Annotated in this window: 57 protein-coding genes and 1 pseudogene (1 of these 58 running past the window's edge); 38 read left to right on the forward strand and 20 right to left on the reverse strand. The window is 64.6% G+C overall.

Features of this window, described 5'->3' with window-relative positions:
• Positions 1-242: 242 nt before the first annotated feature.
• The 13 genes from ACFFWD_RS14255 to ACFFWD_RS14315 all read left to right on the forward strand — a co-directional run bounded on the left by ACFFWD_RS14255 (position 243) and on the right by ACFFWD_RS14315 (position 11452).
• Positions 243-647, forward strand: coding sequence for a DUF4189 domain-containing protein (locus tag ACFFWD_RS14255; RefSeq protein ID WP_376966251.1), 405 nt, complete (start codon positions 243-245; stop codon positions 645-647).
• A 33-nt stretch (positions 648-680) separates the two neighbouring features.
• Positions 681-1091, forward strand: coding sequence for a DUF2000 family protein (locus ACFFWD_RS14260; protein WP_376966058.1), 411 nt, complete (start codon positions 681-683; stop codon positions 1089-1091).
• Positions 1092-1154: 63 nt separating this feature from the next.
• Complete coding sequence (locus ACFFWD_RS14265) at positions 1155-1322, forward strand: VOC family protein (protein WP_376966060.1); 168 nt, start codon at positions 1155-1157, stop codon at positions 1320-1322.
• Between the two features lie 53 nt (positions 1323-1375).
• Positions 1376-1540, forward strand: a complete 165-nt coding sequence (locus ACFFWD_RS14270; RefSeq protein ID WP_376966062.1) for a VOC family protein — start codon at positions 1376-1378, stop codon at positions 1538-1540.
• 812 nt (positions 1541-2352) lie between these two features.
• Positions 2353-3078 carry a TetR/AcrR family transcriptional regulator gene (locus tag ACFFWD_RS14275; protein WP_376966064.1) on the forward strand — a complete coding sequence of 242 codons (726 nt, stop codon included), beginning with the start codon at positions 2353-2355 and terminating at the stop codon, positions 3076-3078.
• Positions 3075-3863, forward strand: coding sequence for an HlyD family secretion protein (locus tag ACFFWD_RS14280; RefSeq protein WP_376966066.1), 789 nt, complete (start codon positions 3075-3077; stop codon positions 3861-3863). The genes ACFFWD_RS14275 and ACFFWD_RS14280 overlap by 4 nt, the downstream gene beginning before the upstream one ends.
• Complete coding sequence (locus ACFFWD_RS14285) at positions 3860-4804, forward strand: ABC transporter ATP-binding protein (RefSeq protein WP_376966068.1); 945 nt, start codon at positions 3860-3862, stop codon at positions 4802-4804. The genes ACFFWD_RS14280 and ACFFWD_RS14285 overlap by 4 nt, the downstream gene beginning before the upstream one ends.
• Complete coding sequence (locus ACFFWD_RS14290) at positions 4801-5964, forward strand: ABC transporter permease (protein ID WP_376966070.1); 1164 nt, start codon at positions 4801-4803, stop codon at positions 5962-5964. The genes ACFFWD_RS14285 and ACFFWD_RS14290 overlap by 4 nt, the downstream gene beginning before the upstream one ends.
• Before the next feature lie 133 nt (positions 5965-6097).
• The gene (locus tag ACFFWD_RS14295) at positions 6098-7411 is read left to right on the forward strand and encodes an adenylate/guanylate cyclase domain-containing protein (RefSeq protein WP_376966072.1); all 1314 of its coding nucleotides are present in this window, start codon (positions 6098-6100) and stop codon (positions 7409-7411) included.
• A 75-nt stretch (positions 7412-7486) separates the two neighbouring features.
• Complete coding sequence (locus ACFFWD_RS14300; protein WP_376966074.1) at positions 7487-8215, forward strand: GntR family transcriptional regulator; 729 nt, start codon at positions 7487-7489, stop codon at positions 8213-8215.
• A gap of 47 nt (positions 8216-8262) precedes the next feature.
• Entirely contained in the window at positions 8263-9510 is a 1248-nt protein-coding gene (locus ACFFWD_RS14305) for an MFS transporter (protein ID WP_376966076.1), read from the forward strand.
• Positions 9511-9546: 36 nt separating this feature from the next.
• Entirely contained in the window at positions 9547-10431 is an 885-nt protein-coding gene (locus ACFFWD_RS14310; protein WP_376966253.1) for an amidohydrolase family protein, read from the forward strand.
• Between the two features lie 106 nt (positions 10432-10537).
• Entirely contained in the window at positions 10538-11452 is a 915-nt protein-coding gene (locus tag ACFFWD_RS14315; RefSeq protein ID WP_376966078.1) for a PhzF family protein, read from the forward strand.
• Here the strand turns inward: ACFFWD_RS14315 and ACFFWD_RS14320 are convergent.
• On the reverse strand, positions 11449-11910 hold the full coding sequence (locus tag ACFFWD_RS14320) for a DUF488 domain-containing protein (RefSeq protein WP_376966080.1): 462 nt from the start codon (positions 11908-11910) through the stop codon (positions 11449-11451). The two genes, ACFFWD_RS14315 and ACFFWD_RS14320, sit on opposite strands and share 4 nt — an antisense overlap.
• A gap of 16 nt (positions 11911-11926) precedes the next feature.
• The gene (locus ACFFWD_RS14325; RefSeq protein ID WP_376966082.1) at positions 11927-12766 is read right to left on the reverse strand and encodes a DUF72 domain-containing protein; all 840 of its coding nucleotides are present in this window, start codon (positions 12764-12766) and stop codon (positions 11927-11929) included.
• A gap of 126 nt (positions 12767-12892) precedes the next feature.
• Here ACFFWD_RS14325 and ACFFWD_RS14330 point away from each other — a divergent pair, with 126 nt between their 5' ends.
• The 8 genes and pseudogenes from ACFFWD_RS14330 (at position 12893) to ACFFWD_RS14365 (ending at position 22366) form a co-directional block, all read left to right on the forward strand.
• Complete coding sequence (locus tag ACFFWD_RS14330) at positions 12893-13249, forward strand: hypothetical protein (protein ID WP_376966084.1); 357 nt, start codon at positions 12893-12895, stop codon at positions 13247-13249.
• A 72-nt stretch (positions 13250-13321) separates the two neighbouring features.
• Positions 13322-13528: a hypothetical protein gene (locus ACFFWD_RS14335; protein WP_376966086.1), complete on the forward strand. Its 207-nt coding sequence runs from the start codon at positions 13322-13324 to the stop codon at positions 13526-13528.
• Positions 13529-13776: 248 nt separating this feature from the next.
• A complete protein-coding gene (locus tag ACFFWD_RS14340) occupies positions 13777-14910 on the forward strand; it encodes a glycosyltransferase (protein ID WP_376966088.1) in 1134 nt (377 codons plus the stop codon).
• A 7-nt stretch (positions 14911-14917) separates the two neighbouring features.
• A complete protein-coding gene (locus tag ACFFWD_RS14345; RefSeq protein ID WP_376966090.1) occupies positions 14918-16429 on the forward strand; it encodes a glycosyltransferase family 39 protein in 1512 nt (503 codons plus the stop codon).
• A gap of 71 nt (positions 16430-16500) precedes the next feature.
• A pseudogene (locus ACFFWD_RS14350) lies at positions 16501-17195 on the forward strand (DUF899 family protein).
• A 480-nt stretch (positions 17196-17675) separates the two neighbouring features.
• A complete protein-coding gene (locus ACFFWD_RS14355) occupies positions 17676-19016 on the forward strand; it encodes an RtcB family protein (protein ID WP_376966092.1) in 1341 nt (446 codons plus the stop codon).
• A gap of 396 nt (positions 19017-19412) precedes the next feature.
• Positions 19413-20618 carry a DUF2778 domain-containing protein gene (locus ACFFWD_RS14360; protein WP_376966094.1) on the forward strand — a complete coding sequence of 402 codons (1206 nt, stop codon included), beginning with the start codon at positions 19413-19415 and terminating at the stop codon, positions 20616-20618.
• 263 nt (positions 20619-20881) lie between these two features.
• Positions 20882-22366 carry an AMP nucleosidase gene (locus ACFFWD_RS14365; protein ID WP_376966096.1) on the forward strand — a complete coding sequence of 495 codons (1485 nt, stop codon included), beginning with the start codon at positions 20882-20884 and terminating at the stop codon, positions 22364-22366.
• 194 nt (positions 22367-22560) lie between these two features.
• Here ACFFWD_RS14365 and ACFFWD_RS14370 read toward each other — a convergent pair whose 3' ends face one another.
• Positions 22561-23154: a cysteine hydrolase family protein gene (locus ACFFWD_RS14370; protein ID WP_376966098.1), complete on the reverse strand. Its 594-nt coding sequence runs from the start codon at positions 23152-23154 to the stop codon at positions 22561-22563.
• Between the two features lie 122 nt (positions 23155-23276).
• Here ACFFWD_RS14370 and ACFFWD_RS14375 point away from each other — a divergent pair, with 122 nt between their 5' ends.
• The 3 genes from ACFFWD_RS14375 to ACFFWD_RS14385 all read left to right on the forward strand — a co-directional run bounded on the left by ACFFWD_RS14375 (position 23277) and on the right by ACFFWD_RS14385 (position 28772).
• Positions 23277-24113, forward strand: coding sequence for a LysR family transcriptional regulator (locus tag ACFFWD_RS14375; protein ID WP_376966100.1), 837 nt, complete (start codon positions 23277-23279; stop codon positions 24111-24113).
• Positions 24114-24400: 287 nt separating this feature from the next.
• Positions 24401-27760, forward strand: a complete 3360-nt coding sequence (locus ACFFWD_RS14380; RefSeq protein ID WP_376966102.1) for an adenylate/guanylate cyclase domain-containing protein — start codon at positions 24401-24403, stop codon at positions 27758-27760.
• A gap of 232 nt (positions 27761-27992) precedes the next feature.
• Positions 27993-28772 (forward strand): Crp/Fnr family transcriptional regulator, encoded by a 780-nt coding sequence (locus ACFFWD_RS14385; protein ID WP_376966104.1) that lies wholly within the window; start codon positions 27993-27995, stop codon positions 28770-28772.
• A 7-nt stretch (positions 28773-28779) separates the two neighbouring features.
• Here ACFFWD_RS14385 and ACFFWD_RS14390 read toward each other — a convergent pair whose 3' ends face one another.
• The 5 genes from ACFFWD_RS14390 to groES all read right to left on the reverse strand — a co-directional run bounded on the left by ACFFWD_RS14390 (position 28780) and on the right by groES (position 32281).
• Entirely contained in the window at positions 28780-28986 is a 207-nt protein-coding gene (locus ACFFWD_RS14390; RefSeq protein WP_376966106.1) for a hypothetical protein, read from the reverse strand.
• A 21-nt stretch (positions 28987-29007) separates the two neighbouring features.
• Positions 29008-29232 (reverse strand): hypothetical protein, encoded by a 225-nt coding sequence (locus ACFFWD_RS14395; protein WP_376966108.1) that lies wholly within the window; start codon positions 29230-29232, stop codon positions 29008-29010.
• A gap of 216 nt (positions 29233-29448) precedes the next feature.
• Positions 29449-29895: a phasin family protein gene (locus ACFFWD_RS14400; RefSeq protein ID WP_376966110.1), complete on the reverse strand. Its 447-nt coding sequence runs from the start codon at positions 29893-29895 to the stop codon at positions 29449-29451.
• A 387-nt stretch (positions 29896-30282) separates the two neighbouring features.
• On the reverse strand, positions 30283-31923 hold the full coding sequence (gene groL / locus ACFFWD_RS14405) for a chaperonin GroEL (protein ID WP_376966112.1): 1641 nt from the start codon (positions 31921-31923) through the stop codon (positions 30283-30285).
• A 43-nt stretch (positions 31924-31966) separates the two neighbouring features.
• Positions 31967-32281, reverse strand: a complete 315-nt coding sequence (gene groES / locus ACFFWD_RS14410; RefSeq protein ID WP_027560139.1) for a co-chaperone GroES — start codon at positions 32279-32281, stop codon at positions 31967-31969.
• A gap of 393 nt (positions 32282-32674) precedes the next feature.
• Here groES and ACFFWD_RS14415 point away from each other — a divergent pair, with 393 nt between their 5' ends.
• Both ACFFWD_RS14415 and ACFFWD_RS14420 read left to right on the forward strand, forming a co-directional pair.
• On the forward strand, positions 32675-32965 hold the full coding sequence (locus ACFFWD_RS14415; protein ID WP_376966115.1) for an usg protein: 291 nt from the start codon (positions 32675-32677) through the stop codon (positions 32963-32965).
• A 161-nt stretch (positions 32966-33126) separates the two neighbouring features.
• Positions 33127-33705 (forward strand): cupin domain-containing protein, encoded by a 579-nt coding sequence (locus tag ACFFWD_RS14420; RefSeq protein ID WP_376966117.1) that lies wholly within the window; start codon positions 33127-33129, stop codon positions 33703-33705.
• 104 nt (positions 33706-33809) lie between these two features.
• Here the strand turns inward: ACFFWD_RS14420 and ACFFWD_RS14425 are convergent, their stop codons facing one another.
• Complete coding sequence (locus tag ACFFWD_RS14425) at positions 33810-35060, reverse strand: NupC/NupG family nucleoside CNT transporter (protein WP_376966119.1); 1251 nt, start codon at positions 35058-35060, stop codon at positions 33810-33812.
• A gap of 113 nt (positions 35061-35173) precedes the next feature.
• Here ACFFWD_RS14425 and ACFFWD_RS14430 point away from each other — a divergent pair, with 113 nt between their 5' ends.
• On the forward strand, positions 35174-36397 hold the full coding sequence (locus tag ACFFWD_RS14430) for an MFS transporter (protein ID WP_376966255.1): 1224 nt from the start codon (positions 35174-35176) through the stop codon (positions 36395-36397).
• A 110-nt stretch (positions 36398-36507) separates the two neighbouring features.
• Here ACFFWD_RS14430 and ACFFWD_RS14435 read toward each other — a convergent pair whose 3' ends face one another.
• From ACFFWD_RS14435 to ACFFWD_RS14445, 3 genes are all read right to left on the reverse strand, one after another.
• Positions 36508-37269 (reverse strand): SDR family oxidoreductase, encoded by a 762-nt coding sequence (locus ACFFWD_RS14435; protein ID WP_376966121.1) that lies wholly within the window; start codon positions 37267-37269, stop codon positions 36508-36510.
• 203 nt (positions 37270-37472) lie between these two features.
• On the reverse strand, positions 37473-37952 hold the full coding sequence (locus ACFFWD_RS14440; RefSeq protein WP_376966123.1) for a GNAT family N-acetyltransferase: 480 nt from the start codon (positions 37950-37952) through the stop codon (positions 37473-37475).
• Positions 37953-37994: 42 nt separating this feature from the next.
• Positions 37995-38741: a proteasome-type protease gene (locus ACFFWD_RS14445; protein WP_376966125.1), complete on the reverse strand. Its 747-nt coding sequence runs from the start codon at positions 38739-38741 to the stop codon at positions 37995-37997.
• A 137-nt stretch (positions 38742-38878) separates the two neighbouring features.
• Here ACFFWD_RS14445 and ACFFWD_RS14450 point away from each other — a divergent pair, with 137 nt between their 5' ends.
• The 3 genes from ACFFWD_RS14450 (at position 38879) to ACFFWD_RS14460 (ending at position 41028) form a co-directional block, all read left to right on the forward strand.
• Entirely contained in the window at positions 38879-39268 is a 390-nt protein-coding gene (locus tag ACFFWD_RS14450) for a tetratricopeptide repeat protein (protein ID WP_376966127.1), read from the forward strand.
• 95 nt (positions 39269-39363) lie between these two features.
• The gene (locus ACFFWD_RS14455; protein WP_376966129.1) at positions 39364-40095 is read left to right on the forward strand and encodes a protein-L-isoaspartate(D-aspartate) O-methyltransferase; all 732 of its coding nucleotides are present in this window, start codon (positions 39364-39366) and stop codon (positions 40093-40095) included.
• A gap of 87 nt (positions 40096-40182) precedes the next feature.
• Positions 40183-41028: a hypothetical protein gene (locus tag ACFFWD_RS14460; protein ID WP_376966131.1), complete on the forward strand. Its 846-nt coding sequence runs from the start codon at positions 40183-40185 to the stop codon at positions 41026-41028.
• Positions 41029-41088: 60 nt separating this feature from the next.
• Here ACFFWD_RS14460 and ACFFWD_RS14465 read toward each other — a convergent pair whose 3' ends face one another.
• From ACFFWD_RS14465 to ACFFWD_RS14475, 3 genes are all read right to left on the reverse strand, one after another.
• The gene (locus tag ACFFWD_RS14465) at positions 41089-41445 is read right to left on the reverse strand and encodes an Mth938-like domain-containing protein (protein WP_376966133.1); all 357 of its coding nucleotides are present in this window, start codon (positions 41443-41445) and stop codon (positions 41089-41091) included.
• Positions 41446-41650: 205 nt separating this feature from the next.
• Positions 41651-41944 carry a GYD domain-containing protein gene (locus ACFFWD_RS14470; protein WP_376966135.1) on the reverse strand — a complete coding sequence of 98 codons (294 nt, stop codon included), beginning with the start codon at positions 41942-41944 and terminating at the stop codon, positions 41651-41653.
• A 386-nt stretch (positions 41945-42330) separates the two neighbouring features.
• Complete coding sequence (locus tag ACFFWD_RS14475) at positions 42331-42549, reverse strand: hypothetical protein (protein WP_376966137.1); 219 nt, start codon at positions 42547-42549, stop codon at positions 42331-42333.
• A gap of 166 nt (positions 42550-42715) precedes the next feature.
• Here ACFFWD_RS14475 and pdhA point away from each other — a divergent pair, with 166 nt between their 5' ends.
• From pdhA to ACFFWD_RS14495, 4 genes are all read left to right on the forward strand, one after another.
• A complete protein-coding gene (gene pdhA, locus ACFFWD_RS14480) occupies positions 42716-43813 on the forward strand; it encodes a pyruvate dehydrogenase (acetyl-transferring) E1 component subunit alpha (RefSeq protein ID WP_376966139.1) in 1098 nt (365 codons plus the stop codon).
• The gene (locus ACFFWD_RS14485; protein ID WP_376966141.1) at positions 43806-44786 is read left to right on the forward strand and encodes an alpha-ketoacid dehydrogenase subunit beta; all 981 of its coding nucleotides are present in this window, start codon (positions 43806-43808) and stop codon (positions 44784-44786) included. Before pdhA ends, ACFFWD_RS14485 begins: the two co-directional genes overlap by 8 nt.
• A 20-nt stretch (positions 44787-44806) precedes the next feature.
• Positions 44807-45907, forward strand: a complete 1101-nt coding sequence (locus ACFFWD_RS14490; RefSeq protein ID WP_376966143.1) for a dihydrolipoamide acetyltransferase family protein — start codon at positions 44807-44809, stop codon at positions 45905-45907.
• Between the two features lie 158 nt (positions 45908-46065).
• Positions 46066-47661 carry an ABC transporter substrate-binding protein gene (locus tag ACFFWD_RS14495; protein ID WP_376966145.1) on the forward strand — a complete coding sequence of 532 codons (1596 nt, stop codon included), beginning with the start codon at positions 46066-46068 and terminating at the stop codon, positions 47659-47661.
• 132 nt (positions 47662-47793) lie between these two features.
• On the opposite strand, the gene ACFFWD_RS14500 is transcribed toward ACFFWD_RS14495, so the two are convergent.
• The 3 genes from ACFFWD_RS14500 to ACFFWD_RS14510 form a co-directional block, all read right to left on the reverse strand.
• Entirely contained in the window at positions 47794-48636 is an 843-nt protein-coding gene (locus ACFFWD_RS14500) for a transglutaminase family protein (RefSeq protein WP_376966147.1), read from the reverse strand.
• 172 nt (positions 48637-48808) lie between these two features.
• Positions 48809-49756: an alpha-E domain-containing protein gene (locus ACFFWD_RS14505; protein WP_376966149.1), complete on the reverse strand. Its 948-nt coding sequence runs from the start codon at positions 49754-49756 to the stop codon at positions 48809-48811.
• Between the two features lie 8 nt (positions 49757-49764).
• On the reverse strand, positions 49765-51183 hold the full coding sequence (locus tag ACFFWD_RS14510; protein WP_376966151.1) for a circularly permuted type 2 ATP-grasp protein: 1419 nt from the start codon (positions 51181-51183) through the stop codon (positions 49765-49767).
• A 221-nt stretch (positions 51184-51404) separates the two neighbouring features.
• Between ACFFWD_RS14510 and ACFFWD_RS14515 the strand changes: the two genes are divergently transcribed.
• The 3 genes from ACFFWD_RS14515 (at position 51405) to ACFFWD_RS14525 (ending at position 53473) form a co-directional block, all read left to right on the forward strand.
• Positions 51405-52145, forward strand: coding sequence for a competence/damage-inducible protein A (locus ACFFWD_RS14515; protein WP_376966153.1), 741 nt, complete (start codon positions 51405-51407; stop codon positions 52143-52145).
• A gap of 38 nt (positions 52146-52183) precedes the next feature.
• Entirely contained in the window at positions 52184-52711 is a 528-nt protein-coding gene (gpt, locus tag ACFFWD_RS14520) for a xanthine phosphoribosyltransferase (protein WP_376966155.1), read from the forward strand.
• Positions 52712-52861: 150 nt separating this feature from the next.
• Complete coding sequence (locus ACFFWD_RS14525; RefSeq protein ID WP_376966157.1) at positions 52862-53473, forward strand: hypothetical protein; 612 nt, start codon at positions 52862-52864, stop codon at positions 53471-53473.
• Positions 53474-53487: 14 nt separating this feature from the next.
• Here the strand turns inward: ACFFWD_RS14525 and ACFFWD_RS14530 are convergent, their stop codons facing one another.
• Both ACFFWD_RS14530 and ACFFWD_RS14535 read right to left on the reverse strand, forming a co-directional pair.
• Positions 53488-53721 (reverse strand): hypothetical protein, encoded by a 234-nt coding sequence (locus ACFFWD_RS14530; protein ID WP_376966158.1) that lies wholly within the window; start codon positions 53719-53721, stop codon positions 53488-53490.
• Entirely contained in the window at positions 53721-54743 is a 1023-nt protein-coding gene (locus tag ACFFWD_RS14535; protein ID WP_376966160.1) for a methionine synthase, read from the reverse strand. The genes ACFFWD_RS14530 and ACFFWD_RS14535 overlap by 1 nt, the downstream gene beginning before the upstream one ends.
• A 99-nt stretch (positions 54744-54842) precedes the next feature.
• Between ACFFWD_RS14535 and ACFFWD_RS14540 the strand changes: the two genes are divergently transcribed.
• Positions 54843-54860, forward strand: the beginning of a protein-coding gene (locus ACFFWD_RS14540; RefSeq protein WP_376966162.1) for a glutathione S-transferase N-terminal domain-containing protein. 684 nt of this gene lie beyond the right edge of the window; 18 of the gene's 702 nt are visible here — the first part of the coding sequence; the start codon lies at positions 54843-54845; its stop codon lies beyond the right edge, outside the window.

The raw sequence follows: 54860 nt of genomic DNA on the forward strand, positions 1-54860 counted from the left end.
TTTGCACAACCTCATTCTGGCACACTGATGCCGTAGGGGGCCGTCCACCCCATCAACCACCGGTCTTCGTTCTCGGCGGGAAAGCGGCCCCAGCCTCGCGCAACACCTGACATTTGTGGCTATGGGTCCCGGCCTTCGCCGGGACGACCACGCACAGAGCTATCCACCCACAACCCGTCATTCACCATCTGGAAACGACCCCCGGATAGATTCGCCGCCGGGTTTGGGGGATTTCAGTCTTGATCGTTTCGACGGCTACCGCGCAGCGCCGCGCGCTGTTCATTCTTGCGCTGACCGTGCTGCTCGGCGCCTCGCGCTTCATCACGGAAAACGTCATCACCAAGAGCTGGGCGGCCGGCGCGTTCGCGGTCGGCAAATGCGGCGCCTATGGCCAGGCCTACGACTATCCGGCGGAAGCGGCCGCCCGCGCCGCCGCGCTGAAGCAGTGCAGGGGCGAGTGCACGGCGGTGACCATGAAGCGCGCCTGCGCCGCCTTCGCGGTGGACATGGCCAATCCCTGCGGCGCCCATGGCTACGCCGTGAAGCCGAAAATCTCGAGCTCGCTCAACGCCGCCACCCGCAAATGCTACGAATACGGCGGCAAGGAATGCGTGATCCGCGCCTGGGCCTGCGACGCCAAGGGGTAGCCCTTGCCGCTGGCCTGCCGCTAGAGTGGCGCCATGCAGTTCGACACCAAGATCGCGGTCGTGATCCGCAACGACCTGGAAGCGTGGCAGAAGCTTAACGTCGCATCCTTCCTGTCGGGCGGCATCGCCGCCGCGTTTCCCGAATGCATCGGCGAGAACTATGAGGACGGCTCGGGGACGACATATCTGCCCCTGATCGGCCAGCCGATCCTGATCTACGGCGCCGACCGGCCTGCGCTGTCGCGGGCGCTCGAGCGTGCGCTGGCGCGCAACGTGCGGCCGGCGCTCTACACCGAGGACATGTTCAGGACTACGCACGATGCCGCCAACCGCGAGGTGGTGAAAGCGGTGGCACGCGCCGACCTCAATCTCGTCGGCCTCGCCATCCGCGCCGAGCGCAAGGTGGTCGACAAGATCCTCGATGGATTGAAGTTTCACAGCTAGCCATCCGGGCCCTGCTTTCGCGCGTCGACCGGATTGCTCGAAGCCACGATCTGGAGGGACGACATGCTCGACGATTGCAGCCTGATCGCCTTTCTGGCGACGACGGACAGCGCGCGGGCGCGCGCGTTCTACGAAGGAGTTCTCGGTCTCACATTTGTCTCCGACGATGAGTTCGCCGTGTCTATGACGTCGAGGGGATCGAGCTGCGGCTGCAGAAGGTTCGCGAACTGACGCCGCAGCCCTACACCGCGCTCGGCTGGTCGGTCGCGAACATCGATCGCGCGGTGCGCGAGATCGCGAGCCGGGGAGGCAGCTTCGAGCGCTTTCCGCACCTTGCGCAGGATGCAGCCGGCATCTGGCAATCGCCGTCCGGCGCTCGGATTGCGTGGTTGAAGGACCCGGACGGCAATCTGCTTTCGCTGACCGAAAGGCCGGCGCGTCCCGCGTAGAGCCGGCAAGAGTTGCCCCGACTGATCCGGGCGCGTCACCTGCGACAAATCAACCCGGCAGGCAAACCGGTGCTGCAGGATGGGTAGAGCGCAGTGCTGTAGGATGGGTAGAGCGCAGCGAAACCCATCGCGATCCTGACGTGCTGCAGCAATGATGGGTTTCGGTGCGCTCTACCCATCCTACGGATCCGCGGCCCATGCCACTGATTTGCCCGACGGCGCAAGTGCTCTCGGCAAAATATTTCGGTTTTCCGGAAATGAAAATCGGTGTATGAATTCGCCCGTCTCACCCGATTGAGGGGCGCTTCGCCATCGTCACGCGTGTTGCGGTGAGATGCGGTGGACGCCGGTGGCACACGAGGCGAACGTGCCACGGCGGACGGTGAAGTCGTGTGGTCCTGACGCCCCAGTGGCAGGTGTCTCCTCGCAAGACGTGGAAAGCGTCCTTGCGAAGACGGTGACAAACAAGCCCGGTCTCGCCGGGGAGAGCACGAAGGAAGCCGTAAAACCATCGCGCAGGGAAAGCCGGGATTCCGGTTACACCTGTGGTCCTACCCCCGTGCTTTTTGTTGCACGGGACCCATGGGTGCGATCGGCGCCACCCGGCTTTCCCTGCGCCCTCTGTTTGAGGAGAGGGCGGCATACGACCCAAGCCTTGGGCAATTCATGCCGCGAGAGCGCGGCCGTGTGCGCTGGCAGGCCAACAAACCGCGGCCGCCAAGGGCGGCGATCACCAATCCTGTCACGACAGCGTGAGGCGCTCGATGCAAGACGATATTGACGATGACTGACCGGTCAGTCATTATACGCGCATGACCAGACAGCGAAACACAACGATCCGAAAGCGGGCCGCGAAGCCTCGGCCCACCATTCGCCCTGCCGCGGCCAAGGACCCGAAGCTGGTCTCGCCGCTGGCCGAAGACGCCGGGCCCGCCTCAAACCGTGCTGGGAAGTCCGCGGAGCGGCGTGCGGCGATTGTCGAGGCCGCGATGGAGGAGTTCGTCGCGCGCGGCTTTGCCGCGACCCGGCTTGATGACATCGCGAAACGCGCAGGGGTCGCCAAGGGCACGATCTACCTGCACTTCAAGGACAAGGAGTCGATGTTCGAGGAGCTGATCCGCACCGCGATCGTGCCGCTGATCGGCCGCATGGCTGCGCCGCCGCCGCTCGGCGGCTCCGTCCGTGACGCGGTCGAGCGGTTTGCCGAGACCTTCATCCGCGAGGTCGCCTCGACCCGCCGCGGCGACATCATTCGCCTGATCGTGGCCGAGGGGCCGCGCTTTCCGGCGATTGCCGACTTTTATTTCCGCGAGGTGGTGTCGAAGGGCATGGCCGCGATCACCGCATTGATCCAGCTCGGGGTCGCGCGCGGCGAAATCAGGCAGAACGAGCTGGCGCGCTTCCCCCAACTGCTCGTCGCTCCCGCGATCGTCGCGGTGATCTGGCAGAGCCTGTTTGCGAGGCATGCGCCACTGGATGCGATCGCGATGTTCAAGGTGCATCTCGATCTGATTTTTGGCGAACGGAGGACGACATGACGTCGTCGCAAGCTATCAAGCTCCTGGCGGTGCTTGCGCTCCTTGCGGCGACGCTCGGCGGCTGCAACGACAAGAAGGACCCCGGCTTCCAGGGCTGGGTCGAGGCCGACATGATCTTCGTCAGCCCCGACGAAACCGGTCGGGTGATCAAGCTCAACGTGCGCGAGGGTGACGAGGTCAAGACCGGCGAATTGCTCTACTCCGTCGACGACGATTTGCAGAAGGCCGATCTGAACCAGAACAATGCGACGCTGGCGAACGCGCAGCAGACCTATGACCGTGCGGCGTCGTTGCGGGGCACCGGCGCCGGCACGCAGGCGAACCTCGACGCCGCCGTCTCCGCGCTCCGCGTTGCGGAAGCGCGCGTCAACACCTCGCAGACGCGGCTGGAGCGGCGCAAGGGCTATGCCCCGGTCGCGGGCTCGATCCAGCAGATCTACTTCCGCGAGGGCGAGATGGTGCCGGCGCAGCGGCCGGTGCTGTCGATCATGCCGCCCGGCAACATGAAGCTGCGCTTCTTCGTGCCGGAAGCTGAACTGCCGAAGCTTGCGCTCGGCGACGAGGTGAAGGTCGCTTGCGACAATTGCGCGGCCGATCTCACCGCCAAGATCTATTTCATCGCCACCCAGGCCGAATATACGCCGCCGGTGATCTACAGCCTCGATGAGCGCAACAAGCTCGTCTATCTGATCCAGGCGCGGCCGAGCCGACCCGATGCGCTGCGGGTCGGGCAGCCGATCAGCGTCTATCTCAACGCCAAGACCCCGGTGGCGGAGCGGCGATGAACGGCGCCGCGAACCATGCGCCCGGCATCGCCATCGATGTGAAGGGCCTGTCGAAGTCGTTCAGCGGACGCGAGGTGGTCCATGACCTGTCGATGCAGGTCAAGCGTGGCTCGATCTACGGCTTCCTCGGTCCGAACGGCAGCGGCAAGACCACGACCATCCGCATGCTCTGTGGCCTCTTGACGCCCGACAGCGGCACCGGCACCTGCCTCGGCTACGACATCCGGCGTGACGCCGACAAGATCAAGCGTCGGGTTGGCTACATGACCCAGCGCTTCAGCCTGTATCAGGATCTTTCGGTGCGCGAGAACCTCGAATTCGTCGCGCGGCTCTACGGCATGCCCGACGCACGCGGCGCCGCGCGCGACATGGTTGCGCGGATCGGCCTGAACGGGCGCGAGGAGCAGTTGGCTGGAAACCTCTCCGGCGGCTGGAAGCAACGGCTCGCGCTCGGCGCCTGCACGCTGCCCAATCCGCAACTGCTGCTGCTCGACGAGCCGACCGCGGGCGTCGACCCCAAGGCGCGGCGCGACTTCTGGAACGAGATCCACGCGCTCGCAGCCGACGGCCTCACCGTGCTGGTCTCGACCCACTACATGGACGAGGCCGAGCGCTGTCACGAGATCGCCTATATCGCCTACGGCAATCTGCTCGCGCACGGCACCGTCGATGAGGTGATCGCGCATTCCGCGTTGTCGACCTACACCGTGAGCGGCGATGATCTCAATGGGCTGTCGGCCGAGCTCACGGGCAGGCCCGGCGTTGACATGGTGGCGCCGTTCGGCACCAGCCTGCACGTCTCCGGGCGCGACAGGGCGGCGCTCGAGGCAACGATCGCGCCCTATCGGGAGCACAAGGGCTGGCAGTGGCAGGCGAGCGAGCCGTCGCTCGAGGACGTGTTTATCGATCTGATGGGGCGCGCGAAGGATAACTTCCAATGAGTGTGACCGACACCATCCGGAACGGCGAGGCGCCGGAGCCGGCGTTCGGCTTCTGGCGGCGCAGCTATGCGATGCTGATCAAGGAGTTCATCCAGCTCCGCCGCGACCGTGTCTCCTTCGCTATGATCATCATGATCCCGGTGATGCAGCTTCTGCTGTTCGGCTACGCCATCAACACCACGCCGCGCAACCTGCCCAGTGCGGTGTTGACGCAGGAGGACACCGATCTCGGCCGCTCGATCCTGAAGGCGATGGAGAACACCGCCTATTTCCGCTTCACCCGCGAGGTCCACACCGTCGAGGAGTTCGACAATCTCTTGCAATCAGGCAAGGTGCTGTTCGGCGTCGAGATCCCGCGCGGCTTCGAGCGCGCGGTGCGGCGCGGCGACAAGCCTGCGCTGTTGGTCGCGGCCGACGCCACCGATCCGGTCGCGGCCGGCTCGGCGCTCGCCGCATTGGGGCCGCTGGTGCAGACCGCGCTGGAACATGATCTGCATATCGGCGATCCGCCGGCGATGCCGTTCGAGATCCGCGCCCATGCCCGCTACAATCCCGCGGCGGAATCCCGGCTCAACATCGTGCCCGGCCTGGTCGGGACCATCCTGACCATGACCATGCTGATCTTCACCGCGCTGTCGGTGACGCGCGAGATCGAACGCGGCACCATGGAGAGCCTGCTGTCGATGCCGATCAAGCCGGTCGAGGTGATGTTCGGCAAGATCATCCCGTACGTCATTGTCGGCTTCGTCCAGGCGAGCCTGATCATCGGCATCGGCGTATTGTTATTCGGCGTGCCGGTCCTCGGCAGCATGTTGTTGCTGGCGGCGTTGACCACGCTGTTCATCACCACCAATTTGTCGATCGGCTACACGTTCTCGACCATCGTGCAGAACCAGCTGCAGGCGATGCAGCTCTCGATGATGTTTTTCCTGCCGAGCATCCTGCTGTCGGGCTTCATGTTTCCGTTCGCGGGCATGCCGGTCTGGGCGCAATATATCGGCGAGGGCCTGCCGCTGACTCATTACGTCCGGATCGTCCGCGCCATCATGCTCAAAGGCGCGGTCGTGCAGAACCTGCAGTATGACACGATCGCACTGCTCGCCCTGATGCTGCTTGCCATGACGATCGCGGTGACGCGCTTCCGCCGCACGCTCGATTGAGGCTAAGATGGAGCTCGGTAGTCATCGTCATTCCGGGGCGCCTCGCAGAGGCGAACTACGGTGCGCAGTTGCGCACCTGAGAATCTCGAGATTCCGGGTTCGCTTCGCGCCCCGGAATGACCGGGGCAGGGCAATGGCTGGATTCTGGGCCAAAGGCGAAACGGTACAGGGCACGGCGGTGTCGGCCGATTTCCATCATGCCCTGATGCGGGAGGTGATGAGCACCGAGCTGCTCCGCGTCAAGGTGCTGATCGGCACCGCGGCGGGATTCGCTGTCGTCACCTCGGCGATCTACGTCCTCGACCCCGAAGCCCTGGCACGGGTCTGGCACGGCAATTTCAAGCCGTCCTATATCTACACCGTCATCGTACCGTTCATCCTGTTCGAATTGTGGGTGCACACCGCGATCACCCGGCACATGCGGCGGGGGCGCGACCTGCCGGTGGTCCGGCGCTATATCGGCGCGCTGATCGAGACGTCGCTGCCGACAGTGGCGCTGGCGCTGCATATCGACAGTATGGGCTCGGTGGCCGCGCTCGGCTGGGTGGCGCCGCTGGTCTATTTCATCTTCATCATCGCCTCGACGTTGCGGCTGGATTTCTGGCTTTCGACCTTCACCGGCTTTGTCGCGGCGGCCGAGCTCTTGTGGATGGCGATGTACTATCGCCCCGACGGGGGCGTCGATCCGGCGCCGGACCTGTTCTATCATTCTGCGCGCAGCGTCGTGATCCTGGTCTGCGGCGTGCTGGCGGGCGCCGTCGGCATGCAGCTCAGGCGGCAGTTCGGCGCCAGCATCCTTGCCGCCACCGCGCGCGACCGCATCACCAATCTGTTCGGCCAGCACGTCTCGCCGCAGGTGGTCGAGCGCCTGATGGCCGAGGGCGCCAGCACCGAAAGCGACATCCGTCGCGTCGCGGTGATGTTCGTCGATTTCCGCAGCTTCACCGCAGGGGCGCGCTCGCGCTCGCCGCAGGAGGTGGTGGAGCGGCTCGACGGCGCCTTTGCGGTGCTAGTCGAGATCCTCGACCGCCACGGTGGCATCGTGAACAAGTTCCTCGGCGACGGCTTCCTCGCTTTGTTCGGCGCGCCGTTCGAGACCGGTGATGCCGCGCATCACGCGGTCGCCGCCGCACGCGAGATGCTCGCGGCCAATGAGCGCGCCAACGCCGCCTCGAGCTGGCCGCTGCGCATCGGCATCGGCATCCATGTCGGCGAGGTCGTCGCCGGCAACATCGGCTCGCCGCGGCGCAAGGAGTACACGGTGATCGGCGACACCGTGAATTTCGCGGCGCGGCTGGAGGCGCTCAACAAGGACCTCGGCTCGCAATTCCTGATCTCCTCCGCGGTGCACGACGCGCTGGGGGACGATTGCCGGGACGCGGTGTCGCGCGGCGAGGTGGCGATCCGGGGCTATGACCGGCCGGTGCCGGTCTGGCAGCTGGGATAGGGGAAAGTCGTTCTTGATTTCTAAGGTAATTTAGTAGTGGTTGACCGGCAATCTTATACTCATATAGATGACTATATGAACTCCCCCGTCGACGACCGCCTGCCGCGCTACCAGCGTCTCCGCGATGATCTCGCGGCGCGTATCAATCGCAACGAATGGCGTCCGGGTGATCTAATCCCCTCGGAAGCCGAGCTCGGCGCGCATTACGGCGTTGCGATCGGCACCGTGCGCAAGGCGATCGACCAGCTCGTCAGCGACGGCGTGCTGGAGCGGCAGCAGGGGCGCGGCACCTTCGTGCGCCGCGCGCGCTTCAACTCCTCGCTGTTCCGCTTCTTCCGCTTCCAGTCCGAAACCGGCGAGCGTCGCGTCCCGCAGAGCCGTATCCTGCGGCGGAAGGCGGTGCCGGCAACGTCGGCCGTCGCGTCGGCGTTGCGCATTCCCGCAGGCGAGCCCGTCATCAGCCTGTCGCGTCTGCGCCTGATCGACGACGTGCCGCTCTTGGCCGAGGAGATCTGGCTGCAGAAGTCGCGCTTCGAGGCGATCCTCGCGCTCGACACCGCGGAGTTCGGCGACCTGCTGTATCCGCTCTACGAGGATCGCTGCGGCCAGGTCGTGGTCTCGGCCGATGAAATCCTCACCGTCGAGACCGCGACCGAGATGCAATCCCGCCTGCTGAGGCTGGAGGCGAATGCGCCGCTGATCGTCATCGAGCGCCTTGCCTTCGATCTCGAGCGGCGACCGATCGAATGGCGCCGTTCGCGCGGGCCGGCGGACCGCTTCCGTTACCACGCCGAGATCAGGTGAGCGCGGACGCCAGAACAGAACGACAGAAGAAATCATCGGGAGGAGTAATGACGAATTGGTACAGCGAGTGTTCACCGCTGGAGCGACGCACATTCTGGGCAAGCTTTGGCGGCTGGGGCCTCGACGCGCTCGACGTCCAGATGTTCAGCCTCGCGATCCCGGCGCTGATCGCGGCGTTCGGGATCAGCAAGGCGGATGCCGGACTGCTCGGCTCGATCACGCTGTTCTTCGGGGCGTTCGGCGGCTGGCTCGGCGGTGCGCTCGGCGACCGGTTCGGGCGGGTGCGGGCGCTGCAGATCACGGTGGCGACCTTTGCGTTCGCGACCTTCGCCTGCGCCTTTGCCACGACCTACACCCAGCTTCTCGTCCTCAAGGCAATCCAGGGTCTCGGCTTCGGCGCCGAATGGGCCTGCGGCGCGGTGCTGATGGCCGAGATCATCCGCGCCGAGCACCGCGGCAAGGCGCTCGCCGCGGTGCAGAGCGCCTGGGCGGTCGGCTGGGGCAGTGCGGTGCTGCTCTCGGCGCTCGTCTTCACCTATGCGCCGGCCGACATCGCCTGGCGCATCCTGTTCGCGGTGGGATTGCTGCCGGCGCTCCTGATCCTGTTCATTCGCCGCGGGCTGAAGGAGCCGCCGCGATCGGTGCCGGCTGAAGCGAGCCCGCCGTTCCTCGCCACGCTCGCCGGCATCTTCCACCGCGATGTGCTGCGCGCCACGCTGATCGGCGGCCTGTTCGGCACCGGCGCCCATGGCGGCTATTCGGCGCTGACGACATTCCTGCCGACCTATTTGCGCGAGGTGCGGCAGCTCTCGGTGCTCGGCTCCAGCGCCTATCTCGCCGTGATCATCGTGGCGTTCTTCTGCGGCTGCGTGGTGTCCGGAATCATCAGCGACCGCATCGGACGGCGCGCCAACGTCACGTTCTTCGCCGCGGCCTGCGTCGTGACCGTGCTGGTCTATATCTTCGCACCGCTGACCAATTCGCAGATGCTGGTGCTGGGCTTCCCGCTCGGCTTCTTCTCGGCCGGCATCCCCGCGAGCATGGCGGCGCTGTTCAGCGAGCTCTATCCGGCGGGCGTGCGCGGCACCGGCGTCGGCTTCTGCTACAATTTCGGCCGCATTATCTCGGCGGCATTTCCCTTCCTGGTCGGCTTCCTCAGCGACCATATCGGCCTTGGTCCCGCGATCGGGATCGATGCGGCGTTTGCCTATTCCCTGGTGCTGATTGCGGTGCTGATGCTGCCCGAGACCCGCGGCAAGGTTTTTGAACAAGCCGCCGCCGGTACGCGCGCCTGATGATGGGGGATGGATATGTCATCGCGCGAACATGGTATGACGCGGCGCCGGTTTGCCGCCGGATTCATCGCATCTCTGCCGACGATCGGGATTGCGAGCAGGGGCTTGGCTAAGGTGGCAGTGCCGCGATTGTCGATCGATACCCACGCCCACGTGTTTCATCGCGGCTTGAAGCTTGCGCCGGGGCGGCGCTATGCGCCTGATTATGACGCGCCGCTCGATCTCTATCTGCAGCAGCTCGACCAGAATGCCATGACCAATGGCGTGCTGGTGCAGCCGAGCTTCCTCGGCACCGACAACTCCTATCTGGTCGAATGCCTGAAGGCGGCCAATGGCCGGTTGCGCGGCATCGCCGTCGTTGATCCCGCGATCGCGCCGGCCGAGCTTCGTGCGCTCGATGCCAATGGCGTCGTCGGCATCCGCCTCAATTTGGTCGGCCAGCAACTGCCGGATCTCACCGCGCCGGAGTGGAAGACGCTATTGGCATCGATCAAGGCGATGGGTTGGCAGGTCGAGGTGCAGCGCAACGCCGGCGATCTCGCGATGCTGGCGCCGCAGTTGCTCGATCATGGCGTGACGGTCGTGCTCGATCACTTCGCGTTGCCCGATCCCATGCTCGGTGTTGCCGATCCCGGCTTTCAATCCACCCTCAAGCTCGGTGCCTCGCGCAGGGTCTGGGTCAAGATCTCGGCGCCGTACCGCAACGGCGCCAACGGCGAGCAATTCGCGAAGGAGGCGTATCCGCTGCTGCGCACCGCCTTTGGCGTCGACAGGCTGTTGTGGGGCAGCGACTGGCCGCACACGCAGTTTGAGACGAAGGAGAACTACGTCAAGAACCGAAAGTATCTCGACGAGCTTGTCACCGACGCCGATGAGCGCGCGCGCGTGCTCGCGTCGCCGCGCGAGCTGTTTCGCTTCTAGGCGCGCGCATTCGATTGCACCGAGTGCTCTGAAGGGCGTCGTCGCAGCCGTGCTAGAATGCGTGCGATCCGGTCGAGGCCGGCCGGCCATCGCATGAGGAACAACAATGCAGCGGCGCTACATCACTGTCGACGTCTTCACCGATCGCGCTTTCGGCGGCAATCCGCTCGCCGTGGTGCTCGATGCCGGCGGGCTGTCGACCGCGCAGATGCAGGCGATCGCGACCGAGTTCAACTATTCCGAGACGACCTTCGTGCTGCCGTCGCAGGACGCCGCCAACAACGCCCAGGTGCGTATCTTCACGGTGCGTTCCGAGATCCCGTTCGCCGGCCACCCCAATGTCGGCACCGCCTTCGTGCTGGCAACGCGGGCCGCGACGGCGCCGGCCAGGCTCAAATTCGAGGAGAAGGCGGGTCTCGTGCCGGTCGAGATTCTGTCCGAGCAGGGCAGGGTGATCGGTGCCGAATTGACCGCGCCGCAGCAACTGCAGCGGATGGACGAGGTGAGCGCGGCGGAGGCGGCGGCCTGTCTGTCGCTGTCGGCGAGCGACGTGAAGACCGACCGCCATGCGCCGCAGGTCGTCTCAGTCGGCCTGCCGTTCCTGGTGGTGGAGATCGCCTCGCGCGAGGCGCTGAAGCGGGCCAGGCCCGATGCCGCGGCGTTCGCCAGGGCGTTGGCGCGCTTCGGGCGCGACGTCGTCTATTTCTACACCCGTGATGTGCCTGACAGCGAGCAGCCGCTCGACCTGCAGGCGCGCATGTTCCATCCAGGCGCGAGCGGCCTGTCCGAGGATCCCGCCACCGGCAGCGCGACCGCGGCGGCCGCGGCGCTGCTTGCCGATCTCGATCCCATCAGCGACGGCGAACTGCGCTTGCGGATCGGGCAGGGCGTCGACATGGGCCGGCCGAGCCTGCTGCTGACGCGGGCGCGGAAGCAGGGCGGCGCGGTCGCCTCGGTGCATGTCGGCGGCGGCTGCGTGCAGATGATGGAGGGGACGTTGCGCGTGGAGGGTGCCGACTAGATCTGCGGCGCGGCCAGGTTCTCCACCTTCACGCCATCGCGGTCCTGGATGATCTCCGCGATCCAACGGCGGTGGCAGTGCCGGTGATCGCGCTCATAGCAGAGGATGCAGACCGGGCCGGACTTCTCGACCAGCGCCGACAATTCGTCGAGTTCCTCCCTGGCCTGCGCGGTCTTCAGGTGCGCCGAGTAGATCTTGCGGAGCACGTCATACTGGCCGCGGCGCGCGGCCTCGCGGCCTTCCTTCGGCGTGCCGAGGCCACGTAGGTGCAGGTAGGAGATGCCGCGCGCGTCGAGGCCCGCGGCGAGCTGGCTCTTGGAAAATCCCGGCCGCCGCGACGAGGCAATCGCGCGCACGTCGACCAGCAGCTTCACGCCGGCGCGTTCCAGTTCGTCGAGCACCGCCTTCGACGGCGTCTGCTCATAGCCGATGGTGAACAGCGTCTTCGCCTTCGCCACGGCTGCACTCCACTTGCTATTTCACACGCTCGATCAACTCCATCGCGCCGGCCGGCGCGCGGATCTTGCCCTCGTGGATCACATAGGCGAAGACGTCGCGCGGGGCCTTGCTCGGCTTGGCGCCGTCGACCCGCGGCAGATCGTCCGGCTCGCTGCCGCCGGCCCAGTCCTGGAAGCGCTTGGCCCAGGCGTCGAGCTGCTTCGGCGGATAGCACGTCTTCAGCTCGTCATTGCCCTTCTGCAGCCGCGCATAGACGAAATCGCTGACCACGTCGGCGATCGCCGGATATTTGCCGTGCTCGGCGAACACCACCGGCGTCTCGAACTCGCGCAGCAGCGCGACGAATTCGGGTATACAAAAGCTGTCGTGCCTGACCTCCACGACGTGGCGCAGCGCGCGCCCGTCGAGCTTGCGCGGCAACAGCTCAAGGAACTTGCCGAAGTCGGCGCCGTCGAATTTCTTGGTCGGCGCGAACTGCCAGAGCACCGGGCCGAGCCGGTCCTTCAATTCCAGCACGCCGGAATCATAGAAACGTTTCACCGAGTCGCCGGCTTCCGCGAGCACGCGGCGGTTGGTGGCGAAGCGCGGGCCCTTCAGCGAGAAGATGAAGCCGTCGGGCACCTCGCTCGCCCATTTGCGAAAGCTCTCCGGCTTCTGCGAGCCGTAATAGGTGCCGTTGATCTCGATCGAGGTCAGCTTCGATGCCGCATAGGCAAGCTCTTTCGATTGCGCGAGCTTCTCGGGGTAGAAAACCCCGCGCCACGGCTCAAAGGTCCAGCCGCCGATGCCGATGTAGATGTTGCCTGTGTTTGTTTTGGAAGTCTTGTTGGGGGCTTTGGCCACGATTGCACTCATCGTGAGGAGGGGACGGGGATCAGAGTAATCAAAATAATCGTGATTGGCCAGTTTGCCAGAATGGCGCGGGCCGTGCTTACAGCGGCCGCTGCTGTTCGCTAGGATGCGCGAAAAGGGAGAAGAACAATGCGCGCGCTGCTCGCGGCAGTGCTGTCGGTCATGTCTTTTGCCGCGATCGCCGACGAGATCGACGATGCGCACAAGCTGGCAGTAACCGGCCGTGATGCCTACTGGAATTGCCTCGCCCGAGAATATCCCCGCGACAGCAACAAATCGATGACGGATCAGGAGTTCACAGCGCTGATCGCCACCGTCTGTCCCTCGGAGCGGCAGAATTTCCGGGTGTCCTTGATCGATTTCCTGTCGTTGCAGTTTCCCAAGGACGACGCCGACAAGCATCTGACGACCGCTAACCGCGCCATTGAGCTGGCGCAGAAGGACATCGTCACCGCCTTCGTCCGGCGCAAGGCCGCTGCCAGGTAACCCTTTCGGATCCTGTTGCTTCCAGCCGATTCTTGGTATCAATCCCACGTTGAGGCGAGGGGACGATCCGGCATGACATCTCAATCCGTGGCGGGCTTTTTGGGCGCACTGGTCGCTGCGATCGTGCTGGCGGCGGCGTTCATCTATGGGCCGTCGCCCAGCCAGATCGCCAAGCCGACGCAGTCCACCGCGGTGCAGCAGCCGGCTGCTGTCGCGCAGCCGGCGCCTCCTGCCCCGGCGCCGCGGGGCCCGGTGATCCGCGAAGTCCCGAACAATTAGCGCCAAATGCGCCCCTTGCGGGCCGCAGGAGGCCACCCTATCTAGCCCATAACGGCGACGTTGCAGCTTAAGGGCTCCGGCGCTGGGACGACCACGACCATGATCGGCTGCGCCGGATGTACGCGCGCCCCTTGTTCGTGGTCGTTGGCATTTTGGGGCTGTTTTGCCCGGTTTTCCCGCCCCACGACAGGATGTTTCGTCGCTCGCGCCTTGGCAGCGCGGGAGGCTGCGGCTATACGCTGGCGCTTATGCATGAAGCCATCAACCTGGGCCCCGAACCCTCGTCGCAGGCCGCTGGTTTGCCACAACTTTCGGTCGTCGTCCCGACCTTCAACGAACGCGACAATGTCACGGTCCTGTACCGGCGGCTCGACGCGACGTTGAAGGATATCCCGTGGGAAATCGTCTTCGTCGACGACAATTCGCCTGATGGAACCTGGGACGTGGTGCGCGGGCTTGCGCGGAAAGATCCGCGCGTACGCTGCGTCCGCCGCATCGGCCGGCGCGGCCTGTCCGGGGCCTGCATCGAGGGCATCCTGGCTTCGAGTGCGCCCTATGCCGCGGTCATCGATGCCGACCTGCAGCACGATGAGACCCAGCTTCCGAAGATGGTGGCGCTGTTGCAGAGCGGCGAGGCCGAACTCGTGGTCGGCAGCCGCTACATCGAGGGCTACCGCGCCGAGGGCTTCAACAAGCAGCGCGCCGGCGCCAGCGCGTTTGCCACCGAGATCGCGCGCCGCGCGCTGAATGTCGAGGTCGCCGATCCGATGAGCGGCTTCTTCATGATCCGCCGCGACCGCTTCGAGCAGCTCGCGCCGCAGCTGTCGACGCAGGGCTTCAAGATCCTGCTCGACATCATCGCGACCGCGCACGGCAAGCTGCGCACCGTCGAAATTCCCTACACGTTCGGCGCCCGCCAGCATGGCGAGAGCAAGCTCGATTCCATGGTCGCGCTCGATTTCCTCGGATTGGTGCTGGCGAAGCTGACCAACGATGTCATTTCGCTGCGCTTCATCCTGTTCGCGACCGTCGGTGCGCTCGGCCTCTTGGTGCATCTCGTCGCGCTGTTCATCGCGCTCGAACTGTTCCACGCGCCGTTCCCTGAAGCGCAGGCGACGGGTGCGATCGTCGCGATGACCAGCAACTTCATCCTGAACAACTTCCTGACCTATCGCGACCAGCGGCTGAAGGGGTTTGCGATCCTGCGCGGCCTGTTGCTGTTCTACCTCGTCTGCAGCGTAGGCCTGCTCGCCAACGTCGGCGTCGCGTTCTCGGTCTACGACCAGGAGCCGATCTGGTGGCTCGCGGGCGCCGCCGGCGCGCTGATGGGCGTGGTCTGGAACTACGCGATGTCCGGACTGTTCGTCTGGCGCAGGCGATAACACCGGCATGAATCCGACCGAGGCGCGGCTCGTCCTCAACACCGCGCTTGCGGTGTGTGCGCTGGTCGCGCTGCGGCTTGCGGCAGCGGCCTGGACGCCGCTGACCTTCGACGAAGCCTATTATTGGATGTGGTCGAAGGCGCTGGCCGGCGGCTACTACGATCATCCGCCGATGGTCGCCGTCGTGATCCGGCTCGGCACCATGATCGCCGGCGACACGCCGCTCGGCGTGCGGCTGGCGTCGATCCTGCTGGCGTTGCCGATGAGCTGGGCGATCTACCACGCCGCGGCGATCCTGTTCGGTGGCCGGCAGGTGGCTGCGAGCGCTGCCATCCTGCTCAACGTCACGCTGATGGCCTCGGTCGGCACGCTGATCGTGACCCCGGACGCGCCGCTTTTGGTCGCCGCGAGCTTCCTCCTGTTCTCGCTCGCCAAGGTGCTGCAAAGCGGGCGCGGCGCCTGGTGGCTCGCGGTCGGCGCCAGCGCCGGTGCGGCGCTATTGTCGAAATACACCGCGTTGTTCTTCGGGCCCGCGATCCTGATCTGGCTTGCTGTCGTGCCGAAGCTGCGCCACTGGTTTCTTTCCCCGTGGCTCTATCTCGGCGGTCTCGTCGCGCTCGGCCTGTTCGCGCCGGTGATCCGCTGGAACGCCGATCACCAATGGGTGTCCTTCATTAAACAGATGGGCCGCGCACGGATCGAGGATTTCAGGCCGGTTTTCATCGCCGAACTGATCCCGACACAGATCGGGTTCGCAACGCCGCTCGTCTTCATCCTCGGCGTGATGGGACTTTATGCGCTGTCTCGGCGCCGCGCCGGCACGTTTGCCGCGCGCGTGCTGGTCAATGCGATGTTCTGGACGATCGTCGCCTATTTCGCCTGGCACGCGCTGCATGCGCGCGTCGAGGCCAACTGGTTCGCGCCGGTTTATCCCGCCTTCGTGGTCGCGGCGGCGGTGGCCGCGATCCAGACGCAATGGGCGCCGCGCGAGCAGCGCACCGTCGACTTCTGCCGCCGTTGGGCCGCGCCTGTCGGCGTCGTGCTGTTCGCGCTCTTGATCGTGCAGGCCAACACCGGCGTGCTCTCGGGCTACCGTCGCGATGCCACCGTACGCAGCGTCGGCGTCGGCTGGCGCGAGCTTGCCGGCGAGATCGAGACGGTGCGTGCCCGCGTCGGCGCCACCTGCGTCCTGGCGCCTGACTACGGCACCACCGGCTGGCTCGTGTTCTATCTCCCCGAGGGCACCTGCGTCGCACAACAGGGCCAGCGCATCCGCTGGATCAACATGGCTGAGCCGAAGCCCGAGCAGCTTGCCGGCAAGCTGCTCTATGTGCATGAGGTTGGGCAGGACCTGCCCGCATCGCTGCGCGCCAACGTCGCGCGCATCGAGCCGGCCGGCGAGGCCAAGCGGATGCGCGGACCGCTGACGATCGAGACCTACGCGCTCGACGTGCTGGAAGGGCCGAAGGGCGACGTGCTCGACCGCTCGCCGCCGCCGGAACTCGTGCGAGAAAAGTAGCTGCGGGAGCGTCGGAACGTCCGGTTCCAATGCGTCTTGTACCAATACGCTCCACAAGCGAGGTACCGACCATGAACAGTTCCGTCCTCAAGCCCGCCGCCGAACTCGCCAAGACCAGCACCGCACGCTTTCCCAACGAGAGTGCCGACTATCGCCGCGCGCGCCAGGCTCTGCTCACTGAGGAGATCGAGCTGCGCCGCCACATCGAGCGCGTCGCCGAGCTGCGCCGCGCGCTGCCGCCGGGTGGCGAGGTGACGAAACCCTACGAGTTCACCGGCGAAAACGGCAGAACGACGCTCGCCGCTCTCTTCGGCGACAAGCAGACGCTCGTGATCTACAGCTACATGTTTGGCCCGCAACGCGAGAAGCCGTGCCCGATGTGCACCTCGTTTATGAGCACATGGGAAGCGAAGCTTCCCGACGTCGAGCGCCGCGTCTCGTTCGTCTTCGTCGCGCGCTCGCCGATCGCGCGGCTGATCGAAGCAAAGAAGGCACGCGGCTGGACGCAGCACAGGCTCTACTCGGATGTGTCGGGCGACTACACGCGCGACTACGTGAACAGGGACGACGCCGACGTACCCGGCTACAATGTCTTCACGCGCCGCGACGGCACCATCCGTCACTTCTGGGCCGGCGAGATGGGGCAGGGTACCGCCGATCCAGGCCAGGACCCGCGCGGCGCACCCGACTGGATCCGCTCTGGACGATACTCGACACCACGCCCGAAGGCCGCGGCAACGATTGGTATCCGAGCCTGAGCTATTGATCCGTTGTGGCTTTTGTCTCTCTGCCAAACCCGGAGAGGGTGAAGCTCCAAGTCGGAGATCATCAACCGGCAGGTGCAAGAACTGCACCCGCCGCAGGCCGTGCTATTTACAAATCCCGCGATTGATGTATTTCAACGCCGACTTCTGCCGATCCACGAGATGATGATGTCGTATCGCAATTCCTATCGCGCGCATGACGCGGTCCAACCGGGTGTCCGGTTGGGTCGGGCTTCCGCGCGTGCGGAATCACCCGCGATCGCAGCGATACTACCGCGCAGTTCAGCGCGATAGGCGGCAGTGGGTTTCCTCTGCCGTGCGGGCAGAGAGACATCCGCGGAAGTGCCTTTACGGGCATATAGGAAACTCCAAACCTCCCTGCCTGCAAGACCGAACCGGCTTGTGTCATGTCCGACACAGGTCATTGTCGGGCGCTTGAATCCGCGCCCGGCGCGATGTGAAGTGCAGCAAAGGAGGATCCAATGCGATCCGATCCCTATCAGACGCGGGCGAGGGAGCTCGCGATCGAGGCCGGGCTCGACCCGGATACGAAGGTCGACCGTCCCGGGCAAAGGCCGATGCCGACCTGGTGCCTGTTTCGCGATGCCGCGCGCAAGGAGAAGCTTGCGCGGGATGCGGCGGCCGTTGCCGCCGACATCGCGATCGCGCCGCAGGGCGCGCAGTACCAGAACAGCCCGCTCACGATCTTCGGCAAGCACGACGACGTGACGGTGGCGCAGATGCGCAATTGCATGTCGGTCGGCAATGTTGTCGCCGGCGTGATCTGCGCGGACGGCCACCTCGGCTATGCCCAGCCGGTCGGCGGGGTGATCGCCTATGAGAAGCAGATCAGCATCTCCGGCGTTGGCTTCGACATCGGCTGCGGCAACATGGCGGTGCGTCTCGACACGCAGTTCAGCCAGATCGAGGCCAATGTCGGCACGATCATCAAGGACGTGCACAACGCGATCTCGTTCGGCATCGGGCGAAATAACCAGGAGCGCGTCGAGCACAATCTGTTCGATGATGCCGACGCGTGGCGTGAGTCCGATATGGAGGCGTACCGTCAGAAGGCGGTCGGGCAGCTCGGCACCGTCGGGTCGGGCAACCACTATGTCGACCTGCTGCGCGACCAGGATGGCTTCGTCTGGATCGGCGTGCATTTCGGCAGCCGTGGCCTGGGCCACACCAGCGCGACCCGCTACCTCAAGGCTGCGGGTGGCAAGGACGGCATGAACGTACCGCCGGCGGTGATCGACGAGGACAGCGAGATCGGGCGGCGCTACATCGCGGCGATGCAGCTTGCCGGCCGCTACTCCTATGCCGGTCGCGAGTGGGTGGTCGAGCGCGTGCGCAAGATCATCGGCGGCGAGGTCACCGACATGGTTCACAACCACCACAATTATGCGTGGCGCGAGAACCATGGCGGCAAGGACCTGTGGGTCGTCCGCAAGGGCGCCACGCCGGCGTTCCCCGGTCAGCGCGGCTTCATCGGCGGCTCGATGGGTGACGATGCCGTCATCGTCGAGGGCATCGAGAGCGACGCCGCGAAGGCGTCGCTCTACTCGACCGTGCACGGTGCGGGCCGGTTGTTTGGCCGCAAGGAGGCCAAGCGCCGCTTCACGCGGACGGAGATGGACCAGTGGCTGCACGCGCGTGGTGTCACGCTGATCGGCGCCGATCTCGACGAGAGCCCGATGGCCTATCGCAGGCTACCGGAGGTGATCGCCGAGCATGCGGGGACGATCAAGGTGCAGCACACGCTGCGTCCGTTCGCGGTCGCGATGGCGGGCGAGAATGAGTTCGATCCCTTCAAGGATTGAACCCTCAAGAGACTGGCGAGCGCGGGACATTTTCAGCGATGTCCCGCGCTCGTCGCGGGGCCTTCGCGGGGGCAATTCTTGCAAAATGTCCGCGCGACTACGGGGAGTTCTGGAACGAAATTCTCCTTATTCGCGGGCTGCAGGTTCCACCCGCATGGCGCGCTTTGAATGTCCCATGATGAGACAGAAAATCGGGTTCCGCGGGCCCGCGGCATCTTAAAAAAGCCCCATGCCACAGGCACTTCCCGCGCTGCAGGGGACCGCATCCGGTTAAGTCGCATTTAACTAAAAGTCGCCTTAATGGCCGTCCGCACCCCTGCGAGACGATGGGCCGAAACAGTCTTCGGCACGAAGTCGAGCGAGGGACCAGGTGGTATTGTTTCGAGCGTCGGGCGTATGAGTAACAGTGCGAGTGCGTATCCTGTTGCGGCACCCCGCCGCCGGAATTCCTCCCGGAAATTTCTCCCCCAGCACTTCCTCGGCAGCGCTGCAGTCGCAGGGCTCGTGCTGGGCTGCGCCTGGACCGTCTACGCCAACATCTTCGCAGCGAGCGTCTATCCGCAGGTCGGCGACGCAGCGCTTGATGCGCCGGCGGCAAAACGTCCCGCTGCCGTCGCGGCCAGGCCGGCACCGCCGGCATTCAACGAAGTGTTCGCGCAGCTGACGCCGCCGCCATCGGCGACTTCGAAGGCGGAACCTGGGGCACCTTCGCTTATGTTTAACGAGAGGTTTGCGGCTGCCGCGCCGCAGGGCGAGCCGTCGCGCGTCGTCGCCGAAGCTACACCGCAGCCGGATGCCGCCAAGCCTGCCGATGCGCCCAAGGTCGCGGAAGCACCGAAGCCGGCGACCGCGCCGAAACTCGCCGACGCTTCGAAGGCGAACCTCGCGCCGAAATCGGTCGATGCCGCGAAGAAGGAAGCCGCGGCCAATCTGCAGGTTGCGCTCAACACCCCGGGCGGTCAGGTCGAGACCAAGTCCGCCGAGGCGAAGCCCGCGACAAAATCCTCCGGCGTCACGGTGCGCGACATGGCTGCCCGCGCCAAGGCCGCGGTGATGTCGATCGCCTCGAACGAAAAGCAGACCATGGTCGAGAAGCTGTGGGGCAAGCGCGAGCAGGGCGGCGGACTGCTCTCCTTCGCCTCCGCCGACGCCAGCGTCACCGGATCTATCCCCTCGACGCTCGACCAGAACCCGATGATGGGCGGCTCGCCGCCCTATGATCGCCAGACCGCCGTCTACGATATCTCCGCCAGGATGGTGTATCTGCCCGACGGCACCAGACTCGAAGCGCATTCGGGCCTCGGCGCGAGGCTCGACGATCCGCGCTCGTCGCATCTGAAGATGGTCGGCGTCACGCCGCCGCATATCTACGAGCTGAAGCCGCGCGAGGCGCTGTTCCACGGCGTGCCGGCGCTGCGGCTCACGCCGGTCGGCGGCGAAGGCAAGATCTTCAACCGCGTCGGCCTGCTCGCGCACACCTACATGCTGGGCCCGAACGGCGACTCCAACGGCTGCGTCTCGTTCAAGGACTACTACGCCTTCCTCGACGCCTACCGCAACAAGGGCATCCGCCGCCTCGCGGTGCTCGCGAAGGTTCAGTAGGCGGCAAGCTTCAGTCGTTCGCGAAGCGACCTGTCGCCGTCGTTGCGAGCCAACGGGTCGCGCGAAATGCGCGTCCGATGACAGGCTCCGCGAAGCAATCCATATTTCCACTTGCCGCGCGATGGATTGCTTCGCTTCGCTCGCAATGACGTGGATGGAATCTACGCGGGGGCCGCGCGGCGACCCGATTCTTGCTATACTGGTGATCCAAATCGAGTCTCAGCTCGACCACCAATCCGGTGCGAAGCGACATGGGTCCCGCAATGCTCGTCGAAACTCCGCCTGCCTTCGCAACCGAAGCATTCGTCGATGCTCGCGCAGCAGTCAGCCGTCTCGAGGAGATCTACGAACGCAACACCCAGTTTTTGCGCGATCGCTTCGAGGCCTATGTCAATGGCGGGGCGCTGACGACGCGGGTGCGGGCCTGCTATCCGTTCGTGCGGATGACGACTGCGACCCATGCGCGGCTCGACTCGCGTCTCGCCTACGGCTTCGTCGCGGGGCCGGGCGTGCACGAGACCAGCGTGACGCGGCCCGACATCTTCCGGACCTATCTCACCGAGCAGATCGAGCTGTTGGTCAAGAACCACGGCGTGCCGGTCGAGGTCGGCGAGTCGAACGAGCCGATCCCGATTCATTTCGCCTATCGGCGCGACATCAACATCGAGGCGGCGTTGACCATCGCCGACAGCTCGGCCTTCACGAGGTCGCTGCGTGACGTGTTCGATACGCCCGATCTCGGCGCCATGGACGACGCGATCGCCGACGGTACGTTCGAGCTGCGGCCGGGGGCACCCGAGCCGCTGGCACTGTTCCGCGCGGCGCGTGTCGATTACTCGCTGCGCCGGCTCTATCACTACACCGGCACTGATCCGGAGCACTTCCAGAACTTCGTGATCTTCACGAATTACCAGTTCTATGTCGATGCCTTCGTGCAGCTGTGCCAGCAGCGTCTCGCCTCGGGCCAGATCGGCCCCGAGGCCTTCGTCGCGCCCGGCAATGTGACGACGCTCAACGCGCGGCTTGGCGGCGGCACGACCGGGCTTGCGCCCGAGCGCGCGCCGCAGATGCCGGCCTATCATCTCGTCGAACCTGGCTATCGCGGTATCACCCTGATCAATATCGGGATCGGACCATCAAATGCGCGCAACGTCACCGACCATGTCGCGGTGCTGCGGCCGCATGCCTGGCTGATGATCGGGCATTGTGCGGGCTTGCGGAATACGCAGCGGTTGGGTGACTACGTGCTGGCCCATGGCTACGTCCGCGAGGATCACGTGCTGGATCACGAGCTGCCGCTATGGGTCCCGATCCCGGCGCTTGCTGAAATGCAGGTCGCGCTCGAGGAAGCGGTCGGCGAGGTTACCGGATTGACCGGCTTCGAGCTCAAGCGGGTGATGCGCACTGGAACAGTCGCAAGCGTCGACAATCGCAACTGGGAGATCAGCGGGCCGTCGGTTATCAGACGGATGTCGCAATCGCGCGCGGTCGCGCTCGACATGGAGTCGGCAGCGATCGCCGCCAACGGTTATCGCTTCCGCGTGCCCTACGGCACCTTGCTGTGCGTCTCCGACAAGCCGCTGCACGGCGAAATCAAGCTCGCCGGCATGGCCAGCGAGTTCTACCGGCAGCGCGTGGGCCAGCACCTCGAGATCGGCCTGAAGGCGCTTGAACGGCTCAAGCAACAGGAATCCGAGCGGCTGCATTCGCGCAAGCTGCGGAGCTTTGCCGAGGTCGCGTTTCAGTAAGTGACCGGCTCTCAGGTTGGCGTCCTCGGAGTGCCGGTGACGGAGTGAGTGCGTGAAGCGCTTGCCGTCATTGCGAGCCAACGGGTCGCGAATGCGCGCCCGATGACAGGCTCCGCGAAGCAATCCATCCCGCCGCCTGCGCAGGCCGTGGATTGCTTCGTCGCTTGCGCACTTCGCAATGACGGCTGTAGTCCTCAGGCGAGCGCGTTGCCGCGGGCGATGATCGCAAAACGGTCCGACAGTTCGGCGAGTGCCACCTCGTGGATCGTTCGCGCGGCAAGCGTCCCGCCGCGGCCGTCGGGCAGGTCGCGGGTGGCGCAGCTATCGGCGTCAATGGTGGTGCGGAAGCCGAGATCGAGCGCGGCGCGGGCGGTCGAGCTGACGCACATATGCGTCATGAAGCCGGCGAGGACGAGCTCCTTGCGCCCGGTCGCGGCAAGCTGCGCCTTGAGATCGGTGCCGGCAAACGCGTTCGGCAATTCCTTCTCGATGACCGGCTCGCCCGGCCGAGGCGCGAGCGGAGCGACGATCGCACCGCGGTCGGCCGTGCGGTCGAACAGGCCGCCGGGCTTCCCCCGATGCGCAATGTGGAAGATCGCAGCTCCGCTTTCCCGCGCCCGGGCGAGCGGGGCGGTGGCGCGTGCGATCGCTCCGTTGGCGTCGGGCAGCGCGAGGGGACCTGCGAGATATTCGTTCTGGATGTCGATCAGCACGAGGCAGGCATCGCCGAGGCGGGGTGGGGTGAGGTCGGCGCCGGCAAGCTGCAGCAGGGTCTTGGAGGAGGACATGGTCGTGGAATCTCCCGGGTTCGCCAGATATATAGCCTCCGGGCGGCCTGCTGTTATGCAGGGATATTGCAGCCATTGGCTGCGTTATTGCAGGCAGAGCAGGCACGATGTAGCCTGACGGCATGAACTGGGACGATCTCCGCATCATCGCGGCGGTACGTGACGAGGGCACCTATGCCGGCGCCAGCGCAAGGCTGCGCATCGACGAGACCACCGTGGGGCGCAGGCTGTCGCGGATCGAACGCTCGCTCGGCTTGCGACTGTTCGAGGCGATCGACGGGGTGCGCAGGCCAACACGGCAGTGCGAGATGGTGCTGGCGCATGTCCAGGCGATGGCGGCGCATGCCGACGAAATCGGCCGCATCGGCGAGAGCCTGCCGGGCCCGATGGGGCGGCTGCGCGTCGCCTCGACCAGCGCGGTCGCCGAGGAGGTGCTGGCGCCGCGCGCGGCGGACTTCCTGCGCGCCCATCCGGGGCTGACGCTGCAATTCCTGACCTCGAGTGAGAACGTGAAATTCTCGCGCTGGGAAGCCGACCTCGCGATCCGCCTGCGCAAACCCGACAAGGGCGATTTTGCGATCTCGAAGCTTGCCGACGTCAGGCTCTACTTCTTCGAGCCGGTTGCGGCCGGCGAGGGCGAGCCGGTGACGTGCGCGTACCCGGAGGAGCTCGACGGCATTCCCGAAGCGCAGTTCCTGCGCACAAGGCGCGCGCGGGCGCGCTGCGTGACCGACAACATCCGCGTCATCCGCACGCTGATCCAGTCGCGTCAGGCCGCAGGCGTGTTGCCCGAATATGGCTGCGCGGCCCTGATTGCCGATCGTCGTCTGCGCGCAACGCTGCTGCCGAAGCGACGCGATGTCTGGCTGTTGGTGCAGAACCACCTCAAGCGCGACGCGGCAACGCGCGTCACGATCGACTGGATCCGCACCTGCTTCCAGGAGTTTCCGCGCGGTTGAGATGCTGGAGACAGCAGTTGTGGGCGAATCCCACAGGCCTCGGCATTGCTGTAAGACAAACGTGTAGCGTGCAGCGCGGAAGGGCCGCCTATGGCGGCCCTTCGATTGCCGACCCGGGGTGCGTACTACCACCCGATAGCGTGCAGAGCCCCTGTAGCGGAGCACCGCCTCGACACGATGCGAGGGGCCGGCCGCAGCTGAATTATTGCATTCGAGACATATTGGGATAACGTTCCGTCCGCCGTGGTCCCGGAATTCGGCCAGCCGTCAACCCGTCGGTGAAGCCAATGCAGCAGATTGCGGACTGGCTCGAGAAGCTTGGGCTTGGGCAATACGCGCAGCGTTTTGCCGAGAACGGGATCGATGTCGGCATTCTTCCAGAGTTGACGGACGAGGACTTCGACAGGCTCGGGGTCCTGCTCGGCCATCGCCGCAAGATGCTGCGTGCGATCAGCGAGCTCAACAAAACCGAACTGATCGCCGAGTCGACCGCTCACCAAGACGCCGAGCGTCGGCATCTCACCGTGATGTTTTGCGATCTTGTTGGCTCGACGGCGCTCTCGGCGCGGCTCGATCCCGAGGACATGTGGGAAGTGCTCCGGGCCTATCGCGCGGCCTGCGCGAGGGTGATCGCGACTTATGATGGCGTCGTCGCCCGATTTGTCGGTGACGGAATCCTGGCCTATTTCGGCTATCCCCGCGCTCACGAGGATGATGCGGAGCGCGCCGTGCGCGCGGGTCTCGACATCATCGCCGCAATCCGCAAGCTCGAGACCCGCGCGGAAGAACGGGTCGCGGTGCGGATCGCGATTGCGAGCGGGCTCGTGGTGGTCGGCGACCTCGTCTCCGGCGGCGCATCGGAGGAGCAGGCGCTAGTCGGCGATACCCCAAACATCGCGGCGCGGCTGCAGAGCCTGGCCGAGCCGGGCGTGGTCGTCGTGGCCGCATCGACGCGCCGGCTGCTCGGCAATCTTTTCACGCTGCGCAATCTCGGCCGCCGCGAGGTCAAGGGGATCTCGGAGCCGATCGCGGTGTGGGCGGTCGAGGGAGAGCCGGCATCGGAGAGCCGCTTCGAGGCGGTGCGCACCGCGCGCGCGATCGGCTTCGTCGGCCGCAAGGCGGAGATCGAGTTTGTGCTCTCCCGTCAGCAGCTGGCGTGGGAGGGCCGGGGCCAGGCGGTGTTGATCTCCGGCGAGGCCGGCATCGGCAAGTCGCGCATCGTGGCGACGCTCTCTGAGAGTCTGGCGCCGGGAACGCACCGCCGCGTGCGCTATCAGTGCTCGCCCTATCACACCAACAGTGCGTTGTACCCCTTCGTCGCGCAGCTCGAGCGCGCAGCCGGCATCAGGCCGGACGACACGCCAGGGCAGAAGCTGGACAAGCTCGAGGCGATGCTCGCGCTCGGGACCCAGCACGTGGCTGCAGCAACCCCGCTGATTGCGGCCTTGCTCTCGATCGCAACCGGCGATCGCTATCCGCCGCTGGCCTTGAGCCCGGTGCAGCAACGGCGGCAGACCTTCGCGGCTCTTCTCGACCAGCTCGAGGGTCTGGCGCGGCAGCAGCCGGTGCTCGTGATCTGCGAAGACATGCATTGGGCAGACGCCACGACGCTCGAATTGTTCGACCTTGCGGTCGATCGGATCAGGGGATTGCCAATCCTCGTGCTCATGACGTTCAGGCCCGAGTTCGAGCCGCCCTGGACCGGGCTCGCCAATGTCAGCCTGCTGCGGCTCGATCGGCTCGACCGGCAGGATACGCGCGCGCTGATCGAGCAGGTGACCGTCGGTCGGCAGCTGCCGGGCGAAATGATGACGCAGATCATCGAACGGACCGATGGCGTCCCGCTGTTTGTCGAGGAACTGACCAAGATGGTCCTCGAGTCCGGGCTGCTCGTAGAGAATGCCGGGCGCTATCGCCTCGATCACCCGCTGCCGCCGCTTGCGATCCCCGCGACGTTGCACGACTCGCTGATGGCAAGGCTCGACCGGCTGGCGCCGGTCAAGGAGGTGGCGCAGATCGGCGCGGCGATCGGCCGTGACTTCTCATATGCGTTGCTGCAGAGCGTGGCCGGGCGCGATGATCTGACGCTCGGTGCCGCGCTTGCGCAGCTTGAAGAGGCCGAGCTGCTGGTGCGTCGCGGGACGCCGCCGGACGCCAGCTACAGCTTCAAGCACGCGCTTGTTCAAGAGGCGGCCTACGCGAGCCTGCTCAGGAGCCGGCGGCAGCTTCTCCACAAGCATATCGGCGACGTCCTGCGCGACAAGTTTGCAGTCATTGCCGAGACCGAGCCGGAGGTCGTCGCCTACCATTTCACCGAAGCGGGGCTTGGCGAAGCGGCCGTCGAGTGGTGGCGCAAGGCGGGTCAGCAGGCGCTGAGACGCTCGGCCTATACCGAGGCGGTCGCCCATCTCGGCAAGGCGGTTGCCATCGCCGACGAGCTGCCGGATGAGCCGCGCCGAATGATCAACCGGCTCCATTTGCAGATCGCCTATGGCCGTGCGCTGCGCGGCAGCCTTGGGCACAGCGCCCCCGAAACGGTGATCGCCTGGACGCGGGCCCGGCAGTTCGCATCCGACATCGACGATCCGGTCGAGCTGGCGCCGATCCAGTCGGGCCTCTTCAACGCCTGTTTGACGCATGGTGAACTGGCGCCGATGCGAGAATTGGCGGAGGCGATCATGAGCGTCGCGCAGCAGCATCCGCAATCGCCGGTGGCGGCCATCGTCGCGCGCTGGACCAGCGGGGTGACAAGCTGGTTCGCCGGCGAATACGCCACCGCGCGCGTCCATCTCGAGCAGGCGCTTGCGGCCTATGCAGCCGAGCCGGATCCGGCGACCTTCAGGGCGTCGACGCTCGACTTGCCGTTCGTCATCATGAGGTTTCTTGCCCTCGTGCTCTGGCCGCTTGGCGAGATCGACCGGGCGCGGCGCCTCGCCGGCGAGGCGGTGACCGCGCCCGGCGGGACGCGCGCGCTTGGCCGGGCCAATGCGCTGGTCCACAAAGCCGTTTTCGACGGCCTGTGCGGAAGCCGCTTGCGGCAGACCGAGACGATCGTGGCCCTTGGCCTCGCGCGGGACCACACGATGCCGCTCTATGTCGCCGCCGGCACCTATCTCAACGGTCTGGCAAAGTGGCGCGCCGGCGACCGGGCCGGAGGCCTCACGGAGATGCAGCGAGGCTGGACGTTGCTCCACGACAACGACTGCTACCTCTGTGAGCCGTTCTGGGGGATGCAGATCGCCGTGGCCAATGCGGAGGCCGGGCAGGTCGAGGCCGGGTTGGACATCCTCAAGGAGTTGATCGACACGACGGAACAGTCCGGACAGCATTGGCTGGATGCCGAGCTGCATCGCGCGCGGGGCGAGCTGTTGTCGCATCGTGATCCTGCGGATGTCTGCGGCGCCGAGGCCGCTTTCCATCGCGCGCTCGAGATTGCCCGGAGCCAGCAGACGAAGACGTTCGAACTGCGTAGCGCGCTGGGCCTCGCGCGCCTCTACTTCAGCAATGGCCGGGCCGAGGAGGTGCCTGATCTGCTTGTGCCAGTGCTCGCTGCTTTCGACCCGCGGCAAGACCTCGCCGAGATCAAGGACGCAGACGAATTGCTCAAGCAGGCGCATTGGCCGGGACGTCTCTCTCGCGCGTCCTGACTGAGCTCGCCCTTGCCGTGCCCCGAAATTGGAACTCGTGGGTTCCCGTGTTTCTACCGTGCGATCATGCGCATTTTGCTGTTGCCTCCGGCGGCGCAATTGCATCTAACTTCTTGAGAGGTCGCGGGCAGGAAAATTCCGCCGTGCGGTCAAGCGTTTGGAGCACTTTTTTGAGAGCGTGTCGGAGTAAGTTAGTCCTCATTGCGCGTCGCTTCACCAGGGGTCCGCGCCGGTGAGTCTTTTCGGCGGAACTGGTAATCGCCTTCTTGCAACACTGCCGGCAGCGGACCTCGATCTGCTGAGGCCTGAGCTCGAGACAGTGACACTCGATCAGGATGCGGTCCTGGCGCGAGCCGGTGACGAGATCGACCATGTCTTCTTCCCTCATAGCGGGGCCATCTTGCTGATGATCGACATGGCGGATGGGCAAACGGTTGCGACCGGTGTAGTCGGGCGCGAAGGCGCCGTGGGCAGTCTCTCGGTGCTCGGGTCGTCACCGTCGGGCATAACCGCAGTCGTACGTACGGCGGGCACCGCCTCGCGGATTCCCGCGTCGCGTTTTCATGCCGCTTTCGGCCGCAGTCCAGCGATCCGGCAGGCGATCCAAAAGCATGTCAGGTCGATGCTGATCCAGTTCCAGCTCGGCTCCGCCTGCAATGCGCTGCATCCGGTCGAGGCCCGCATGGCGCGTTGGCTGCTCCAGCTTCGCGACCGCCTCGACGGCGACGTCCTCCCGCTGACCCAGCAGGCGCTGTCGCAAATCCTCGGCGTGCGGCGAACGACGGTGACGCTGTTGATGCGCAATCTGCGCAAGCGCGGCGCGATCAGATCAGATCAACGAGGCCGCATCGAGATCGACCGGTCGCGGCTATCGGCGGCGGCGTGCGAATGCCACCGTGTCATGTGTCTCGAAGCCGAGGACATCTTCTCGGACACCACGGTCCGGCCTCGCGCTGCGGCTCGAGCCGGCGATGTGCGCATCGCGGAAACCGAAGTCGACGACGCGACCTGAGCGCGTTTCAACGCGATTGGCCTTTCCGACGCCGATCAAGCTCCCGTGCGGCGTCGGATGCCACCTCGAGCTTCGCAATCTCGCGCAGCACCTTCGCCGTCTGGCGCAATTCATTGCGCTCCGGGCCGGGCCTCAGCCGTCGTGCTTCGTCGAGAAAGTCCTTGGCTTGCAGCAGCCAGGCGGATGTTTCCGTTGAGATCTGCCCGCGCGCCATGGTGTCCCTCCATCGCGATCCTCAATGACCTATGCCGACGTTCAGGCAGACGAGGCGTCGCCGCGCGCGGATGCTCGGCTCATCGACCCAGGCGTCCCGCGCGAACCAGGCGTGATCTGTACGGCAAAATGGGCAACGGGTGCGCGAGAAGAACACCGTGCTGCTTCTAAAGCTCTCGCGATCAGTCTTGATGCCGGTGGGAATTGCGTGTCCGGTTTGCGGACATTTGACCATGAGCATGCCCATGTGAGCCTCCCTCGTGATTGCTTTTTGTTTTGTGCAGAAAACTCCGGCCGGTTGGATTGTGCCTCTTGTCGGTGCGACTAGTTGGGGGGCATCGCCGCACCTACGGCTTTTGACAGAGCATCGGGCAGTGGGGGCTGCATGCTCGTCACTGGGCTTTTTCCAACCGGCCGGATCCCTCCTCAAACGAATCCTCGAACTGAATTACGCGTCCCTTCTCTAGCCTGCGTGGTGCAGCACCCCCGCGAAGTGCTTGTTGACCCGCTCAGCCATTTCCGTGGCAAGCTTCTGGCCAATCTCCCGCAATTCCTTGTTCTGGTCGGATGCCATGTCGAAGGCCTTGCGGGCTTGCTCGGTGGACAAGGTCAAGACATCGGTAGCTGACCTGCTGTCGAGGAGATGGGCGAAGAAATCGAGCGCGGAGGCGGCATTGGCGTGTGAAATTTCGAGCATCTTGAGCCCGTAGTCGGTCGCGCCTCGCGCATTCCACGAACACGTTTCGCTCAACGCCTCCGTCATCTGTTCGGAGGTGGCCCGCGCGCGGGCCAAACCCTGCTCGGCAAGATCGCCGATGACACCAGGAAGCGCGATCTTCGGGAAGCCCAACAGCGGCATTCCGAAAATGTTCGTGCCGTTTACCGTGACTTTCACTTCACTTTCACTCAAGGCGCAGTCCCCTTCTCAAGCGAAGGCATTCCTCGCAACGCTTGCTCGCGTCACGAGAGCTGATGCTCCGCGTTCGATTCAGATTTTGGGTGAGCTTTGATCCGCCCCGACGCTACTCTGGGGGATGAAAATGGGACTGTCGGTTCGGTTTGCGACTCTCGCTGAAAATTTTTCTCAGGTTGTCAACCTAAACCAACGTATGTTTACGGGGCGCTGTGCATAGCGTGGACATCGTGAGCAGCAGAGGACTGCTCCTTCAGCGTGAGATTGTGCAAACAGCCACCTTGGCTGCGTTGCGACAAGTCCCCAGGTGGTTTGGCGCCAAACAAAAACCCCGGCATCGCTGCCGGGGTTCTGCATTTCGTCGATTGCCTTGTGAGGCTGGACTTAGAAGTCCATGCCGCCCATGCCGCCGCCCGGAGGCATTGCGGGGCCGGCAGAAGCCTTCTTCGGCAGCTCGGCAACCATCGCCTCGGTGGTGATCAGGAGCGCCGCAACCGAAGCGGCGTTCTGGATCGCGGTGCGCACCACCTTGGTCGGATCGATGATGCCCTTCTTGACGAGGTCGGCATATTCGCCGGTCTGGGAGTCGAAGCCGTGGTTGTAGGCCTTGTTCTCCAGGATCTTGCCGACGATGACCGAGCCGTCTTCACCGGCGTTGATCGCGATCTGGCGAGCGGGAGCCGACAGCGCCTTGCGCACGATCTCGACGCCGGTCTTCTGGTCGTCGTTCTTGGTGCGCAGGCCCTTGAGTTGCTCGGAAGCACGGAGCAGGGCGACGCCGCCGCCCGGGACGATGCCTTCCTCGACAGCCGCGCGGGTCGCATGCATCGCGTCATCCACGCGATCCTTGCGCTCCTTCACCTCGACCTCGGTCGCGCCGCCGACGCGGATCACCGCGACGCCGCCCGCGAGCTTGGCGAGACGCTCCTGCAGCTTCTCACGGTCGTAGTCCGAGGTGGTCTCCTCGATCTGCGCCTTGATCTGGGCAACGCGGGCGTCGATGTCGGCCTTCTTGCCGGCGCCGTTGACGATCGTGGTGTTCTCCTTGTCGATCATCACCTTCTTGGCGCGGCCGAGCATCTGCAGCGTGACGTTCTCGAGCTTGATGCCGAGGTCTTCCGAGATGGCCTGGCCGCCGGTCAGGATCGCGATGTCCTGCAGCATGGCCTTGCGGCGATCGCCGAAGCCCGGAGCCTTGACGGCCGCGACCTTCAGGCCGCCACGCAGGCGGTTGACGACGAGCGTGGCGAGCGCTTCGCCTTCGACGTCTTCGGCGACGATGACCAGCGGCTTGCCGGTCTGCACCACGGCCTCGAGCAGCGGCAGCAGCTCGTTCAGCGAGGAGAGCTTCTTCTCGTTGATGAGGATGTAGGCATCGTCCATCTCAACGCGCATCTTGTCGGCGTTGGTGACGAAGTAGGGCGAGATGTAGCCGCGGTCGAACTGCATGCCCTCGACGACGTCGAGCTCGGTCTCGAGCGACTTGGCTTCCTCGACCGTGATCACGCCCTCGTTGCCGACCTTCTTCATGGCGTCGGCGAGGAACTTGCCGATTTCGGCGTCGCCGTTGGCCGAGATGGTGCCGACCTGGGCGATCTCCTCGTTCGAGGTGACCTTCTTCGAGTTCTTCTGGAGGTCCGCAACCACAGCCTCGACCGCGAGGTCGATGCCGCGCTTAAGATCCATCGGGTTCATGCCGGCGGCCACCGACTTGGCGCCTTCCTTCACGATCGCCTGGGCGAGCACGGTGGCGGTGGTGGTGCCGTCGCCGGCCGCGTCAGCGGACTTGGAGGCGACTTCGCGCACCATCTGGGCGCCCATGTTCTCGAACTTGTCCTCGAGCTCGATCTCCTTGGCGACGGTGACGCCGTCCTTGGTGATGCGGGGAGCGCCGAACGACTTCTCGAGCACGACGTTGCGGCCCTTCGGACCGAGGGTGACCTTCACCGCGTTGGCGAGGACGTCGACGCCGCGCAGCATCTTGTCGCGCGCCTCGACGGAGAACTTGACTTCTTTAGCTGCCATCTGAGTTTTCCTTGAGAAATTTAACTGGGAGGGAGAGAGGCGCTTAGGCGGCCTTCTTCTTGGAAGCGGGGACGTCGAGCACGCCCATGATGTCGCTTTCCTTCATGATCAACAGGTCTTCGCCGTCGATCTTGACCTCGGTGCCGGACCACTTGCCGAACAGGACGCGGTCGCCGACCTTGAGGTCGATGGGGATCAGCTTGCCAGCTTCGTCGCGGCCACCCGGGCCGACGGCGACGACTTCGCCCTGGGAGGGCTTTTCCTTGGCAGTGTCCGGAATGATGATGCCGCCAGCAGTCTTCTCTTCGGCGTCGATGCGCTTGACCACGACGCGGTCGTGAAGCGGACGGAATTTCATGCAGTCCTCCTAAACATTTGCAGATGTTGTCGAATTTTGGAGTGTTAGCAGTCAAGGCTAGCGAGTGCTAGCCCTGCCGCGCTGGAGATAGGCCAGTCCCGGGCAGCGGGCAAGGGCTTCTAGCAGAAAAGTTGGCACTCGAATGTGACGGCTGCCAGGACTGTGGATCATCCTTAACGCCCGCCAACGTGGTCCGGAGCCCGGCGAACCCCGTATTAGCACCTGCGGTAAGCTGCTGCTAAGGCTTGAAATTTCAACAACTCGTTAAACATTTAGGCTTGTGATGGATTAGTCGCGTGCGTCACATTTCTCTCATGTGAGCGCATCTTTTGCCGGGGTGGCTCCGGCAGGTCGGCCACCACTCGCAAATGCGCTCCGTTACAGGAGGTTGGCATGGTCTCGCGAGTTGGTGGCGTTGTTTCCGACGACTTCAGGAAGCAGTTGCTGGGGTACGGGCTGACGACGGCGCAAATCCTCTATCGGATGCCGGATCATCCCTCGCTGCTGCAGACCTATGTCTGGCAAAACTACGATCTCTTTCCGAAATTTCCGGCGCTGCAGGATTTCCTCGCCTTCTGGCAAGAAAAGCTCGAAGGTCCGCTGTTCTCGGTGACGGTGGCGCACTCCAAGCTGATCAAGCCCGCGGAGCTCCGCGCCGTCGACGGTGTGTTCAGGCTGCACTGATCGGTTAGGACGGCAAGATCAGTAGGGTGGGCAAAGCGAAGCGTGCCCACCGTTCAGAGCGGAGCACTCGAAGGTGGGCACGGCGCATGCGCGCCTTTGCCCACCCTGCGAAGCGCGATCTGTGTTAGTCTCGTCCGATCAAGAAACGACGGGAGGCAACCATGGCCAAACAAAAGGCGGCATCAAGACCAGCGGCCAAATCGGCGGCTAAGACCGCGGTAAAGAAGAAATGGACGGGGCTCGGGACCACAGCCAAATCCACCGCGCGCAAGACCATCAAATCCAAGGGCCGTGTCTCGACGGCCAAGAAGTCGGCCGCGAAAGCCGCCGCGAAGACCGCATCGAAGGCGAGGCCGAAGCAGCGCATCGCCATCAGCCATCACCGCGAAGAGGATTTCAAGGCCGACGGCCTGCGCGCCTACGCCAAGTATCGCGACCTCGGCATTGCGGATGCGACCCACGGCCTGGCGCAGGCGCATGTGATCCGGCTGCAGGGCCCGTGCAATCCGGAAGAGGTGTCGAAGCTGCATTTCCACGACGTCGAATTCCAGATGGTCTACGTGCTCAAGGGCTGGGTGAAGACCTACATGGAAGGCGAGGGTGAGACGCTGATGCAGCAAGGCAGCGCCTGGACCCAGCCGCCGCGCATCCGGCACATGATCCTGGATTACTCCGACGATGTCGAGCTGCTGGAAGTGATCCTGCCGGCGGAGTTCAAGACGGTCGAAATAACGGCGTAAGTCTAGCTATGTTCGTCATGCCCGGGCTTGACCCGGGCATCCATCAATCGGGAAGAGTCTTGCGAAGCGAGATGGATGGCCGAGTCAAGCCCGGCCATGACGAACTACGTCATCACCCCCACGATCGCCCCCATCAGGCACGTCGTCAGCGTGCCTGACACGATCGACTTCAGTCCGAGCGCATTGATCTCCTCGCGCCGTTGCGGCGCCATGATGCCGAGGCCGCCGATCATGATGCCGAGGCTCGCGAAATTGGCGAAGCCGCACATCGCATAGAGCATGATCAGCCGCGAGCGCGCATCCAGCGCGTCGGTGCCGAGCTTCGACAGGTCGACATAGGCGATCAGCTCGTTCAGCACGGTCTTGGTGCCCATCAGGCTTCCCGCCGTGACTGCCTGCGACCATGGCAGGCCCATCAACCAGCAGATAGGGGCCATCACGTAACCGAGCAGCCGTTGCAGAGACATCTTCGCGCCACCGATCTCCGGCAACAGGCTGACGATCGCGTTGGCGAGATAGACCAGCGCCACCAGCACCAGCAGCATCGCGATGATGTTGAGCAGCAGTTCGAGCCCCGCCGCGGTTCCCTTGACGATCGCATCCATCATCGAGGACACCGGGACATCGGGATCGCCCAATCCGCCGCCGGTGCGCTTGTCCGACGTCTCCGGCACCATGATCAGGCTGACCAGGATCGCCGCCGGCGCGCCCAGCACCGATGCGATCACAAAATGGGCGGCAGCGTCCGGGATCAACGGCGCCAGCAGCGTCGCGTAGAGCACGAGCACGGTACCAGCGATGCCGGCCATGCCCCCGGTCATCACCAAAAACAATTCGCTGCGCGTGAGCTCGCCCAGATAGGGGCGGATGAACAGCGGCGCTTCCACCATGCCGAGGAATATGTTGGCCGCGGTCGACAGCCCGACCGCGCCGCCGACACCGAGCGTGCGTTCGAGCAGCCACGCCATGCCGCGCACGACCGGCGGCAGCACGCGCCAATAGAACAACAGCGTGGTCAGCACGCTCATGACCAGCACGATCGGCAGTGCCTGGAAGGCGAGGATGAAATCCGCACCTGGCGCCTTGGGATCGAACGGTGGCGGGCCGCCGCCGATATAACCGAACACGAAGGCGGTGCCAGCATGCGTCGCGGCCGCGATGGTGCCGACGGCGTCGTTGATGGCGCCGAATGCCGTCGTCACCAGCGGCACCCGGATCAGCACCAGCGCGGTGACGATGGTGACCGCGAGCCCGATCGCCGCCTGGCGGAGCGACACCGCCCGGCGGTTCTCGCCAAGCACCCAGGCGATCGCAAGGAGCGCCACCACGCCGACCGCCGATTGCAACTGCAGCATCAAGCCCCCAATAGCCTGTTGCGATTATGGCAGGGGCATCACGTAGTGCAATGCTGTTGCGCGTGGGCGCCACAGCCATTGACAAGTTACAGGCGGTCGGTCACGGCTCGAACATGTCCTCCGTGATGCGGGTCGGCGCCCGCGATCTCCTCGCCCATCGACCCTTCCTGTTCTTCCTGTTGTCGCGCAGCCTGTCGCGCTTCTCGAGCCAGATCGGCGCGGTCGCGATCGGCTGGCAGATCTATGACCTGACCGGCAGCGCCTTCGCTCTCGGCATGGTCGGCCTCGTGCAATTCCTGCCGACGGCGCTGTTGGTGTTCGTCGCCGGCCACGCCGCCGACCGCTTCGAGCGCAAGCGCGTGGTGCAGGCCTGCCAGCTCGCGGAGGCGCTGACCGCGCTGTTCCTCGCCGGCAGCACCTTTGCCGGCACCATTTCGGAGGTGCAGATCTTCGTCGCGACCTTCGTGCTCGGGATCGCCGGCGCGTTCGAGAGCCCGGCAACCGCGGCGCTGTTGCCGCTGATCGCCCCGCAGGGCTCGCTGCAGCGGGCGACCGCGATCTCGAGCGGCGCTGCGCAAGTCGCGACCATCACGGGACCGGCGCTCGGCGGTCTGGCCTATGCGGTGATGCCGAGCATGACCTATGGCATCATGGTGGTGTTCTGGCTGCTCGGCATGATCCTGACCGGCGGCATCGGCAAATTGCAGCGGGTGCCGGCCGAGGACGCGGCGTCGTCGGACGATCTGTTCGCCGGCGTGACCTTCGTCCGCAGCAATCAGGCGATCCTCGGCACCATCTCGCTCGATCTGTTCGCAGTGCTGTTCGGCGGCGTAACGGCGCTGCTGCCGATCTATGCCCGCGATATCCTGGCAACCGGTCCGCTCGGCCTCGGCATCCTGCGCGCCGCGCCCGCGGTCGGCGCGCTCCTGATGACGATGGTGCTGGCCCGCCACACCATCAACCGCCGGGTCGGATTGCGCATGTTGCAGGCGGTGATCGTATTCGGTGCCGCAACCGTGGTGTTCGCGCTGTCGCATTGGATGTGGCTGTCGGTGCTGGCGCTTGCGGTGCTCGGCGCGGCCGACACGGTCAGCGTCGTGATCCGCTTCTCGCTGGTGCAACTTGCAACGCCCGACGCGATGCGCGGTCGCGTGGGGGCGGTGAATTTCCTGTTCATCAATGCGTCGAACCAGCTCGGCCAGTTCGAGAGCGGCGTCACCGCGGCGCTGTTCGGCACCATGCCGGCCGCAGTGCTCGGCGGCGTCGGCACGATCGCGATTGCCTTGCTCTGGATGAAGCTGTTCCCGACGCTGCGGGATGTGGAGAAGCTGGAGTAGGGGGCCTTTCGTCGTCATTGCGAGCGAAGCGAAGCAATCCATCTCGCCGCTTGTGGAGACATGGATTGCTTCGTCGCTAACGCGCCCTCGCAATGACGGTGTCTGCGGCTCTATCCCCGCCCCACGAACGGCATCTTGGTCGCCATAACCGTCATGAACAGCACGTTGGCGTCGAGCGGCAGGCCGGCCATGTAGGCGACGGCGTCGCCGACGGCCTTCGCGTCCATGCGCGGTTCGTGCTTCATCGTGCCATCAGGCTGCATCACACCGGGGCCGGCGACCATGCGGTCGGTCATCGGAGTTGCGGCGTTGCCGATGTCGATCTGGCCGACCGCGATGTCGTACATGCGGCCGTCGAGATTGGAGGCCCTGGTGAGGCCGCTAATGGCGTGCTTGGTCGAGGTGTAGGCGGCCGAGAACGGCCGCGGCGCGTGCGCCGAGATCGAGCCGTTGTTGATGATGCGGCCGCCGCGCGGCTTCTGGTCCTTCATGATGCGGAACGCATGCTGGGTGCACAGGAACGGCGCGGTGAGGTTGGTGTTCACCACGGCCTGCCATTGTTCGAGCGGCAGATCCTCGAAATTGACCGGCGGCGCGCCCATGCCGGCATTGTTGAAGAGCACGTCGAGCCGGCCATAGGTGGCCTTCACCTTGTCGAACAGTGCCGCGATCGCGGCCGGACTAGTCATATCGGCGGTGACGCACAGGCTCTTGCCGGCGGGCCCGAGCTTGCTTGTCTCTTCCAGCATCTCCATGCGGCGCCCGACGAGCACGACGGTGAAGCCCGCATCCATCAGCGCGAGCGAGGCCGCGCGTCCGACGCCGGTGCCGGCACCAGTGACGAGGGCGATCTTGTTGGTTGCTTCGGCCATTTCTTCTCCTTAGGTTGTGCTTGTTGCCGATTTAAGAGAGCTTGCTGGCCAATTCGGGTTGGCGAAGGGGAGGCGTCAGGATAGCAGCTTTCTCCGCAATCCCTAAGCCGTCCAGGGCGATGCAAAGTGGGGCCGCCGCCGCTGTTGCGCCGCCGCTGCTAACTCCGTTTTCCTGATATGGCCGGGCCAATGTTCGGGGAAAGTCATGGGTCAATCTCGCGAACCATGAACCGCGCGTTTCCGTCGTAGCTTTTCAGCTTCGCGTCCAGGGAAGGCTCGCGCACGATCTTGAAGCGATGGCGCTCCCAAAAGCGAACTGAGTTGTTCACCGCCACGAGGGACATGTTGGCATCGTGCTGGTCCTTGGCATGCGCTGCCAAGGTCTCGATCATCGCGGAGGCGGTGCGGGATTTGCGGGCTTCCGGAAGCAGCGCGAGGTCGTGGATGTAGTAGGTGGTGGCCGCTCGTGGGATTTCCTTCAGGAACTCGTTGAGGCCCGGCGGCTTCAGGAAATGCCAGGGATGGCTGATGACATAGCCAACGGCGTGCCCGCCGCTGCGCAGGGTGAAGCAGCCATTCGGATAGAGCGCGAGACGTTCGGCGAAGATTTCATCATCCTCGGGATAATCGATGTGGACGCGGCCGGCGATCGCGCTGACGTCGGAAAGATCGCTGGTCGTCATCAAGTTCCAATTCATCGATCGGCCCAGACGATCGAGCGCGGGTCAAGTCTCGCTCTTGTACGGGGGACGTGGAATGTTCTGGTGCGCCGCGCGCAGCGCCGCCGACCAGCGCGAGCGCAGGTCGTGGAAATAGGGCTCGCCGGCTTCGATCCGGTGGTTGAGGTCGGCCTCGCAGGCATCCGCCCGCACCACCAGGACGTCGATCGGCAGGCCGACGCCGAGGTTGGAGCGCATCGTGGAATCCATCGAGATCAGGCCGGTCTTCAGCGCCTCATAGAGCTCGACATCGTAATGCATGGCGCGGTCGAGCACCGGCTTGCCGTATTTGTGCTCGCCGATCTGCAGGTAGGGTGTGTCGGTGGTGCATTCGATGAAATTGCCGGCGGTGTAGACCATGAACAGCCGCATCCGCGAGCCCTTGATCTGGCCGCCGAACAGGAACGAGACGTCGAAGGAAATGTCCTCCGACCGCAGCGCCTCGCCCTCGGTGGCGTGCACAGAGCGGATCGCCCGGCCGATGCGCTGCGCCGCCTGGAACATGGTCGGCGCGTTCATCAGCGTCTCGACCTCGCCGGTGTGCGGATCCTCCATGCCTTCGGTCAGGGTCGACAGCACCGACTGGCTGATGGCGAGGTTGCCGGCGCTCGCGACCGCCATGATGCGTTCGCCGGGCGTCGAGAAGATGTGCAGCTTGCGGAAGGTCGAGACGTTGTCGAGACCGGCATTGGTGCGGGTGTCCGCGATCATGACGAGGCCGTCCCGCACCAGAATTCCGCAGCAATAGGTCATTTCCAGTCCCCAAACGGTCCGTTTTTCTCGGCGCCAAACTAGTAGCCAATTTCAGGGGGGCATCCAACCCCAATTCCCCATGGCGCGGGATACGACGAATGGGTAAAAATCGTCAGGGAATATCGGCGGGGGAATGCATGAAGAGAGCGGTCGTCTGTGGCGGCGCGATCGTCGCCGCGTGTGTTCTGGGCGCGGCCGGTGCGCTGGCCGGTCCCTGGGAAGACGGCATGGTGCGCTATAATCGCGGCGACTATGTCCCGGCAATCCATCTGTTCCGGCCGTTGGCGGAGGCCGGCAATTCCAAGGCGCAGTCCCAGATGGGGACCATGTACCGCAAGGGGCAGGGCGTCGGCCGCAGCATGGCGCGGGCCTTCATGTGGTTCAGCCTTGCCGCGAAACGCGGCGACGCGCAGGCCAAAACCAACATGCGCGAGGTCGAGAAGGCGATGACGCCCACGGAATTGACGCAGGCGCGCGACATGGCCGCCGCATGCGAGGCCTCCAACTATCGCGATTGTGCGTACTAAGACTTCGGTTCTGATTGAAACAAACCGGCACCCCGGATTGTTATTTGATCCGGGTGAGAACCACTCCACTCCCTGGGAGTGAGGAGCGCATGGTCATGAAGACCCTGCTGCTGTTCGTGCTTTCGATGGTGACCGGCGCGCGGGAAGCGGCGGCGCAGGATGCAGAATGTGACCGCGAACGCGCCGCCATGGTCGAAACCATCCGCGCCTACGCCCAGTCCGACACCCGCGCCCTTGGGCAGCAAGGCTTGTCGGAGAGGGTCCTTGAGGCGATGGGGCAAACCAAGCGCCACCTGTTCATCCCCGGGCGATCTTGCTCCATCGCATATGCTGACTCGCCTGTTCCGATCGGCCTCGGCCAAACCATATCGCAGCCGTACATCGTGGCCCTGATGACCCAGTTGGCGGCGGTCGCGCCCGACCATGTCGTGCTCGAAGTCGGCACAGGGTCAGGCTATCAGGCCGCCATCCTTGCGCGTTTGGCGCGAAAGGTCTGCACCATCGAGATCATCCCGCAACTGGCCGAGACCGCCACGAAGACTCTCAAGGATCTCGGTTACGATAATGTGAGCGTCAGGCTTGGCGACGGCTATCAGGGGTGGCCCGAATGCGGGCCCTTTGACGCCGTCGTGGTGACCGCTGCGCTCGGGGAGGTGCCGCCGCCGCTGATCGATCAGCTCAAAGTGGGGGGCCGGCTCGTCATGCCGGTGGGGCCCGGTTACGCCACCCAGCAGCTCACGATCGTCGAAAAGACCGCCCCCGGTAAGACGACGACGCGCGCCGTCGGCCTGGTGCGCTTCGTGCCCTTCACGCGTTCGCAAGAATAAGAGCCGCCGGCGGTGGCCGTCCTTCAAACGGAGGTTGGCGCTCAAACCGGATTCGGTAGGCTACCCTCGTGCAGAAGGAGGCGGACATTGAAAGCTGCTCTATTGGCGGCGATCGCGCTCATCGCAGGGATGGCTGACGCGAGCGCTCAAGCCACACTTCACTATGCATCCGGCTTGGGCGCCTCCGAGGCGCGAGCGGGAGCTGAGCTCGGCTTCAATATGGCCGACGTCGGCGACGTCGAGTCGCTCAACGCGCTCCCTCAAAACATGAAAGGCCTAATCTGGCTCGGCATCAAGGGCGGAGCCACGGCCGAGTTTCAGAATAAAGTGAAACCGTTCATCGGTAACCCCCGGGTGTTCGGGTTCTATCTCTGGGACGAGCCTGATCCAACCGGGAAGTACGGCGAACTCATCACCCCAAACAGTCTTAAGGAACAGTCCGACTGGATCCACCGGAACGTCCCGGGTGCGAAAACGTTCATCGTGCTGATGAGCATGGGCTCATCGAGCGCCCACCCCGACTATATGAACACCTACAACCCGGCAAACACCGGGATCGATTTGTACGGACTTGATCCTTATCCGTTCCGTACAGACACTGCTGCGTCGGACCTGCATGAGATAGACGCGGCCGTTGCTGCCGCCGTCCAGGCGGGAATACCTGCAAGCAAAATCGTGCCCATCTTCCAGGCGTTTGGAGGGGGTACCTTCAACACGCCCGAGGGCGGGAAATTCGTCGTTCCTGCTCCGACGCAACTTCGGGCCTTGATTGATCGATGGTCTTCGATCATTCCCTCGCCTGAGTTCGACTATGCTTACTCATGGGGCAATCAGCAGGGCGACACGGCGCTCCGCGACCGACCCGAGCTACAAGCCGTTTTCAAGGCGTACAATGCTGGCCGGGCCGCCCTTGCTCCGTCTCGTGGACGGTGACCAGCTCAAACGGACCATGCGCAAAATGCGTTGTCGCAGCGCAGCCGTGGTCGGCTCGGATCAGCAGGTTACGTGAAAGAGGCCGATCTTCTTGGCGTGCGAGCGGTTGAACGTATGAATCGCCTCCGGCGTCGGCTGCAACACGACCGTGCAACTCTTTTTTGCAAAATACGTCTCAGCCTCGGGCGATAGATGCACATTGCCGAACTGACCCGAGCCCAGAATCAACTGCTCGCATCCGTCCTCGAAGACGAACTTCGCTTCGTCCTTCGAAAGGACATGCGACGTGCCGTAGTATTTTTTCGACAGCTTCTTCTTCCGCTTTGTCACTTCGCCGGACAGGCGAATGATCACATCGTGTTCATAGGTCTTTCCGTCAATCGTGATGGTGCCGAATGTGGTGTCTTCGATTTCCATGGCTCGACCTCCTCATGATCTCGGCGCGAGGCCCCGACGCCTCTTCTGTAGACGAGCTTGGTGTCGAGGCCTCATGGCCCGCGACGAGGCGGCCTCCCATAACGAGGATTTTGCGTACCGCGCGTTATTCGGTACCGATCACCGGGTGTCCAAATCGCGGTGGCAGCTCATCCTGCGCGGACGTCCGTCGCGAAACCCGAAACCGCTACGGAAGCTCGGATATCAGCTTGGTCCACTCGGCCTCGGGCCAGGCCCGTGAGGTGCAGGTGCGGACGTTGCCCAGCGAACTGATTGCCAGCGCGAATTTTGTAACGTGGTCGCCGAGCGGTGCCTCGGCGATGACGAGGATGTCATGCTCGCCGGAGGTGAGATAGATGTCCTTGATCTCGACGCCGAGTTTCTTGGCGAGCTCTTTCGCCGCTTCGCTGCGCTTGGGAGCTTCCTTGACATTACGAATTCCCTGGTCGGTCCAGTTGATCGTCAATATGAATGTCGCCATGTCGTCCTCCAAGGGTTACGCATTCCCCTTCCTTGCCGCGCGCGCGGCAGGCCAACCTGCTCCATATTGAAGTTGAGGGAGCGCCACAAAGGTAGGCGCTTCTTTCAGACTGCGACGCCTGCCGATGACCTGACCGTTGCCCGTTCCGTCAAACGGCGACGTCGGCCCGTCCCGTCTTAAAGGGCAACTCGTGACAGTTTACGCCATGTCGTGTGCGGGAAGAAGAGGGCTCTCCGCGTTGCTATTGGAAACGCGGTTGCGATCCTCGGCGATCACCCGAAATTCGCGATAGCGCGGGCGCTATGGCGCTGCGTCGAGATCGTCCGCGCAAAGTTGAGGGCCGCAGAAAACCCTCCGCACTGCGCGGGCAGCCGTCTGATGCCGTGTCAGGTGTGGGTGTAGTCGCCGGGTCTCAAACCAAGCGCCTTGACGGCGGCTTCCGGGAGTGGCGCCCACGCCTCGACCCGCTCATTCGGGGCCATCATGTCCGCGATGATTGCCGTGGCCTTCGCGGGATCTACTTCGGCCACGAAGAAGACCGACCGGACCGGCGCGCCGCCGTCCAACGGCTCAGTTGTTACCAGGACAACCTGACCATTTGCCATGCCCTTATATACCGCTATCGCGGTGCCGATTCCATGTTCGTGTCGATCGATTCCCGTAAAGGGACGATCAACGCGCGTCGGGCGACCTCGCCGCGGTATTGCATCGTCGCGGCACCAACACCAAATGACGGATTGTGGGAGGCAGGGTCGCTCCAGGAGTGAGAGCGTGGCCAGCAAAAGAGCACACGAAGAGCTCCCGGTCATTGCGCGCTTTGAGGTGCGCCGCCGCAATTACCTCGCGCCGGACGGCTCGACCAACCGGCCGCTGCCTGTCTTCGCCACCGATGCCAAGCTGCTCGTCGAATTGTACCGCTCGATGGTGCTGTTGCGCCAGTTTGACCGCAAGGCTGTTGCGTTGCAGCGCACCGGCAGGCTGGGAACCTATGCGGTTTCGCTTGGCCAGGAAGCGGTATCGGTCGGGATCGCCAGTGCGATGCGGGAGGAAGACGTCCTGCTGCCGTCCTACCGCGACAACGGCGCGCTGCTCTGGCGAGGCGTCAAGCCGGAGGAGATCCTGCTGTTTTGGGGCGGCGACGAACGCGGCAATCAATTCTCGGGGCCTGCCCACGATTTCCCGTTCTGCGTTCCCGTCGGGTCACAGGCGCCGCATGCCGCCGGCGTTGCCTATGCGTTGAAGCTGCGCAGGGAACCGCGTGTCGCGGTATGCCTGTTCGGCGACGGTGCCACTTCGAAAGGTGATGTCTACGAAGCAATGAATTTTGCCGGCGTGCACAAATTGCCGGTCGTGTTCGTCGCCACCAACAATCAATGGGCCATATCGGTCCCGTTGCGGCTGCAGAGCGCTACCGAAACGCTGGCGCAGAAGGCGATTGCCGCCGGCTTCACCGGCGAGCAGGTGGACGGCTGCGACGTGGTGGCGATGCACGCCGCGGCCGAGGAGGCCATTGCTGCTGCGCGCGAGGGCAAAGGCCCTCGCTTCATCGAGGCGGTCGCGTATCGGCTGGGTGATCACACCACGTCCGACGATGCTGCGCGCTATCGTTCGCCCGATGAAGTCCAGGCGCATTGGAAGGAAGAGCCGATTGCGCGCTTCCGGGCCTATCTTGTCGGTCGGAAGCTGTGGACCAAGGCGGACGAGGAACGGCTTGCCGCCGAGTGCCATGAACGTATCGAAGCGGCGGTGGAGCGCTATCTGACGACGCCGTCGCGCCGGCCGGAAACCATGTTCGACAATCTCTATGCCGATCTGCCCGAGGCGTATGCCGCGCAACGCCACGAACTTGCGGGAGAGAGCGATGCCTGAAGTCACGTTGGTCGAAGCCATCAATCTGGCGCTCGGCCGCGCGATGCAAGATGACCCTGATGTGGTGGTGCTTGGCGAAGATGTCGGTGTCAATGGCGGCGTCTTCCGCGCGACCGTGGGCTTACAAGAGCGTTTTGGTCCGGAGCGCGTGCTTGATACGCCGCTCGCCGAACTCCTGATCAGCGGGCTTTGTGTCGGCATGGCTGTGCAGGGCCTGAAGCCCGTCGGCGAGATCCAGTTCATGGGATTTCTCTATCCCTGTCTCGATCAGCTCGTGAACCATGCGTCGCGCATGCGCAACCGCACCCAGGGGCGGCTGACCTGTCCGATGGTCCTGCGCACGCCGCACGGTGCCGGCATTCGGGCGCCCGAGCACCATTCGGAAAGCACCGAGGCGATGCTCGCCCATATTCCCGGCTTGCGTGTCGTCATGCCGTCGTCACCGGAACGCGCCTATGGGCTGCTGCTCGCTGCGATCCGCGACCCCGACCCGGTGGTGTTCCTGGAGCCGACACGGCTCTATCGCGCGGCCAAAGGCGAGGTGGAGGACGACGGCGAAGCGTTGCCGCTGGATCTTGCCTTCGTGCTGCGCGAAGGCCGCGACGTCACGCTGATCGGCTGGGGCGCGATCATGAAGGAAACCATGGCCGCGGCGGATGCACTTGCCGGGGAGGGCATCGATGCCGAAGTGATCGATCTCGCTACGCTCAAGCCCTATGATGAAAACACCGTGCTCGGCTCGGTCGCCAAGACCGGGCGCTGCGTCATCGTGCATGAGGCGGCACACACTGGTGGATTTGGCGCCGAAATCGCCGCCGTGATCGCCGAGCGCGGCCTGTCCTCGCTGCTCGCACCCGTGAGCCGCGTCACCGGCTACGACACGGTCGTCCCGATGGCACGCCTCGAGCAATACTACATGCCATCAGTCCGACGCATCGTGGCCGCAGCCCGGAAGGCCTGCCAGTACAACTGACCTCTGACGGACACTGCCCCATGCGCCAGTTCACGTTGCCGGATCTTGGTGAAGGCCTTGAAGAGGCGGAGATCGTCACCTGGTACGTCAACGAGGGCGACCACGTCGTGACCGACCAGCCGCTCGTGTCGGTCGAGACCGACAAGGCGGTGGTCGAGATACCGTCGCCGTCCAGCGGACGCATCGCGCATTTGTTCGGCGCCAAGGGGGACATCGTGAAGGTCGGCGCGCCGCTGCTGGAGTTTGCCGAGGGCGCCGAGCAGGACACCGGCACAATTGTCGGCGAGCTCGGCGGCGGCGAACGTGAGCCGGTGGCCGCTGCTCCCTCCGCGTCGCCTGACCGGCAGGGCGTGCAGGTGTTTCCGGCGGTGCGCGCGCTCGCCCGCAAGCTTGGCGTCGCGCTTGATCTCGTCGAGGCGACGGGACCCGGTGGCACCATCACGCGGGCCGACGTCGAGCGGGCGGCGAAGCGGATGTCTCACAGCGGACCGGCTGAGCCGCTGCGCGGCTTGCGGCGCGCAATGGCCCAGCGCATGGCGGTGGCGCATGCCGAAATCGTCCCTGCCACCGTCACCGATGAGGCCGATATCGAGGATTGGCGGCAGGGCGAGGATGTGACGATCCGGCTGGTGCACGCCATCGCCGCGGCCTGCAAGGCAGAACCCGCGCTCAATGCCTGGTATCATTCCGGCACGGCAGAGCGGCGGCTGATCGAACGCATCGATCTCGGAATCGCGGTCGACACCGGAGGCGGCCTCATCGTTCCCGTGCTGCGCAACGTCGCGGAGCGGAGCGTATCGGATTTGCGCGCCGGGCTCGACCGGCTGCGGGCCGATGCGATCGCGCGCTCGATCCCTCCTGAAGAGCTGCGCGGCGCGACGATCACGTTGTCGAATTTCGGAATGATCGGGGGCCGGTTCGCCAATCTGATCATCGTGCCGCCGCAGACGGCAATCATCGGGGCGGGGCGGATTTCGGAGCGGGTGATCGCGCATCGGGGACTGCCCGCAGTCCGACGCGTGCTGCCGCTGTCGCTCACCTTCGACCATCGGGTGGTGACGGGCGGCGAAGCGGCCCGCTTCCTGGTCGCCCTCAAGTCCGACCTCGAGAGGAGTCCGTGAACCACCCGTCCGCCGTCTATCGTAGTTGCGTGCCCTAGGGGAGTGGCTCTGCGCTGAACGCAGCCCGCAATGACATACGCTGCGCATCGTTGCGACGTGCGCGGCGTTGTGCTCGATTGTATCAGGCCGACAGAAAACAAAAATTCCGGGAGGCGAGAATGTCGTACAGGCTGGCTGCGTGCGTCGCGGCGTTGGGTATCGCGCTGGCGGCCGCAAGCCCCGCATGCGCCCAGAAGAAGGGCGGCACCTTGCGGCTCTATCACAACGACAATCCGCCCTCGACCTCGCTGCTCGAGGAATCCACCATCGCCTCGGTGATGCCGTTTGCGGCCGTCTTCAACAATCTCGTGGTGTTCGATCCGGCCAAGGTCCATGAGACCGTCGACACCGTGATCCCCGATCTCGCCGAAAGCTGGTCGTGGGATCCGACCAGCACGAAACTTACATTCAAGCTGCGGCAGGGCGTCAAATGGCATGACGGCCAGCCGTTCACGGCAAAGGACGTGCAGTGCACGTGGCGGATGCTGATAGGCAAGGGCGACACCCAGGACTTCAAGCGCAATCCGCGCAAGGTCTGGTACACGAAGCTGAAGGACGTCAGCGTCAATGGCGACCTTGAGGCGACATTCGAGCTGAGCGAGCCGCAGCCGGGCCTCCTGGCGCTGCTCGGGAGCGCCTTCTCGCCGGTCTATCCCTGCCATGTGCCGCAGCAAGTGATGCGGACCAAGCCGGTCGGGACCGGACCGTTCAAATTCGTCGAGTTCAAGCGTGGCGATTCCATTCGTCTGGTGCGCAATCCCGACTACTTCAAGAAGGACCGGCCGTATCTCGACGAGATCACGGTGCGCACGATCGACAGCCGCGCGACGCGGATGCTGGCGTTTGCGACCGGCGACTACGATATCACCTTTCCCTCCGACGTCAGCGTGCCCCTGATGAAGGATGTGAAGGCGCGCTCGCCGAATGCGATCTGCGAGATGACGGCGACCAACACCCAGATCAACCTGATGGTCAACCGCGTCAATCCGCCGTTCGACAATCCCGATATCCGCCGTGCGATGTCGCTGGCGCTCGACCGCAAGGCCTTCAACACCATCCTGATGGAAGGCACCGGGCGGCTCGGCGGCGCGATGCTGGCCAAGCCCGAAGGCGAGTGGGGCATACCGCCGGACGTGCTGGCGACGCTGACCGGCTACGGCCCCGACACGGAGAAGAACCTAGCGGAAGCACAGGCGATCATGCAGAAGCTCGGCTATAGCGACGCCAAGCCGCTGCCGATCAAAATCCAGACCCGCAATCTGCCGACCTATCGCGATCCGGCCGTGATCCTCGCCGATCAGCTCAAGAAGATCTACATCACCGGCGAATTGGACATCCTGGACACGCCGCGTTGGTACTCTCGGCTGCAACGCAAGGACTACACGATCGGGCTCAACGTCACCGGCGTCAGCGTCGACGATCCCGACGGCAATCTGGTCGAGAACTATTCCTGCAACTCCGAGCGCAACTATACCCAGTATTGCAATGCCGAGGTCGACAAGCTGCTCTCCGCGCAGTCGCGCGAGCTCGACCGCGACAAGCGCCGGGGAATCGTGTTCGACATCGAGCGCCTCCTCGTCGAGGACGCGGCACGCCCAATTATCCTGCACTCATCGGCCGGCAATTGCTGGCAGCCCTACGTGAAGAATTTCCATCCGCACGACAACAGCCAGTACAACAACCTGCGCTTCGAGGACGTGTGGCTGGACAAGTGACGGCCGAAAGGTGGTCATTCCGGGGCGCGCTTAGCGCGAACCTCAGATGCGCAATTGCGCATCGGGGAATCTCGAGATTCCGGGTCTGGTCCCTCGGACCATCCCGGAATGACGAGGACTGTGACGGCGTGACTACGACTGCGTCTGGCTCTGCCATTGGCCGGGGCGTCCGGCCTGCTCGACCTTGACGGCGACCGTCAGCGTCTCCATCCCGCCGCCGTAGCGGGTGCCGCGGACCGGGGCGGCGCCGAGATAGTCGAGGCCGATCGCGACGCGGGCATGGGCGTCGGTGGTGCAGATGCCGTTGGCGGTGTCGAAGCCGACCCAGCCGAGATCGGGCACATACGCCTCGGCCCAGGCGTGGCCGGCTTGCTGGTTCACCATGCCGTCGGAGCGCAGGAAATGGCCGGAGACGAACCGGGCCGGCACGCCGCCGGCGCGCGCGCAGGCGATGAAGATATGGGCGTAATCCTGGCAGACGCCGCGCCTCAGCGCGAACGCCTCGGAAGCCGAGGTGCCGCTGTTGGTCGGGTCCTCGTCGAACGTCATGTGCTCGTAGATCTGCACCATCAGCGCATGCAGGAAGCCGAGCACGTCGCCGCCGGCTTCCGCGCGCAACTCGCGGACGAAGCTCGCCATCGCCGGGTTGACGTCGGTCAGCGGCGTCGGGCGCAGGAACAGGCTCGGCGGGAACCGCTCGTCGGTACCGCGCAGCACGCCGCCGGTGTCGTGGGTCTCGATCAGGCCCTCGACATGGATGGTGAGGTCGGCGATCGCGCCGTGTGTCAGCACGTGCGTGACGTTGCCGAAGGCGTCCTCATGGGTATCGAGCCGGGAGTCGGTCGAGACATCGATCTGCCAGTCGGCGACATACTGCCCGTCATGGCTGCCGGGCGTCATCCGCAGGATCTGGATCACGCCCGAGGCCGCCGGCTCGTAGCGATAGGTGGTGGTATGGGCAATCCGCAGGCGCATGGCTGACCAACAGAAGGTTTGGGATCCTCATGCCCGGCCAAAAGCGCGCAGCGCGTCTTGGCGCCAGATGTGCCGGGCATCCACGTCTTTCTTCCTTATCGTCCTTCAAAGCAAGACGTGGATGACCGGGTCAAGCCCGGCCATGACGAGATTCCTTGCTCTTCAGAACCCATCAGATCAGATACTGCTTGGTGATGATCTCACCCAGCCGCGAGTTATCCGCGATGAACTCCTGGATGAACTCGTGCACGCCGTGCTGGAAGATATCGTCCATATGGCTGTGTTCAAGCCGGTTTCTGACGCCGCGGGCGTGGCGCTGGGCGGCACCCTGGCGGCCATAGGCGACGCCGATCTGGTCCAGATTGCGCACCAGATTGCTGTAGCAGCTCGCCAGCGACCGCGGCAGCGTGTCGTTGAGGATCAAAAGGTCCGCGATCAGCCAGGGTTTCAGCGTCTCCCGGTACACCCAGTGATAGGCGGTCAGCGCCGAGACCGAGCGCAGGATCGAGGTCCACTGGTAGTAGTCGAGCGGGCCGCCGATATGTTCCTCCTCAGGCAACAGCACGTGATACTTCACGTCGAGGATCCGCGCGGTGTTGTCGGCGCGCTCGAGATGAACCCCGAGGCGCGAGAACCAGTAGGCGTCGTTGCGCAGCATGGTGCGGTAGGCCGAACCGTCGAAGCGCAACGAGGTCTCCTGGACGAAGCGCAGGAACTTGGCCAGGTCCTCGCGGCTCCCGCTCCCGCCCTTGGTCCAGACTCCCTGCAACTCGATCCAGGCCGAGTTGATGGTGTCCCACATCTCAGATGTCAGCGCGGTGCGCACCGAGCGCGAATTGAGCCGCGCCGCCTCGATGCAGTTCTTGATTGAGGACGGATTCTCGTCCGAGAACGAGAGATACTGGACGACGTTGTGCTCGTTGGCCTCCTGATAATGGTCGTAGAAGCTCGCACCGACGCCGGCCGTGAGCAGCGCGGAATCCCACTCATTGGTCTTGCCGACATAGGCCGCCGGCAGCGCCGTGACGCGGAGCGTCGCATCGATGGTGCGCGCGAGATATTCGGCGCGTTCGACATAGCGGGCGAGCCAGAACAGGTTTTCGGCGGTGCGCGACAGCATGCTCTCAACTACTCGCTCAGTATCCAGGTGTCCTTGGTGCCGCCGCCCTGGCTCGAATTGACCACGAGCGAGCCTTCCTTCAGCGCCACGCGGGTCAGTCCGCCCGGCACGATGGTGGTGTGGCTGCTGCCGGTCAGCACGAACGGACGCAGGTCGACATGGCGCGGCGCGAGCCCCTTCTCGGTGCAGGTCGGGCAGGTCGACAGTGCCAGCGTCGGCTGGGCGATGAAACCTTCCGGCTCGCGCTTGAGCTTGTCGCGGAACGCCTCGATGGTCGCTTTCGTCGCGGCCGGACCGATCAGCATGCCGTAGCCGCCGGAGCCGTGCACTTCCTTGACCACGAGGTCGGCGAGATTGTCGAGCACGTAGGAGAGGTCCTGTGGTTCGCGGCAGCGCCAGGTCTGCACGTTCTTCAGGATCGGCTCTTCGCTGAGGTAGAACTTCACGATGTCGGGCATGTAGGAGTAGATCGCCTTGTCGTCGGCGATGCCGGTGCCGACGGCGTTGGCGAGCGTGATGTTGCCGGCCGCATAGGCCGACATCAACCCGGGGACGCCGAGCGCGGAATCCGGGCGGAAGGTCAGGGGGTCAAGGAAGTCGTCGTCGACACGGCGATAGATCACATCGACGCGCTTCAGCCCCTCGGTGGTGCGCATGAACACCTCGTCGTTCTTGACGATGAGGTCGCGCCCCTCGACGAGCTCGATGCCGAGCTTGTCGGCGAGGAAGGAATGCTCGTAATAGGCCGAGTTGTAGACGCCCGGCGTCATCAGCGCGACCGTAGGCTCCGCCGCGGCGCTCAAGGGTGCGACCGACCGCAACGCCGACAACAGCTCGTCCGGATAGCGCTCGACCGGCGCGACGCGGTGCCGGGCAAACAGATCCGGAAACAGCCGCATCATGATCTCGCGGTTTTCCAGCATGTAGGACACGCCGGAGGGCGTCCGCGCGTTGTCCTCCAGCACGATGAAGTTTTCCGGATCAGTGCGGATGATGTCGATGCCCGCGATATGGACATAGACGTCGTGCGGGACGGCCTGGCCGTTCATCTCCGGGCGGAAAACCGGGTTCTGGAAGATCAGGTCTTCCGGGACGACGTTGGCGCGCAGCACGTCGCGGCCGTGATAGATGTCCTTGAGGAACATGTTGAGCGCGAGCACGCGCTGCTTCAGGCCCTTTTCGAGGAGGGTCCATTCCGTGGCCGACATGATCCGCGGGATGACGTCGAAGGGGATCAGCCGTTCCTGGGCTTCCGCGTCGCCGTAGACCGCGAAGGTAATGCCGATCCGGCGGAACAGGAGCTCCGCCTCCTGGCGGCGATATTCGAGCGCATCCGGCGGCGTTTCTTTGAGCCAGCGAGAGAGCTCCTGGTAGGCCGGGCGGAGGTCCCCGCCGAGGCCGTTCATTTCATCGAAAGCAACTGCCATAAATTCCGACTGCCCTTCGAAGCCATGTGACACAGTGCATGACTTGAGGTGGTGGTAGCAAGGGGCGGGCCAGCGCGATATGCATTGGACCGCGGCATTTGCGGGGGTGATTTCCGGCACTGCCTGAAAAACCGGCTGAGGCCTGCTTATTTCGGCAGCAAAACCCCGTGACATCAAGGCGTTGCGGCGGCAATGTCAAAGGGCAAAGTAAGGAATAGACCATGAGCGAGATCGTCACGGCAGGGCTTCTGGTGATCGGCGACGAGATCCTGTCCGGCCGGACCAAGGACAAGAATATCGGCTTCATCGCCGAATACCTGACCAACATCGGCATCGACCTGAAGGAGGTGCGCGTCGTTGCCGACGACGAAGCCGACATCATCTCCGCGCTTGATGCGCTGCGGCATAGGTACGCCTACGTGTTCACCACCGGCGGCATCGGACCGACCCATGACGACATCACCGCCGACAGCGTGGCGAAGGCGTTCGGGGTCGATATCCATCATCATCCCGAAGTGGTGGCGCGGTTCAGGGAGCGCTGGAGCGAACAGGATTTGAACGAGGCGCGGCTGCGCATGGCCCGCGTTCCCGACGGCGCCGAACTGATCCAGAGCGCGACCATCTTGGCGCCGGGGTTCAAGCTCGGCAATGTCATCGTGATGGCCGGCATCCCCTCGATCATGCAGGCGATGATGGATATTGTCGCGCCGCGGCTGAAATCGGGCGTCCGGATGCTGTCGGATTCGGTGCGCGCCGATGCGCGGGAAGGCGACATCGGCGGGCCGCTGCGGGCGATCGCGCTGGCCCATCCCGACACCATCATCGGCAGCTACCCGTTCCAGGACGAGGACAAGAGGCCCAACACCAATCTCGTGGTGCGCTCGCGCGATCCCGAGAAGCTCGCCGCGGCGATGGCTGCGGTGAAGCAGATGCTGAAGCAGGTGCACGGTGCGGCGACGTGACGCGCGCCATCGGATCGATCGAATGAAGCAGATGCAACATGGTTGAAAAAGGTTCCGAACTCAGCGCGCAGGAGCGGGCCGGCAAGGCATTTCCGGTGTCGTGGGATCAATTCCACCGGGATTGCCGGGCGCTGACCTGGCGGCTTAACGAGGTCGGCCCGTTCCACGCCGTCATCGCGATCACCCGCGGCGGGCTGGTGCCGGCCGCGATCGTGGCCCGCGAGCTCGGCTTGCGCGTGATCGATACGGTGTGCGTGGCGAGCTACGACCACGACAAGCAGGGCGACCTCAAGGTCCTCAAGGGCATTTCGGAAGCGACCGCGAAACTCGGCGGCGGCACCGGCAAGGGACTCCTGATCGTCGACGATCTGGTCGACACCGGCAAGACCGGCAAGCTGGTGCGCCAGTTGCTGCCCGATGCACATTTCGCCACCGTCTACGCCAAGCCGAAGGGGCGGCCGCTGGTCGACACCTACATCACCGAGGTGTCGCAGGACACCTGGATCTTCTTCCCCTGGGACACCGCGCTGTCGTTCCAGCCGCCGATCCGCGACGGCGCGGCGTGAGTTCTCCGTCATTGCGAGCCATCCGGTAGGCGCGAAGCGCCGCCGGACGACAGGCTCCGCGAAGCAATCCACGCATCCGCGCATGCGGTACAATGGATTGCTTCGTCGCTGGCGCTCCTCGCAAATGACGATTGTGGCTAGAGGTGCGCCATGCCCCTGCAAAACCGCGTCACGCCATCAGGCGACATCGTCGCGACCGAACATCGCGGCACCTTCACCGGCAATCGCGGCATCATCCACGATCCCGCGACGCGAACGCTGTTAAAGAAGCGCTGGTCGACGCCGGCCTGGATCACCTGTCTCTGCGAGTTCAGGGGATGGCGGCGCAAGGTGATGAGCCGGCGGAGCTGGACCGAGCTGTTCTTCCTTGATGAAGCGACCGCGTTCGCCGCCGGCCACCGGCCGTGCTTCTTCTGCCGACGCGACGATGCCAAGCGTTTTCGCAGTTGTTGGGAGGAGGGCAACGGTGTGAACGGCATCAGCGCGAAGGCGATGGACGCGGTGTTGCATCGTGAGCGGCTCGATCGGAGCAAGAAGAGGCTACATCCGCTGCCGATGCCGCTTGGCGAGCTGCCCGATGGCGCGATGGTGCAGGCGGGCAGGGACAGCTATCTCGTCGCCGGTGGCCGCACCCTGCGCTGGTCGTTCGCGGGCTATGTCAGCGCCGAGGTGGCAGGCCTTGCCCTGTTGCTGACGCCGCCATCGACGATCCGAGCATTTCAGGCCGGCTACCGGCCGGTGCTGCATCCGAGCGCCGGTTAGTCGCGAGCGCCCAGTCAGCGCAGCGGCTTGCCCTGTTCGTCGACGCTCATCCGGGAATCCCGAAGCGTCCATTCCTTGATGATCTGGCGACAGCGCGCGATCTCCGGCGTGTCCGGTGTTGGCTGCGATTGCGCCACGCGCGCGATCATGTCCCGGCAGGCATTGAGCTGGTCGCGCTCGCCTGCATGCGCCGACGACGTGGCGGCCAGCACGACGGCAGCCGCAGCGATACGAACCATCACGGTCATTATGCAAGCCGTTGCCGCGCCAGCCTGGCGCCCGCGCCGAGCGCCATCAGCTTGGCTTCGGCGATATCGCGTCGCATCGGCGCCATTCCGCAATTGGTCGTCGCGACGATGTTGGCCTTCGGCACGAATTTCGCGACCGCCTCGATCACCTTGACGACGTCTTCCGCGGTCTCGATCTCGTCGCTGGCGACGTCGATCACGCCCGCCTGCACGATCTTGCCGGGGAGCGCCGCCAGCAATTCTAGCGGCACCTTCGAATTGCGGCACTCGATCGCGACCTGCTGGATCGCACTCTTGTCGATCACCGGAAAGGTCTCTTCGTACTGCCGCCACTCGCCGCCGAGCGTCTGCTTCCAGTCGGTGTTGGCCTTGATGCCGTAGCCGTAGCAGATGTGGACGGCAGTGGCGCAGGTCAGCCCTTCCGCGGCGCGCTCCAGCGCGTTGATGCCCCAGTCGCGCACCTGGTCCATATAGACGTTGAAGGCAGGCTCGTCGAACTGGATCATGTCGACGCCGTCGGCGGCAAGCGCCTTGGCCTCCTGGTTCAACAGCTCGGCAAAGGCGAAAGCCATCTTGACGCGGTCGCCGTAATACTTGTCGGCAATGGTGTCGATGATGGTCATCGGGCCGGGCAGGGTGAACTTCAGCCTGTTTTTCGTATGCGCGCGGGCGGTGTGGGCTTCGCTGGCATGGACGCGGCCCTTGAGCTGCAGCGGCGCGACCACCTGGGGCACCATCGCCTTGTAGCGATCCTTGCGGATGCCCATCTCGACCTTGTGGGCGAAGTCGATGCCCTCGATCTTCTCGAGGAAGCCGTGCACGAAATGCTGGCGCGCCTGCTCGCCCTCGGTGACGATATCGATGCCGGCATCCTCCTGCAGCTTCACTGCCAGCACGGTGGCATCGCGCTTGGCGCGGGCGAGCTCCGCGCCTTCCGACTTCCACGGCGCCCACAGGACGTTCGGCTCGGCCAGCCATTCCGGCTTCGGCAGCGAGCCCGCGATGGTGGTTGGAAACAGCATGGGAGCCTCCCATAGAGTTCTGATTGAGCGCCTGTCTGCCATGTCTTATGGTCGAGGTACAGAACAACAAAAGTCTTTGTGACCGGGAATAGGGACCCCATGATCGACCTGCACTAC

The sequence above is a fragment of the Bradyrhizobium erythrophlei genome (assembly GCF_042430365.1).
GTDB classification, from domain to species: Bacteria; Pseudomonadota; Alphaproteobacteria; order Rhizobiales; family Xanthobacteraceae; genus Bradyrhizobium; species Bradyrhizobium erythrophlei.

Bases quoted from the DNA above. Each gene is read 5' to 3' on its own strand.
- ACFFWD_RS14305 (WP_376966076.1), top strand. From the start codon at position 8,263: ATGACGAATTGGTACAGCGAGTGTTCACCGCTGGAGCGACGCACATTC.
- ACFFWD_RS14265 (WP_376966060.1), top strand. From the start codon at position 1,155: ATGCTCGACGATTGCAGCCTGATCGCCTTTCTGGCGACGACGGACAGC.
- ACFFWD_RS14325 (WP_376966082.1), bottom strand. From the start codon at position 12,766: ATGAGTGCAATCGTGGCCAAAGCCCCCAACAAGACTTCCAAAACAAAC.
- ACFFWD_RS14430 (WP_376966255.1), top strand. From the start codon at position 35,174: ATGTCCTCCGTGATGCGGGTCGGCGCCCGCGATCTCCTCGCCCATCGA.
- ACFFWD_RS14370 (WP_376966098.1), bottom strand. From the start codon at position 23,154: ATGTCCTCCTCCAAGACCCTGCTGCAGCTTGCCGGCGCCGACCTCACC.
- ACFFWD_RS14465 (WP_376966133.1), bottom strand. From the start codon at position 41,445: ATGGAAATCGAAGACACCACATTCGGCACCATCACGATTGACGGAAAG.
- ACFFWD_RS14440 (WP_376966123.1), bottom strand. From the start codon at position 37,952: ATGACGACCAGCGATCTTTCCGACGTCAGCGCGATCGCCGGCCGCGTC.
- ACFFWD_RS14275 (WP_376966064.1), top strand. From the start codon at position 2,353: ATGACCAGACAGCGAAACACAACGATCCGAAAGCGGGCCGCGAAGCCT.
- ACFFWD_RS14515 (WP_376966153.1), top strand. From the start codon at position 51,405: ATGAGCGAGATCGTCACGGCAGGGCTTCTGGTGATCGGCGACGAGATC.
- ACFFWD_RS14425 (WP_376966119.1), bottom strand. From the start codon at position 35,060: ATGCTGCAGTTGCAATCGGCGGTCGGCGTGGTGGCGCTCCTTGCGATC.
- ACFFWD_RS14395 (WP_376966108.1), bottom strand. From the start codon at position 29,232: ATGGGCATGCTCATGGTCAAATGTCCGCAAACCGGACACGCAATTCCC.
- ACFFWD_RS14450 (WP_376966127.1), top strand. From the start codon at position 38,879: ATGAAGAGAGCGGTCGTCTGTGGCGGCGCGATCGTCGCCGCGTGTGTT.
- ACFFWD_RS14445 (WP_376966125.1), bottom strand. From the start codon at position 38,741: ATGACCTATTGCTGCGGAATTCTGGTGCGGGACGGCCTCGTCATGATC.
- ACFFWD_RS14295 (WP_376966072.1), top strand. From the start codon at position 6,098: ATGGCTGGATTCTGGGCCAAAGGCGAAACGGTACAGGGCACGGCGGTG.
- ACFFWD_RS14310 (WP_376966253.1), top strand. From the start codon at position 9,547: ATGACGCGGCGCCGGTTTGCCGCCGGATTCATCGCATCTCTGCCGACG.
- ACFFWD_RS14280 (WP_376966066.1), top strand. From the start codon at position 3,075: ATGACGTCGTCGCAAGCTATCAAGCTCCTGGCGGTGCTTGCGCTCCTT.
- ACFFWD_RS14505 (WP_376966149.1), bottom strand. From the start codon at position 49,756: ATGCTGTCGCGCACCGCCGAAAACCTGTTCTGGCTCGCCCGCTATGTC.
- ACFFWD_RS14315 (WP_376966078.1), top strand. From the start codon at position 10,538: ATGCAGCGGCGCTACATCACTGTCGACGTCTTCACCGATCGCGCTTTC.
- ACFFWD_RS14455 (WP_376966129.1), top strand. From the start codon at position 39,364: ATGAAGACCCTGCTGCTGTTCGTGCTTTCGATGGTGACCGGCGCGCGG.
- ACFFWD_RS14420 (WP_376966117.1), top strand. From the start codon at position 33,127: ATGGCCAAACAAAAGGCGGCATCAAGACCAGCGGCCAAATCGGCGGCT.
- ACFFWD_RS14335 (WP_376966086.1), top strand. From the start codon at position 13,322: ATGACATCTCAATCCGTGGCGGGCTTTTTGGGCGCACTGGTCGCTGCG.
- ACFFWD_RS14525 (WP_376966157.1), top strand. From the start codon at position 52,862: ATGCCCCTGCAAAACCGCGTCACGCCATCAGGCGACATCGTCGCGACC.
- ACFFWD_RS14490 (WP_376966143.1), top strand. From the start codon at position 44,807: ATGCGCCAGTTCACGTTGCCGGATCTTGGTGAAGGCCTTGAAGAGGCG.
- ACFFWD_RS14340 (WP_376966088.1), top strand. From the start codon at position 13,777: ATGCATGAAGCCATCAACCTGGGCCCCGAACCCTCGTCGCAGGCCGCT.
- ACFFWD_RS14500 (WP_376966147.1), bottom strand. From the start codon at position 48,636: ATGCGCCTGCGGATTGCCCATACCACCACCTATCGCTACGAGCCGGCG.
- ACFFWD_RS14365 (WP_376966096.1), top strand. From the start codon at position 20,882: ATGCTCGTCGAAACTCCGCCTGCCTTCGCAACCGAAGCATTCGTCGAT.
- ACFFWD_RS14435 (WP_376966121.1), bottom strand. From the start codon at position 37,269: ATGGCCGAAGCAACCAACAAGATCGCCCTCGTCACTGGTGCCGGCACC.
- ACFFWD_RS14285 (WP_376966068.1), top strand. From the start codon at position 3,860: ATGAACGGCGCCGCGAACCATGCGCCCGGCATCGCCATCGATGTGAAG.
- groES (WP_027560139.1), bottom strand. From the start codon at position 32,281: ATGAAATTCCGTCCGCTTCACGACCGCGTCGTGGTCAAGCGCATCGAC.
- ACFFWD_RS14510 (WP_376966151.1), bottom strand. From the start codon at position 51,183: ATGGCAGTTGCTTTCGATGAAATGAACGGCCTCGGCGGGGACCTCCGC.
- ACFFWD_RS14260 (WP_376966058.1), top strand. From the start codon at position 681: ATGCAGTTCGACACCAAGATCGCGGTCGTGATCCGCAACGACCTGGAA.
- ACFFWD_RS14360 (WP_376966094.1), top strand. From the start codon at position 19,413: ATGAGTAACAGTGCGAGTGCGTATCCTGTTGCGGCACCCCGCCGCCGG.
- ACFFWD_RS14495 (WP_376966145.1), top strand. From the start codon at position 46,066: ATGTCGTACAGGCTGGCTGCGTGCGTCGCGGCGTTGGGTATCGCGCTG.
- ACFFWD_RS14345 (WP_376966090.1), top strand. From the start codon at position 14,918: ATGAATCCGACCGAGGCGCGGCTCGTCCTCAACACCGCGCTTGCGGTG.
- ACFFWD_RS14330 (WP_376966084.1), top strand. From the start codon at position 12,893: ATGCGCGCGCTGCTCGCGGCAGTGCTGTCGGTCATGTCTTTTGCCGCG.
- gpt (WP_376966155.1), top strand. From the start codon at position 52,184: ATGGTTGAAAAAGGTTCCGAACTCAGCGCGCAGGAGCGGGCCGGCAAG.
- ACFFWD_RS14475 (WP_376966137.1), bottom strand. From the start codon at position 42,549: ATGGCAAATGGTCAGGTTGTCCTGGTAACAACTGAGCCGTTGGACGGC.
- ACFFWD_RS14355 (WP_376966092.1), top strand. From the start codon at position 17,676: ATGCGATCCGATCCCTATCAGACGCGGGCGAGGGAGCTCGCGATCGAG.
- ACFFWD_RS14530 (WP_376966158.1), bottom strand. From the start codon at position 53,721: ATGACCGTGATGGTTCGTATCGCTGCGGCTGCCGTCGTGCTGGCCGCC.
- ACFFWD_RS14375 (WP_376966100.1), top strand. From the start codon at position 23,277: ATGAACTGGGACGATCTCCGCATCATCGCGGCGGTACGTGACGAGGGC.
- ACFFWD_RS14380 (WP_376966102.1), top strand. From the start codon at position 24,401: ATGCAGCAGATTGCGGACTGGCTCGAGAAGCTTGGGCTTGGGCAATAC.
- ACFFWD_RS14300 (WP_376966074.1), top strand. From the start codon at position 7,487: ATGAACTCCCCCGTCGACGACCGCCTGCCGCGCTACCAGCGTCTCCGC.
- ACFFWD_RS14535 (WP_376966160.1), bottom strand. From the start codon at position 54,743: ATGCTGTTTCCAACCACCATCGCGGGCTCGCTGCCGAAGCCGGAATGG.
- ACFFWD_RS14290 (WP_376966070.1), top strand. From the start codon at position 4,801: ATGAGTGTGACCGACACCATCCGGAACGGCGAGGCGCCGGAGCCGGCG.
- ACFFWD_RS14390 (WP_376966106.1), bottom strand. From the start codon at position 28,986: ATGGCGCGCGGGCAGATCTCAACGGAAACATCCGCCTGGCTGCTGCAA.
- groL (WP_376966112.1), bottom strand. From the start codon at position 31,923: ATGGCAGCTAAAGAAGTCAAGTTCTCCGTCGAGGCGCGCGACAAGATG.
- ACFFWD_RS14485 (WP_376966141.1), top strand. From the start codon at position 43,806: ATGCCTGAAGTCACGTTGGTCGAAGCCATCAATCTGGCGCTCGGCCGC.
- ACFFWD_RS14415 (WP_376966115.1), top strand. From the start codon at position 32,675: ATGGTCTCGCGAGTTGGTGGCGTTGTTTCCGACGACTTCAGGAAGCAG.
- ACFFWD_RS14470 (WP_376966135.1), bottom strand. From the start codon at position 41,944: ATGGCGACATTCATATTGACGATCAACTGGACCGACCAGGGAATTCGT.